Origin of the sequence: Bradyrhizobium sp. ORS 285 (assembly GCF_900176205.1) — a bacterium.
Lineage (GTDB): Bacteria > Pseudomonadota > Alphaproteobacteria > Rhizobiales > Xanthobacteraceae > Bradyrhizobium.
Map to the genome: position 1 here is coordinate 913,464 of NZ_LT859959.1, position 57,671 is coordinate 971,134.

The window sequence follows — 57,671 nt, forward strand, 5'->3', positions numbered from 1 at the left end:
AGGTCGTATTCAAAGCCGACCGCGGTGATCTTGACGTTGGGGTTGGTCTTCTTGGCCTCGAACTCCGCGCCCTTCGACAGCGCGACGAAGAACGGGTTGCCGAGCGAACCGAGCGAGACGCCGATCGATTTCAGCTCCTTGGCCGAGGATGGCGCGGAGCTCATGACAAGCGCCAGCGCAGCACCGGCGAGCGAAATGGTCTTCAACATTGGTTTCCTCCCTGGTCCTTTTTGAAACCCTGCGCACGGCGGACCAGCGGCCGTGGAAGAACGATGAGGCAGGCGCCCGCGGCGCCCGCCGGTTGATCTCACGTGCGGGCCGAGCCCTGCAGCCGGTAGCGGTCAAGCGCGACGGCGCCGATGATGACGAGGCCCTTGATGACGTATTGCCAGATGTCGGACACGCCAACCAAGATGAGCCCGTTCGACAACACCGCGATGATGAGCGCGCCGACGAGCGTGCCCCAGATCGAGCCGATGCCGCCGACAAAGGAGGTGCCGCCAAGGATGACCGCGGTGATGGCGTCGAGCTCGTAGGACTGGCCGAGCTGCAGGCCGTTGGCGGCATACAGCCGCGCCGCCTGCATGCCGCCGCCGAGGCCGGCGAGCAGTCCGGACATGCCATAGACGAAAATCAGGACACCCCAGACCTTGATGCCGGCGAGCCGTGCCGCGCTCTCATTGCCGCCGACCGCGTAGATGTGCACCCCGAGCACGGTGCGGCGCAGGATCAGCCACGAGCCCAGGATGACGAGTAGGGCGATCACCGACAACCACGGAATCGACAGCACGCCGGGAATGATCGTCAGCGAGGCGTTGCCGATGAAGGCGTAGGGGATGGACGGATTGAACACGGTGGTGTCGGCGCCCATCAGGCGCGCGAGGCCGCGCACGGCGGTGAGCGAGCCGAGCGTGACGATGAAGGGCGGCAGCCGGAGCAGCGCGATCAGTGCGCCGTTGACGAGGCCGAAGGCGAGGCCTGTCAGCACCGCGGCCGGCAGCCACAGCGCACCGAGCTCGGGCATCTTGGACAGCGTGAGGCCGGCCATGGCTGCAGCGGCGAGGATCGAGCCGACCGAGAGATCGATGCCGCCGGTCAGGATCACGAAGGTCATGCCGGCCGCGAGCACGGTGTTGACCGCGGCCTGCTGCAGCACGATGCCGAGATTCTGCCCGGTGAAGAAGCGCCCTTCGGAGAGCATGTGGAAGCCGATGCACAGGATCAGCAGCACCGGCAGCATGCCGGCGGCGCGGATCATCAGCCGCAGCCGCTGCTGCTTGTTGTCGGATGTCGACGGCAGGGGCGCGACCTTTGCTTGCGCTGCCGCGGGCTTGGCTTGCGCCGAACTGTTGTCAGGCATCGACGTGCTCCGTCCCGGTGGCCAGCGCCATGATGTCTTCCTGGGTGATGGGTGATGTCGTGCTCTGATGCAGCTCGCCGGCGAGATGTCCCTCGCGCATCACCAGGACGCGGTCGCAGATGCCGAGAATCTCCGGCAGGTCGGACGAGATCACCAGGATCGCGGTGCCGGCCTTGGCGAGGTTGTCGATGATCGAATAGATCTCCGACTTGGCGCCGACATCGACGCCGCGCGTCGGCTCGTCCAGGATCAGCACCTTCGGCGCGGTCGCGAGCAGCCGCGACAGCAGCACCTTCTGCTGATTGCCGCCCGACAGGCCACCGACGGTGACGCCGGGATTGGGCGCGCGGATGCCGAGCGCGCTGAACGCCTCGTCGGCTCGCTCGCGAGCCTTGTCGCGATCGAGCAGGCCGCCGAGCCTGGCATCGCGACCGATCACCGCAAGATTGATGTTGTCGGCGCAGGACATGTCGAGGAACAGCCCGAGCGCCTTGCGGTCCTCGGTGAGATAGGCGATGCCGGCATCGAGCGCATCGCGCGGCGTGGCGATGTCGATGCGCTCGCCGTCGAGTTCGACATGGCCGGTGGTCTTGGGTGTCGCACCGATGATGAGATGCGCAAGCTCGGTGCGTCCGGCGCCGATCAACCCGGCGAGGCCGACGACCTCGCCGGCATGCACCGTGAGCGAGCAGCCCTTGACGCGATGGCCGTCGCCGAGATCGACCGCCGAGAGCACGGCGCGGTCGCGCCTGGCATGCGGGTCGTGATCCTTCTTGTAGAACGACGAGACGTCGCGGCCGACCATCATGCGGACGATGCTGTCGGCGCGGATCTCCGGCCTGTCGAGCGAGCCGACCAGGCGGCCGTCGCGCAGCACGGTGACGCGGTCACCGAGAGCATAGACCTCGTCCATGCGGTGCGAGATGTAGATGATGGCGAGGCCTTCGCTGCGCAGCTGGCGGATCAGCGCGAACAGCTTCTCGCTCTCGCCGGCCGACAAGGATGTCGTCGGCTCGTCCATGATCAGGATCTTGGAGCGCGCATGCAGCGCGCGGGCGATCTCGACCAGCTGGCGCTGTCCCATCGACAAATCCGCGACCAGTGTTGCGGCCGAGAAATCAGCGCCGAGCCGCTGCAGGATCGGTCCGACGGCCTCGCGCATCGCGTTGCGCGCCAGCAGGCCGGATTGTGACAGCTCGCGTCCGAGATAGATGTTTTCGGCGACCGTCAGGTTCGGCGCCAGCGACAACTCCTGGTAGATGATCGCGATGCCGGCATTGCGGCCGCCCATCGGCCCTTCGATGCGGGCCACCTGGCCCTCGATGCGGATCTCGCCGCCGGGATCGGGGCGATAGGCACCGGACAGGATCTTCATCAATGTGGATTTGCCGGCGCCGTTTTCGCCCATCAACGCATGGACTTCGCCGGCATAGACGGTGAGGTCGACCTTCTGCAGGGCCTTGATGGTGAAGAATGACTTCGACACCCCGCGCATCTCGAGGATCGGACCGTTCATCGTGCCTCCCAACGCACGTCGTCTTATCTCCCGCGGCTCGTTGATGTCGGCGCGGGGACGCCATTAAACTAGAGGCTGTTGCCGAATACAATATCAAAGACCATCGGCTACAACACGTCGGCGCGAGAGGCAGCGTGTTTTCGCCGGACTGCTCTAGGATCTGCGATAGAGCCGGCGCCAGCGCGGCAGCCGCTCGGCATAATCGGCCGCCAGCGCAGGATCGGGCGCGAAGGTCCGCAGGCGCGCTGGCGGCGTGCAAACATCAGCGATGGCTTCGCCGGTGACCGCCAGCCGTGCCAGCCGCGCAGCTCCAAAGGCGGCGCCGGTCTCGCCCTCTGCCAGCCGATGGATCGGGATGTCGAGGACGTTCGCCAGGATCGCGAGCCAGAGGTCGGAGCGCGAGCCGCCGCCGATCGCATCAGCTTCGGGAATCACGAGACCCGTGTCCGTCAGCGCATCACGGCAATCGGCGAGTGCAAAGGCGACGCCTTCGAGCACGGCCTGCACGATGGCGTTGCGATCCGTCGCATGGCTCAGGCCGTCGAGCAGGCCACGGACATTCGGATCATCGTGCGGCGTGCGTTCGCCGGCGAGATAGGGCAGGAAGCTGACCGGCGAGGGCGCGGCGGGCGATGCGCCAAGCGGCGCGAGCAGCTCGGCTTCGCTGACGCCGAGCAGCCGCGCGATCCAGGCGAGGCAGGAGGCGGCCGACAACATCGCGCCGGCCTGCAGCCACAGCGCCGGGATGGCATGGCAGAAGGTGTGAACGACGCGCTCGGGATTGGCCGTGACCGACCCGACCGGCGTGACGACGGCGCCTGATGTGCCCAGCGTGATGAAGGTGGCGCCCGGCCTGACAGCGCCGATGCCGACCGCGCCGGCCGGATTGTCACCCCCGCCGCCGGCGATGACCGGCTGTTTGCTCATGCCCCAGTGTTCCGCAAGATCGGCGCGTAATCGTCTGGCGGGTGCGCAGCCTTCGACCAGGCGCGGCATCTCCGCGCGCGTGAGGCCGGTGGCGGCGAGCCCCTCGTCGGACCAGTCGCGCTTGACGACATCGAGCCACAGTGAGCCCGATGCATCCGAGACATCCTCGATCGCTTCGCCGGACAGCACGAGCCGGACATAGGCCTTCGGCAGCAGCACGAGGCGGGTGGCGTCGAAGATCTCCGGCTCTTGGTTCGCGACCCACAAAAGCTTCGGCGCGGCGAAGCCTGGCATCGCCTTGTTGCCGGTGATCCGCCGCAGCTCCGGCCAGCGCTGTTCCAGCACGGCGCACTCGGCCGCCGAACGGCCGTCGTTCCAGAGAATGCACGGGCGGAGCGGCGTGAGGCTGGCATCGAGCAGCACCGGACCGTGCATCTGGCCTGATAGCCCGATGCCCGTGACCGCCGCCAGATCGCGGCCTTGATCGGCCTTCAGCGCGTCGAGTGTCGCGAACACGGCGGCGATCCAGGCCGCAGGATCCTGCTCCGCCCAGCCCGGCCGCGGCACGTCGATGCGCAGCGCCTGGCTGCGGCTCGCGATCACGCGCTGCGCGTCGTCGACGAGAATGGTCTTCACGGCTGACGTGCCGAGATCGATGCCGAGATACATGAAGGAATGGCCCGCAGCGTTCCTTGGTCCTTACGTGCGGCATGGCAATCTTCATCGATGGGTACAGGAACCACGTTAGGCGGCTTTGGAACAGCGTACCGGAGGCGACGAAGACGATGGCCGACGAGCTGACGTTAGCGTGAGCGGGACAAGAGTCTAGAGGTTTGGCTTTGAATGAAGCTCAGGAAAAAGGGCTTCCGCCTAAGCGGCGGAAGCCATCTCTTTGGGCTGAATTACGACGGATTCACGTGGACGTTTTCTGCGCTTGCCAACGTTGTCGTCCTGATCCGTCATCGGTCTCGATGAGGTCCACCTTTTCGCCGTCAGCGCTGCAACTCAAATAGACGCGCCCCTTCTCGGTGCCGCCCACCACGAGAATGTTATAGTAATCGCAGATTGGGGAATTTGCCGGCACGAACCGCCAGCGCTGTCGGCCGCTGAGATCATCATTCGCGATCAGATTCACCGTCGTACCGTCCACCGAACAGCTGAGGTACATTTTGGTCGGATCTGTACCTGTCTGCATCTTGATGTTGTATACTCCGGGGAAATCCGGCACTTCCTCCGCGGACCAAATTTGGCGTCCGCTGCCATCATCGGCATCGAACAGATCGACGCTGCCGGATGATTTGCAACTCAGTAGAGAACGCGCGGAGTTGAGACCGCGAAGAACCTGGAAATTGTAGGGGCCCTTGTCAGGCAAAACCGTGCTCTTGTTGGCGGGCATCGTCGTGCTCCTCGAAATAGGGGGGATCGAAAACGCTGGTGACGCTAGCGCCGGCCGCCGCGGCGATCAGTGAAGCGCTTCACAGAATGCAATCTCAGGTGGTAAATTGGTTTTGAAGCCCGTGGTAACGCTTCGTTAACGCGCTTGCTGTTGAGCGCCGAACGGCCACGTCCGGAGCATCGATCTGGCGATCGGCTCCCGCATCAAACGCGCAGCTCCGTCCCATGACCTTGTCGCTCGCTTTCGCCGCGCTGTTGCCGGTCCGCTGCTGCGTGATAACAGGTGACGGCGGCCGTCGACCGCACGTCATGTTCATGATCATCGCTTTGAGCCACGCACGGATCCCAAGGAGAACCACATGCATCAGCCGTCCCGTCTCGTCGGACAATACGCGCTGGTCACCGGCGCTGCGCAGGGCATCGGCCGCGCGATTGCGGTGCGCTTTGCCGAGGAGGGGGCGCATGTCGCGGTCAATTTCGGCGGGCCGTCGTCCTCCGGAGAGGAGACCCTGGCGCTGGTGCGGGCGGCGTCTTTTGCGCGCGGACACGAAGCTCGCGATCACTTCGCGGTGAAGGCCGACATCGGCGTCGAGGCAGACATCGCCGCGATGTTCGAGACGGTGCTGGCGCGCTGGCCGCGGCTCGACTGCCTCGTCAACAATGCCGGCTTCCAGCGGGAGTCGCCGAGCGAGGCGCTCGACGTCGACGCCTATCGCGCCATTCTCGAGGTCAATCTTACCGGCGCCGTGCTGTGCGCGCGCCATGCGCTGGCGCATTTCGTCGCGCGCGGCGGCGGCAACATCATCAATACGTCGAGCGTGCACGAGATTATCCCGAAGCCCGGCTATCTCGCTTATTCGATCAGCAAGAGCGCGATGGCCGGTCTGACGCGGACGCTCGCTCTGGAATTCGCAGGGCGTGGCATTCGGGTGAATTCCGTCGGGCCCGGCGCAGTGGATACGCCGATCAACGCTGCCTGGACCGACGATCCGGTGAAGCGGGCGGCGGTCGAGTCTCACATCCCGATGGGGCGCGTCGCGAGCCCGGAGGAGATCGCCGGCGTGTTCGCCTTCCTGGCCTCGTCGGAGGCGAGCTACATCACCGGACAGACGATCTATGCTTGCGGCGGCATCACGCTGTTCGGGGAATTCCGCGACAATTGGGCGAGCTGATCGTCGAGGCCGAACGCGCCACTCGAACTGTCGTCATCCGGGTGAGGATCTCTTAAGCATCACCGGCGCATGGCAGCCCTTCGCCGCTGCGGCGATATTTCGTTAAGGGGCGGGTACGATATTGCCCGCCTTGGCGAAAATGGAATGGCGATGCATCGACTGGACCCCGAGACTCGTCGCGAGCTCGCGCATCTGCTGTACAGCTCGATGCCGCTGGTCGGCACGATCTCGGCTGCGGCGGTCGTGATCGGGACCGTGATGGCGTGGGTCGCGTGGGATCCGGGCTACGCGATCATTACCGCCGCGCTGCTGGTGATCGGCGCCTTCCGCGTCGTCAAGCTCCTGATGTTCGCGGCGCGCTTCGATCGCCTTGGCCATGACGACATCATTCGTTGGGAGCTTTTCTACGGGATTGGCGCCGCCGCGTTCGGACTTGCCGTCGGCGCCTTGTCGGTGCGTGCGTTTCAGCTCGGCGACAGCCCCGGCATCTGGATGTGCTTCGGCCTGTCGATGGCGTTCTGCGTCGGCATCGTCTCGCGCGTCAGCCCGTGGATCGTGATGACCTCGTCGGCGGTGCTGCTGATCCCGACCGTGATCGCGTGTCTGTTGCAGCCGGAACCGGTCTATCGCATGGGTGCCGGCATGGTGGTGCTATTTTGGATCACCTTGCGCGGTACGTCGTATCGGCTCACGGCGGCCTTCACGGAGCGCATCATGGCGCAGCAGGCGCTGGTCCGTCAGGCGCATCAGGATTTTCTCACCAAACTGCCGAACCGCGCGGCCTTCATCTCGGCGCTGAGCCGTTGCGACCGCCCGGTCGCGATCATCGCGGTCGATCTCGACGGCTTCAAGCTCGTCAACGATCGCTTCGGGCATCAGGCCGGAGACGAACTGCTGTGCCAGGTCGGGGCGCGCCTGCAGGATTGTCTCGGTGACACCGGCATCGCGGCGCGGTTCGGCGGCGACGAATTCATGTTGCTGCTGCCGCGGGGCGGACGCGATGCGGCGCTCGCCCTCGCCGAGGCCGCGGTGACGGCGCTGGCCGAGCCGTTCACGCTGGCCGGAACACGCGTTCAGATCGGCGCCAGCGCGGGCATCCTGGTCACGGATGATCGTCAGGCCGAGACCGAAGCGTTGCTCGATCAGGCCGACCGCGCGCTGTACGCCGCGAAGCGGGCCGGCGGTCAGCGATGCTGCTGGGCTGACGCCGAAATCTCCGTCAGTTCAGCATGGACTCACTACGACGCCGTACCGGCGCTGTCGCCCGCGGGCTAGCCGCGCGAAGGCCTGTTCTGCGCAGCGCAGCGTTGGCAACGCCGGTGCGAGCCGGCTATCCTGCCGCCAGGAAAAAAATCCAGGAGGATCGGCCGATGCGGAGCATCAGGATCGGCGCGGGTGCCGGCTATTCCGGTGACCGCATCGAGCCGGCGGTGGAGCTCGCCGAAAAGGGCGCGCTCGACTATCTGGTGTTCGAGTGCCTTGCCGAGCGCACCATCGCGCTGGCGCAGCAGGCGCGCATCAGGGATCCGCAGGCCGGCTATGATCCGCTCTTGGCCGCGCGGATGCAGGCGGTGCTGCCGATCTGCCGCGCCAACAACGTCCGCATCATCACCAATATGGGCGCGGCCAATCCGCCCGCGGCGGCCGAAGCCACCCGCGCGATCGCACGCAAGCTGGGACTCGCAGGTCTGAAGATTGCGTCCGTGACCGGCGACGACGTGCTGGAGCGGCTGAAGACGAGCGATGTCGCGCTTGATACCGGCGATACTGTCACAGGCCTCGGCAACCGCATCGTCTCGGCCAACGCCTATGTCGGCGCGCGTGCCATTGCCGGGGCGCTGGCCGCCGGCGCCGACGTCGTGATCACCGGCCGCGCGGCCGATCCGGCGCTGTTCCTCGGGCCGCTGATCCATGAGTTCGGCTGGGCCTGGGATGATTGGGACCGGCTCGGGCAGGGCACCGTCGTCGGCCATCTGCTCGAATGTGCCGGGCAGATCACCGGCGGCTATTTCGCTGATCCCGGCGTGAAGGACGTTCCCGGTCTCGCCCGTCTCGGCTTTCCGATCGGCGAGGTGCGCGAGGACGGCGAGCTGATCGTCACCAAGGTCGCCGGCTCCGGCGGGTGCGTGACGCCGGCGACCGTCAAGGAGCAGCTGCTGTACGAGATCCACGATCCCACGAAGTATTTTCAGCCCGATGTGGTGGCGGATTTTTCGCAAGTCACCGTCGAGGAGCTCGGGGCCGATCGGGTCAGGGTCAGCGGCGGCCGCGGCACGCCGAAGACCGGATTGCTGAAGACCTCCGTCGGCTATCTCGATTCCTATGTCGGCGAGGGCCAGATCTCCTATGCGGGGCCGGGGGCTGTCGCGCGCGGCCGCCTCGCCCTGGATATCGTGCGCGAGCGGCTGGCGCTGACCGGCGTGGCGGTGAACGAACTGCGCGGCGACCTGATCGGGCTGAACGCCTTGCATGGTGACGCGCGCGCTGAAGGCAGCGAGCCCTACGAGGTGCGCGTTCGCGTTGCAGGGCGGACCGAGACCATGGCCGAGGCGGTCAGGATCGGCAACGAGGTCGAGACGCTCTACACCAATGGTCCGGCCGGGGGCGGCGGCGCCTGGAAATCGGCGCGCGAGGTGATCGCCGTGGCGTCCTGCCTCGTGCCCGAGGATGCGGCGAAGCCTTGCATTGGCATGCTGGTGGCCTGACTTTTCCAGGACTTCACGGATCGCCGTCGCTGGCGCAAGCTGCGGCCCGTGATTGCGACGAACGTGAGCTCTGGGAATTCAATCGATGTATGACGTCATTGTGGTCGGCGGCGGCTCGGCGGGCGCGGCCGTTGCGGCGCGCCTGTCCGAGGATCGCGACCGGCGGGTGCTGCTGCTCGAGGCCGGCGCCGATTGGCGTGCGGCCGACGTGCCCTGGGAGATCGCGACGCCCAATCCGATCCCGATCATCCATGACCGTGCGTTCCAGGAGAAATGGCAGTGGCCGCAGCTGATGTCGCGCCGCGTGGCGGGGCAGGAGATGCGCTTCTACTGGCGCGGCAAGGGGCTCGGCGGCAGCTCGATGATGAACGGCCAGATCGCGATCCGCGGCGTGGCGGATGCGTTCGACGAATGGGCTGCCAATGGCTGCACGGGATGGTCCGCCAGGGAGATCATGCCGCTGTTCGCGGTGATCGAGGATGATCTCGTCTTCGGTGATCAGGAGGGACATGGGCGCGGCGGGCCGCTGCCGGTGTATCGTGCGCCGCCGGAGCAATGGGGACCGATCGATCAGGCCTTGCGCGATGCGGCGCTGGCGAGCGGCTACCGCTGGTGCGACGATCTCAACGGGCCCGACGGCGAGGGCGTCGCCTGCTATCCGATCAACAGCCGCAACGGCCGCCGCATCTCCACCAACGAGGGCTATCTCGAGCCGGCGCGGGGCCGCGCCAACCTGGAGATCCGCGGCCGGGCGCTGGTCGATCGGCTGCTGATCAGTGATCTCAGGGCCACCGGCGTGCGCGTCCATGTCGAAGGCGAGGGCATCAAGGAGATCGCAGCGCGCGAGATCGTGCTGTGCGCCGGCGCGATCCACAGTCCGGCGATCCTGCTGCGCTCCGGCATCGGCCCTGCTGGGGATCTCCAGGCGATGGGCGTCAAGGTCGTGCGCGATCTCCCCGTCGGCCGGCACTTCTTCGATCATCCGCTGTTCCGCACCACGATCGGGTTGCGCGACGAGCTGCGTCCGACCGATCGCGACACGCGCCATACCAATTGCTGCGTGACCTATTCGTCGGGTCTCGCCGAGGGCGGCAAGCGCGACATGATCCTGATCGCGTTCAACCATCGCGGCATCGGCGTGCCCGGCGCCATCGGCGCCGGCCTGTTCAACGCGTTCTCGCGCGGGAGCTTGAAGCTGGCCTCGACCGATCCGACCGTCGATCCGATCGTGGAGGAGAACATGCTCGCCGATATCAGAGACATCGCGCGGATGCGCGATGCGGTGAAGCGGCTGGCGGTGATCACCGTGCAGCCGGCGCTGCAAGGCATCGCGGATTGGATCCGGCTGGGTGATACCCAGCTCAAGTTGCCGGAGGCGGCCGCGCTGCCCGATGCCGAGCTCGATGCGCTGCTGCGCCAGATCACGGGCGACATCCAGCATGCCGCGGGCACCTGCCGCATGACCGGCTTCGGCGATGCTGATGGCGTCGTCAATCCGGACGGCACGGTGAAGGGCATTGCCGGCCTGCGCGTCGCCGACGCCTCGATCATGCCGTCCGACTGCCGCGCCAACACGCATTTCACCACGGTGGTGATCGGCGAGGCGATCGCGCGAATGATGCGGAAGACCGCCTAAGCCTCAGGCGATCGCGAAGCGCAGCCCGGCGCGGGCACGCCCGCCGGAGATCGCGATCGGAGTGCCATCGGCGCGCCAGCACGCGGCGCCTGTCATCGTGCCGTCGTCGCCGAACGCGATGGCTTTCATGCCGCCGGCGACGACCGGCTCGCGCTTGATCTCGTGGCCGCGCGCGGCGAGCGCGTTTGTGACATCATCGGGAAACGCCGGCTCGAACTCGAGCACGCCGCCCTGGGTCCACAGCCGCGGCGCCTCCACCGCTTCCTGCAAGGACATGCCATGGTCGATCAGGTTGACCAACGCCTGGAACGCCGAGGGGAAGATGCGCAGCCCACCGGGCAGGCCGAGCGCATAGCGCAGCTTGCCGTCACGCAGCGCCATCATCGGCGCCATCGAGGTGAAGACGCGCTTGCCAGGTGCGATCGATAGCGCGCGGCCGGGATGCGGGTCGAAATTGTACATGTAGTTGTTGGCGGTCATGCCGGTGCCCGGGATCTGCACGCAAGCGCCGAACAGGCCGTTGATGGTCTGCGTCGCGGCCACGACGTTGCCCTCGGCATCGGCCACGGTGACGTGCGTCGTGTTCGCCGATTCCGTTGGCGAAAGCCCCGGACCGAAGCTCCTGGCCCTGGCCATGTCGATCTGCGCACGACGCTCGGCGGCATAAGCCTTGGATGTCAGACGCTCGATCGGAACGTCGACGAAGGCCGGATCAGCCGTCGCGACCGCCCGATCGGCAAAGGCGATCTTCAGGGCTTCGGCGAGCAGATGCGCCCCATCGACGGAGCCGAAGCCGAGTGATGCGACATCGAAGCCTTCGAGGATGTTGAGCATCTGCACGATGTGCACGCCGGAGGAGGAGGGCGGCGGCGGCCCGAGAATTTCGATGCCGCGATAGGTGCCGCGAATGGGCTCCCGTTCGATCACGCGGTAGGCGCGGAGGTCGGCCGCATCGATCAGCCCGCCATGGCCGGCCATGTAGTTGGCGAGGGCGTCGCCGAGCGGGCCGCCATAGAGCGCATCCGGTCCGTGCTCGGCGATCAGCCGCAGCGTCGCCGCGTAGTCGGTCTGGATCACGCGCATGCCGGCCTTGACCGGCTCGCCGCCGGGCAGGAACAGCGCGGACAAATGCAGATCGCGGGCGAGGTCGTCCGCGACCTGCCGCACGCAGTCGGTGAGATAGGGGCTCGCGATGAAGCCGTGCTCGGCGAGCCGGATCGCGGGCGCCATCACCTCGGCGAGCGGCCGCCGGCCGAAGCGCGCCAGCGCCTCGCACCAGCCCTTCAGCGCGCCGGGCACGGCGACCGCTAGAGCCCCGACGACATTGCGCCGATCACGCGTCTCGCGCGCCAGCGCGATCTCGTCCGACACCGGATCATATATGTCGGCTGTCGCCCGCAGCGGCGCGGTGCTCAAGCCGTCGAGCACGATGTGGCGCCCGTCGGCCAGGCGGATGTGCGACAGCCCGCCGCCGAGAATGCCGACCATCATCGGCTCGACCACGGTGAGCGCAAACAGCGCCGCGATGGCGGCGTCGATCGCGTTGCCGTCGCGCATCAGCATCTCGGCGCCGGCGCTCGATGCGAGCGGATGGTTGGTCACCACCATGCCGCGCGAGCCCGTTGCAGGCTGCTTCTCGCAGGTGAACTGGGCGATGCGCTGACTGGACGAAGCCATGCAGGGTCTCCTCGGTCGAACCGCGAATGCGCGGTCATGGCCGGCGATCCTGGCCGATTGCCGCCGCCGGGGAAAGAGCATGCCGTCATCACCAACTGATAAGTGCGCGCGCCACGCATGGCTCGGAGCGCATCGATCTCTCCCGCCACGTTCTCATCGCCGCGCATCTGTGTTAGGCCTCGTGCAGTTCCACTTGGCGGGCCCTGCTGATTTCATGCCTCACTATGATCTGATCATTCGCGGCGGTCGTGTGCTCGACCCGGAAACCAACCTCGACACGACGGCTGACGTCGCCATCACGGATGGCGCAATCGCCGCCGTGGGCGATGTCGGCGCTGCTGCCGATCGGGTGATCGATGCAACCGGCCTTGCCGTCGTGCCCGGCTTCATCGATCTGCACGCACACGGCCAGTCCTTGCCGGCCGACCGCATGCAGGCATTCGACGGCGTCACCACGACGCTGGAGCTCGAGATTGGCGTGATGCCGGTGGCGCGCTGGTATGATGAGCAGGCAGCGATCGGGCGCACGCTGAACTACGGCGCAGCCGCCGGCTGGGTGTTCGCGCGCATCGCGACGATGACAACGCAGCAGACCGCCTCGACCATCGCCGGAATGGGCGAGGCGACGCGCGACAAGCGCTGGGTGGAGGAGGTCGCGACCCCTGCCGAGACCGCCGAGATCGTCGAGCGTACCAAACAGGGCCTGGAGCAGGGCGGCCTCGGCATCGCCTTCCCGAACGCCTATGCGCCGGGCACCGGCATGAAGGAGCTGTCGGAGCTGTGCAGCCTCGCCGCCAGGCAGGACGTGCCGACCTACACGCACATCGCCTACATGTCGAACGTCGACCCGCGCAGCTCGGTCGACGCCTATGTCAGGCTGATCGGCCTGGCCGGCTCGACCGGCGCGCACATGCACATCTGCCATTTCAACAGCACCAGCCTGCAGGACGTCGAGCGCTGCGCCGAGCTGGTGCAGACCGCGCAGAAGCAGGGCCTGAAGGTCACGACGGAGGCCTATCCCTACGGCACCGGTTCGACCGTCGTCGGCGCCGGCTTCTTCGCCGATCCTGCCTTCTGCCAGCGCATGGGCACCGGCTATGACGCGATCGAGATGGTGGCCGAACGCCATCGTCTCGGCAGCCGCGACGAGTTGTTGGCGCGGCAGCAGGAAGATCCCGGCGCGCTGGTGCTGATCCACTTCCTCGACGTCGCCGTCAACCAGCGTCACCGCGATCTGCTCGACGTGTCCGTGCTGTTCCCGGGTGGCGCGATCGCCTCCGACGCGATGCCGTGGATTCTCTCCAACGGCACGGACTACACCGGCGACGCCTGGCCGCTGCCTGACGATGCGGTGTCGCATCCGCGCTCGTCGGCTACCTTCACCAAGTTCCTGCGCGAATGGGTGCTGGATCGCAAGACGGTGTCGCTGATGGACGGCATCGCCAAGTGCACGCTGATCCCGGCGCAGATCCTGGAGACCTCGACGCCTGCGATGCGTAGGAAGGGGCGGCTGCAGGCCGGCTGCGATGCCGATATCGCCGTGCTCGATCTCGCTGGTCTGCGTGATCGCGCCGACTTCCTCAACATGAACCGGGCCTCCGAAGGCGTCAGGCATCTGCTCGTCAACGGCCAGGCCGTGATCGCCAATGGCGATCTCGTCCGCGACGCGAGGCCGGGACGCGCCGTGCGCCGGCCCGTGCTGTCGTGATCGTCCCCGTCCTGCTGGTCGCCGGCGCGCTCGGCGCCGGCAAGACGACGTTGCTGAATTATCTGCTCGCCAATCCGGGCGGACGGCGCATCGCGGCCGTCGTCAATGATTTCGGCGCGGTCGACATCGACGCGCAGCTGCTCGGCACGGTCACCGAGGAGGTGATCAGCCTGAAGAACGGCTGCATCTGCTGCTCGCTGCAGGGCGACCTCTTGCGCACGCTCTCATCCGTGATCAAGCGCGACCCGGCGCCGGATGCGATTGCCATCGAGACCTCGGGCATCTCCGATCCCACCGAGATCATCCGCAACCTGATGGACCCCGTGATCTTCAAGGTCGCGCCGCTCGAAACGGTGGTGACCCTGGTCGATCCGCAGCGGCTGCACGATGATCCCGGGATCGCTGAGGAGGCGCTGTGGCGCTCACAGCTGCGCGCTGCCGACTTCGTGCTGCTGACGAAAGCGGACCTGCTCGATCGCGCCACGCTGGATCAGGCGCGCGCCATCGTCGGCCGCCTCAAGCCGCCATCCGCGATCTTCGAGATCGCGCGAGGCGTCGTCGCGCCGGACCTGCTGTTCAGCCGCGAGATCGGCGCGCCACGTGAGCTGCCACGGCAGCTGCCGACGATGTCGCAGCCCTTCGCGACGGTCACCTGGACCTCGCAGGCGCCGCTGTCGCTGGCCCGCTTTCAGGAGGTGATCCGTCAGCTCGCGCCGCGCACCCTGCGCATCAAAGGCGTGCTGCAGTTCACCGAGCATCCGACGCAGCCGATCCTGTTCCAGTCAGTGGCGACGCGCGGCACCTTGGCGCCATCGCCGGTGGCGCCGCCCGACGGTCTGACCGCGCAACTCGTGCTGATCGGACGCGACGGCGAACTCGATGAGGCGGAGATCGATGCGTTGCTGCGCGGCGTGATCGTGTGAGATCGCGCAAGCGGAGGGGGCATTCAGCCTGTCTGCTGAAACGCGTGATCCGCAGTATCAGCCCAGGTGCAGCAACCGCCTCCGGCGCGCTTGGCGGCATAGAGGGCGCCGTCGACCTGACGCAGCAACTCATCCACCGCCGCCTCGTCCAGCGATCGGTCATTGACGAGCAGACCCGCGCTCGCACCGATGATGACGGGAATGTCGGACAGCAGGAATGGCATCGACAATGATCGGACGGCGTCGCGCGCCAGCGCCAGCGCCTCGTCGCGGGCCTGCGCGCCGCCAGCCACCGGCTTGAGCAGCATGAACTCGTCGCCGCCAAAACGCGCGGCCATGCCGTCCGGGCCGGCGCAGATCGCCAGGCGTCCTGCAACCTGACGCAGCAGGTCGTCTCCGGTGTGATGGCCGTGTCGGTCGTTGACCGGCTTGAAGCCGTCGAGATCGATGGCGATGATCGCGATGCTGCCCACGCTGCCTTCCAGCGCCGCGAGGAACGCCGCGCGGTTCGGCAGCCCGGTCAGAAAATCGTGGTTGGCCTGGCGCGCCAGTGCGTGCTTGGACTCGAGCCGCTCGATGAAGGCGGTGCTGAGATGGCGCGACGCTTCGCGGATCGAGAACCAGAACAGTACCAGCATGGCGGCGCCGAGCTGATAGGGCAGCTCGGGGCGCATCAAACCCGCGACCAGCGTGGGCGCAAACAGCACGGCCGTGGCCGTCAGCACGACCCAGGGGCGGATCGCTGCGCGCGAGACCATGCCGACGCAATAGGACATCGACAGGCCGAACGCGATCCACGCGCCCGGCGCGTCATTCAGTTGGAAGGCCCGGAAGGTGAGGGCGCCGAGCGCGAGGCCGAAGGCAGTCGCGCCAGCGGCATAGACCTTCTCCCACAGGATCACGTCGCGGTCGGACAGGCGGCTCGCATGCTGCTTGTAGCGCAGCAGGCTCACGACCCGGCCGATGGCATTGACGATGATCGCGCAGGCGATCGCGATGTAGCCGGGGTCGCGAGTGAGGACGGCGAGCGTGACCGATCCGGTGATCGCCGCCGCGTTGATCGACATGACCTGCGGCAAGGACGTGTACAGGAGATCGACCAGCTCGCGCCGGATCGCCGGGTTCGGATGGATGAATCTGGAAAGCAGCCCCTGTCCCATGGCACCACCATGGGACACCTTTCCTAACAGTTGATGGGCGCAGGCGATTCGCGCGACGGAGCTTCGCGGTTACCTTAAATCTTCGTCAATCGCGCAAGAACCTCTGATGAAGCGCTGATGAGCCGCTCATCAAATCGCTCATGGCGCTCGGCTGGGATCGCTCGTGGCGTAGACCGGGGTCGCCGTCGACAGCCGCGCCGGCAGCGGGGCTGCAGTGGCCACTTTCGGGGCCTCGGGTTTCGTCTCGATCTTGGCGTCGATCTTGGCGTCGTTTTTGGCCTCGACCTTGGGCGGCTCGAGCTTCAACGGCCGCAGCGGCTGGCGCTTGGCCATCGCATCCAGCACCGCCCGGTTCGTCTTGTCGATCCGCTTGGCGGCGGCGACATCGGCGAAGGCGCGGTCGAACTTGCGCATGCGATAGAACACGATGCCGCGGTCGATATAGGCTTCCTGATAGCGCGGATCGAGCTGGATCGCCGCGTCGAGATCGGTGAGCGCGGCGGCGAGATCACCCTTCTGGAACGATGTCATGCCGCGTTCATGAAGCGCGCGGGCCTCGTTCGACGCCGTGCCGCCGGGCTGCGTGGTCTCTGACGGGCAGGGCGCAGCCTGGCCGCAGGCGGGACTGTCCTGCTCGGCCGAATAGACCGCGTCGACCTTGCTCACCCGCAGCGGCAGCGGCTCGGCTGCCGCACTGGCCTTGGTGACGGGGGCCGCTGTGTCGCTGGCGGCGGCCGGAGCCGCTTCGCCGACCGTCGTCGCGGCGGGCGCGCTCTCGATCGGATTGGCAGGCACCTCGGTCGGCTTCACCTTGTTGGTCGCGACCACGATCGGCTTGAGCGGCGCCACGGACGCCGCCGACATATGCGTGAACAGCAGATAGCCGGTCAGCGCCACGGCGGAAGCGCCGGCCAGCGCCATCACGCCGGAGGCAACCTTGTGCACCTTGGCGGCGACGGCGATCTTGGTATCCTGCCGATGCTCGTCCTGCGCGGCGCCGAGCAGGCGGTCATAGGCCGTGCGCTGCTCCTTGTCGCCGAGGATGTCGTTGGCGCGAATGATCTGGCGAAACCGCAGCGCGGCGTCGGGATCTCCGGGATTGATGTCCGGATGACTCTCTTTGACAGCCTTGCGGAAGGCGGCCCGGATGTCCTCAGCGTCATCGTCCGGAAGAGCTCCGAGTAAATCGTAAAGCGTCTTCATGGTCGCACTCGCTGCAGGCTTCCCTCGTCTCCGATCGAAATTCCTACGGCGAATTTACGCTGGAGCACTCGAACTAACTCTTTCCACTTGGCACAATAGCCGTCTAATTCGGCGGAAAAATGACTGAAAATGGCGAAGTCCGTAGCCATTTCTGCCGCCTTTGGAACCATTTTCCTGCCCTTACTCACGACGAACAACGCAATCTTCGATTGTATCGCGACTGTCTTGTCGCCCCGCCGCGTCGGCCTGCCGTATGGTGAACAGAAAGTTTGAAGCTCCGTTTAACGAGAGGATCGGCCAACGATCTTTCATGCTCCAGCAGCCCGGCCGCCCCGTCTTCCGTCATTCTCGTCGGCCGAGACGCTCGCGGTCAGGCTGCCTGCTTGCGGAGCCGGCCGCCGCGCCGCTATACCGATGAGATGGCTGATTTTCATGGTGTCTTTCCCTACCTCGCCTCGCCAATCGACGCCGATGGCACGATCAGGACCGGAGTACTCGGCAAGCTCTGCGATGACCTGATTCATGCCGGTGTGCATGGGCTGACGCCGCTCGGTTCGACCGGCGAGTTCGCCTATCTCGACCGCGCCCAGCGCATGACGGTCGTCGAGACGACCATCGATGCTGCGCGGGGCCGTGTTCCCGTCATCGCCGGCGTGGCCTCGACGGCGATCGCCGACGCCGTGGCGCAGGCGAGGGCCTATGAGAAGCGTGGCGCTGACGGCATTCTGGCCGTGCTCGAGGCGTATTTCCCGGTCAGCGATGCCGGCGTGGAAGCCTATTTCCGCGCCATCGCCGATGCCGTCGGCATTCCCGTCGTGATCTACACCAACCCGCAATTCCAGCGCTCCGACCTCTCGCTGGATGTGATCGCCCGGTTGGCCGAGCATCCGCGCATCAACTACATCAAGGATGCCTCGACCAATACCGGGCGCCTGCTGTCGATCATCAATCGCTGCGGCGACGCCATCAAGGTGTTCGCGGCGTCGTCGCATATTCCGGCGGCTGTGATGATGATCGGCGGCCATGGCTGGATGGCCGGGCCCGCCTGCATCATCCCGCGGCAGAGCGTCGAGCTCTACAATCTGTGCAAGGCGTCGTGCTGGGACGATGCGATGATGCTGCAGCGGAAGCTGTGGCGCGTCAACGAGGCCTTCGCCCGCTTCAACCTCGCCGCCTGCATCAAGGCGGGCCTGTCGATCCAGGGCTATGACGTCGGCGACCCCGTGCCGCCGCAGGCCGCGCTGACATCAGAGCAGCGCAAGGTCGTCGAAGAGGTGCTGCACAGCCTGGGGTGAGCCGTTTGGTGCTCCGCTCCCTCCCCACGTCATTCCGGGGCAGCCGGAAGGGCTGAGCCCGGATCCATACGCCGTGTCCTCGGCGTCAGGCGGGTTTGAAGAGACTTCGGTACGCGTTTTTGCCCGTCTTCGTTCACGTCGTCATGCCCTGGCTTGTCCCGGGCATCCACGTCCTTCCGCGCATGTCGAACGACGTGGATGGCCGGGACGAGCCCGGCCATGACGGTGTGGAGAGAGCCGAACTCAAGCTGGGATCCTCATTTGCGAGGACCCCGCAGCATCACGGCGGTGGTTGTGTCGGGCGGCAAATCCGCTAAAACCCCATGCAATTACATTGAACTGGCCAAGGATTCTCGAATGAACATTCTTCCCAACAACATGCGGTTCGGTGCGGGCCAGCCCGTCAAGCGGCTCGAGGATCAGCGGCTGCTGACCGGGAAGGGGCAGTTCATCGACGACAAGCCGGACGACGGCGCGCTGTGGCTCTACGTCCTGCGCTCGCCGCATGCGCATGCCAAGATCCTGTCGATCGACACTATGGCGGCCCGCGACGTCGCCGGCGTGCAGGCGGTCTACACCGGCGCGGATCTCGTGGCCGATGACATCGGCTCCATCCCCACGCTGGCGATCTTCAAGCGTCCCGACGGCAAGCCGATGACGGTGCCGCCGCGCCGGCTCCTCGCCCATGAGGTCGTGCGCTACACCGGCGAGGCCGTGGCCGCCGTCGTCGCGACGTCGCGGACGATCGCGCAGGAAGCGGCTGAAGCGATCGTCGTCGACTACGAGGTGCTGCCGGCAGTGACCGATCCGGTCAAGGCGATCGAGCCCGGCGCCCCGGTGGTCTGGGCCGAGGCGCCCGACAACATCGTGGCTGCGATGAGCTATGGCGATGCCGCCAAGGTCGAGGAGGCTTTTGCCAGCGCGCCCCACAAGGTGTCGCTCGACATCAGCAGCCAGCGCCTGGTGCCCTCGGCGATGGAGCCGCGCTCGACCATTGCGGAGATCGAGAAGAAGACCGACCGCCTCTTGTTGTACGTGCAGTCGCAGACCCCGGCCTCGACCCGCGACGTGCTCGCCGACGCCGTGCTGAAGCGGCCGAAGGAGAGCGTGCGCGTGCTGGTCGGCGACATCGGCGGTGGCTTCGGCCAGAAGACCAACCTCTATCCGGAGGACGGCATCGTCGCCTACGCCGCGACCAAGCTCGCCAAGAAGATCCGCTGGCGCGCCGAGCGCACGGATGAGTTCGTCGGCGGCACGCATGGCCGCGACCTCACCTCGACGGCCGAGTTCGCGCTGGACGCCAAGGGCAAGGTGCTGGCTTATCGCGTGCGCTCGATCGGCGCCACCGGCGCCTATTCGTCCGGCGCCGCCAACATCATTCCGCTGGTGCTCGGGCCGTTCGTGCAGACCGGCGTCTACGACTTGCCGCTGGTGCATTTCGAGATCAAGACCGTGATGACGCACACCGCGCCGGTTGGTGCCTATCGCGGCGCCGGGCGTCCCGAGGCCGTGTTCATCGTCGAGCGGCTGTTCGACACCGCCGCGCGCCAGATCGGCATCGATCCGCGCACCATCCGGAAAGCCAACTACATCAAGCCGGCGCAGCTGCCCTACACCAACGCCGTCGGCCAGGTGTATGATTCCGGCGCCTTCGCCCACATGCTGGAGCGCGCCGCCAAGCTCGCCGACTGGGACGGCTTCAACGCGCGCAAGCGCGAAGCCAAGAAGCGCGGCATGCTCTATGGGCGCGGCCTCACCTCCTACATCGAATGGACCGGCGGCCGCGCCCACACCGAGAAGGTGTCGCTGCACGCGACGTCCGAGGGCCGCGTCATCCTGCATTCCGGCACGATGGCGATGGGGCAGGGGCTGCAGACCACCTACACGCAGATGATCTCCGACACGCTCGGCATCCCGCTCGACAAGATCGACGTCGTGCAGGGCGACACCGATCTCGCCACCGGCTTCGGCAGCGTCGGCTCGCGCTCGCTGTTCGTCGGCGGCACGGCGGTCGCGGTGTCGTCGAACGATCTGATCACCAAGGCGCGCGAGAAGGCGTCGAACCTCTTGGAGACCGCTGTCGAGGACATCGAATATCGCGACGGCGTCCTCACGGTCGTCGGCACCGACCGCCGTATCAGCCTGTTCGACATTGCCGGAAAGGAGCAGGGCGCCAAGCTGTCGGTCGACAGCGAGGGCGAGGTCGATGGCCCGAGCTGGCCGAACGGCACGCATATCTGCGAGGTCGAGATCGATCCGGACACCGGCATCAGCCGCGTCGTGCGCTACACCACGGTGGATGACGTCGGCGTCGCGGTGAACCCGATGCTGGTGGCCGGCCAGATCCATGGCGGCGTCGCCCAGGGCATCGGCCAGGCGCTGTACGAGAACGTCGCCTACGATGCCGACGGCCAGCTGCTGACCGCGACCTATCAGGACTACTGCATCCCGCGCGCCGACGACGTGCCGCCGATCGCGGTCACGCTCGACGATTCCGCCCCCTGCAAGACCAACCCGCTCGGCGCGAAGGGCTGTGGCGAATCCGGCGCCATCGGCGGCCCGCCCTGCGTCACGAACGGCGTCATGGATGCGCTGTTCGAACTGGGCATCACCAATCTGCAGACGCCGCTAACGCCGGAAAAGGTGTGGGCGGCGATCCGGGATGCAAAGGCGAAGAAGGCGGCGGCGTAAGTCTGGAGTGCAGAGGCTCCTATCAGCGCCCATTGGATCCAAGCCCTCACCGCAAGCACGCTGCGCCCCCCTCCCCCTTGCGGGGAGGGGTCGGGGGTGGGGGTCTCCGGGCGCTGAACGTAGTTGAGCGCACCACGAATCTCGCCGCGCTCGCGGATTGATCGAGTGCGAAAGTTGGACTGCATCAGCTACGCTGATGATCTATTTTCCTCATATTCAGCGTCATTCGGGGACCCCCACCCCCGACCCCTCCCCGCAAGGGGGAGGGGAGCTCACCGGCTTCGGAGCGGCAGCTCGAGTCTCATCTCGACGTTTCTTCACTTGGGTCTGATAGGGGACGGATCAGCTACGCTGTCGCTGCTCGGCAGCTCTAGCCTCACGCTGAAATCACCTGCTCCACCGTTGAAGCGTAAGCGGCCGCCATGCGCCTCCGCGACCTCCACAGCGATCGCAAGCCCAAGCCCCGATCCATGCGAGTCGTCGCCCTTCTGGAACGGCACCAGCAGTCCCGTCTGGTCGTCTGCCGCAATGCCCGGCCCATCATCCCAGACGACGATCGCGACACTCTCCGCTGTCCGCTCCACCTTCACCATTAGCCGCGTCTTCGCCCCATGCGTCAGCGCGTTGTGGATGAGATTGGCGAGCGCCTCACGCAGGCTGATGGCATCTGCCGCGACGACCACATCGTCGTCCGATTCCACGAAGCTGACAGAGACCTCGCGGTCGAGCGACAGCGGCACGCTCTGCGACAGCACGGACTTCGCCAGCGCGTTGATGTCGGTCGCAGCGAACCGCGGCGCCTGGGCGCGGTGCTGGATCATCGCGTGATCGAGCAACTGGCTGGTGAGGCGGGCGAGGTCGGAGATGCGGCCACGCAGCCGGTCGAGCGTCTTGCCGTCCCCGGTCTGGTCGCTCAGCAGCTCGACCTCAGCATCGATCGCGGCCAGCGGTGTGCGCAACTGATGAGTCGCATCGGCGATGAAGCGTTGCATCAGCGTGATGCGCTCGGCCAGGCGCTGCATGAAGTCGTCGATGGCGCCGACCAGGGCGCGGACCTCGCGCGGCGGGGTGATCGCGATCGGGCTGAGATCGTCCGGCCGGCGCTTGACGATCTCGGCCTCGATCCGCGTCAGCGGCGCGAACACCAGCCGCAGGCACAGGGCAGTCGCGACCAGCGCGAGCAGGCTCATGGCCGCGATCAGGCCGATGGCTTTCGACGCCAGGTCCCAGGTCAGCGCATCACGCGCGCGCAGAGTCTGCGCCAGCACGATTTCGCTCCAGCCGTCGCCGGGGGCGCCGTCGAGCCGGCGCGCCACCGCGGCGACGCGCACCGGCTGGTCGCGGTAGACGCCATCGCGCAGCACCACGCCCTCGCGCAACGCGCTCTTGGGCGCCTGGATCGTCAGATCGTCATAGCCGGCAATGACCACGCCACGCGGGTCGGTGACGCGATAGAACACGAGATCATAGGCCGACAAGGTCGCGAACGCCGCCGCCGGCGGGTCGAGCGTGACCACGCCGCCCTGCATGTAGATGTTCTCCGCGACCTGCACGGCGCCGCCAGCGAGCAGCTTGTCATAGGCGTCGCGCGCGGCCGTGGCCGCGTATTGCCAGGCGGCAAGGCTCAGCACGACAGCACCTGCAGCCAGGATCGCGCCGATCGCGATCAGCAGCCGCGCGCGCAGCGACGTCCTCAGGTCAAGAAGCGTGGAGCTGATAGCCAAGGCCGCGCTCGGTCTTGATTTCGACGGACGTCGCCGCCAGCTTGCGTCTGAGACGCGCGATGAACTGCTCGACGGCGTTCGGGCTCGGGTCCTGGTCGAAGCTGAACAACTGCTCGACAAGTTCGTCCTTGGCGACGTAGCGCCCGGGGCGTGCAGCGAGGATCTCCAGCACGGTGAGCTCGCGGCGCGTCAGGTCGAGCGGCTGGCCGGCGACGCTTGCGGTTCGGCCAGCGCGGTCGATCACCAGCGGCCCCAGGGTCAACAGATTGTCGGATTGGCCGGCGGCGCGGCGGAGCAGGGCGCGGGCGCGTGCCTCCAGCTCGCGATAATCGAACGGCTTGATGAGATAGTCGTCGGCGCCGAGGTCGAGCGCGCCGATGCGGTCGTCGACCGCCGAGCGCGCGGTCAGCACCAGCACCGGCGTGCGCAGGCCGCGCTTGCGCAGATGCTTGAGCACGGCAAAGCCGTCCATGTTCGGCAGCATCACGTCGAGCACGATGAGATCATAGGTCTGCACCTCGATCAGCTCGCTCGCGGTGCGGCCGTCCTTCTCCCAGTCCACGGCGTAGCCGATCCGCTCGAACCGGCTGGTCACGGCGGCGCCGATCTCGGGCGTGTCTTCCACCAGCAGGATGCGCAAGGTCTTGGTCTCAGTCCCGGAGTCAGGTTCGCGTCAGTCTCCTCCTCTATCACTTCGCATAAGGGCGCCGAAGTGCACCAAGCGAAATTTCGCGCTGCAACATCAGGAGGGGAGGACGCATGACCGTCCATCAGACACCATCCCAGTTCGATCCGCTGCTCTCCGTCGAGGGCGTGACGCTCCAGTACAAGACGCCGGACACGCTGGTCACCGCGACCTATCGCGTCGATTTCAAGGTGTTCGATTCCGACCGCTTCGTGCTGCTCGGACCCTCCGGCTGCGGCAAGTCCACCCTGCTCAAGGCGATCGGCGGCTATCTGAAGCCGACCGAGGGCCGCATCCGGCTCAAGGGCCATGAGGTCACCGAGCCTGGCCCGGACCGCATGATGGTGTTCCAGGAATTCGACCAGCTGCTGCCGTGGAAGACGGTGCGCGAGAACGTCGTGTTCGCGCTGACCGCGAGCGGCCGGCTCGGCGCTGATGAGGCGCAGGAGCGCGCCAAGTCCTATATCGACAAGGTCGGCCTGACCAAGTTCATCGATTCCTATCCGCATATGCTGTCCGGCGGCATGAAGCAGCGCGTTGCGATCGCGAGGGGCATGGCGATGGAGCCGGACGTGCTCTTGATGGACGAGCCGTTCGCGGCGCTGGATGCGCTGACCCGGCGCAAGATGCAGGACGAACTGCTGCAGCTCTGGCAGGACACCCGCTTCACCGTGTTGTTCGTGACGCATTCGATCGAGGAGGCGATCAAGATCGGCTCCCGCATCCTGCTGCTGTCTCCGCATCCCGGCCGCGTGCGCGCCGAGCTCAACAGCGTGCCGCCGGGCACGATGGGCTCGCCCGAGCAGGTCGCGCTCGAAGGGCGCATCAACGACATGCTGTTCGGCCATCACTAAAGCGACGGGAGAGAGATCATGAGCGAGACGCTGACCCTGCGCCCCGAAATCGTCAATGCGGAGACGCCCCTCGGCGACGTCAAGGTCGAGGCGAGCCTGTCCTGGCTGGAACGCATCTACCGCTTCGGTGCGGTCCGCAAGGCCATCATCCTCGTCGCACTGGCCGCGCTGTGGCAGGCCTACGGCGTGTGGCTCGGCAATCCCCTGCTGTTTCCGACCTTCACCGACACGCTCTCTGCCTTCTTCGAGAACATCGCCAATGGCGTGATCCCGGCGCGCACCCTGGTGTCGCTGGAGACGCTGTTGATCGGCTACGGCGTCGGCATCGCGCTCGCGGCCGTGCTGACCACGATCGCGATCGGCTCGCGGATCGGCGCCGACCTGCTGGAGGCGCTGACCTCAATGTTCAACCCGCTGCCGGCGATCGCGCTGCTGCCGCTGGCCTTGATCTGGTTCGGACTCGGCAAGGGCAGCATCATCTTCGTGCTGGTGCATTCGGTGCTGTGGGCGATCGCGCTCAACACCCATTCCGGCTTCCGCTCGGTGTCGAACACCCTGCGCATGGTCGGCCTCAACTACGGCCTGCGCGGGCTGAAGCTGGTGCGCTTCATCCTGATCCCGGCGGCCTTTCCGGCGATCCTGACCGGCCTGAAAGTCGGCTGGGCCTTCGCCTGGCGCACCTTGATCGCGGCCGAGCTGGTGTTCGGCGTGTCCTCCGGGTCCGGCGGCCTCGGCTGGTTCATCTTCGAGAACCGCAACCAGCTGGAGACGGCGAATGTGTTCGCCGGCCTGTTCACCGTGATCATCATCGGCCTCGTGATCGAGAACGTCGTGTTCGCCACCATCGAGCGCAGGACGGTGCGGCGCTGGGGCATGCAGCACTGATCGGCTATAAGCAGAACAACAAGGGAAGGGAGACCACAATGTCCTGGAGCAAATCACTCACCGCCGCCGCGTTCGGCCTCGCCATGCTGCTCGGCAGCACCGCCGCGCAGGCCGAGGTCAAGGAGATCAGGCTCTCAAAGGGCTACGGCATCCTCTATCTGCCGCTGATCGTGATGGAGGATCAGAAGCTGATGGAGAAGCAGGCCGAGAAGGCAGGCCTCGGTCCGTTCAAGGTGAGCTGGCAGCTGCTCGACGGCGGCAACATCATCAACGATGCGATGATGGCCGGCTCGCTCGACATCGCCGGCACCGGCGCGCCCGGCTTCATCACGCTGTGGGCCAAGGCCAAGGGCATTCCGGCGGTGGAAGTGGTCGGCGTCAGCGGTCTCTCGTCGACCTCGCTGTGGATGAACAGCAACAATCCCGAGATCAAGTCGCTGAAGGATTTCAAGCCGAGCGACAAGATCGCGCTGCCGGGAATCAAGACCTCGCTGTCGGCGGTGATGCTGCAGATGATGGCGGCGCACGAGTTCGGCCGTGAGAACTACGCCAAGCTCGATCCGATGACCGTCGGCCTGCCGCATCCGGAAGCGGTCGCGGCGCTGACCTCTGGCAAGACCGAGATCACGGCGCATTTCACTTCGCCGCCGTTCTCCTATATCGAGCTGAAGGATTCCAAGATCCATCGCGTGGCCAATTCAGCCGACGTGCTCGGACGCCTCACCATGGACGTGGTGTTCGCGCCGAAGCGTTTCGTCGACGCCAACCCGAAGGTCGTGCAGGCCTTCCTCGACGCGCTCGACGAAGCTTGTACGCTCATCGCCAACGACAAGGCCGCCGCCGCCGAGATCTACGCCCGCACCGCCAAGGTGAAGACCACCAAGGAGGAGGTGTTGGAGATGCTGCAGGACAAGGACACCTGGTTCTCCGCCACGCCGGAGGGGGTGCTCAAGATCGCCGAGTTCATGCACGGCGTCGGCTCGATCAAGGTCAAGCCGGCGAGCTGGCAGGACATGTTCGTGACCCAGCTGCGCGACAGGAAGGGAAGCTGATACTTTCGGAGCGGAGCCCCAGCGGCGGTGCGCCCCCTCTCCCCGTTCTTACGGGGAGAGGGTCGGGGTGAGGGGCACCGGCACGGGTGGTGCTGCTGATGTACTGAGCTAGATCTCGGGCTAATAGTGAGCTGCTTTTTTGTTGGTGTGCATTCGTCTTGCCCGTCCGACGGACTGCTGTCGTCGCTTCGTATGTGCTATGCCCCTCACCCGGATTGCTACGCAATCCGACCTCTCCCCGCAGAAGGGCGGGGAGAGGTTGCACCGGTCGTGCCGGCAGCGATCGCGCGGTGCTCCAACTCAGATAGCTTTAAATCGGCGTTCCGCGCCCGCAACCTCGGTGCGCTCCCTCTCCCCGTTCTTCACGGGGAGAGGGTCGGGGTGAGGGGCAGCGGCACGGGTGGTGCCGCTGTTGACAATGAACCGAATCTTGATTTGCTCCGCAGTCTAATCACTCGAACTATCTTTCATGGATGCGCCCTCATCGTGCCCGTCCGATCGACCGCGAGCTGGGCTCCGCTTGTGCCATGCCCCTCACCCGGATTGCTGCGCAATCCGACCTCTCCCCGCAAAGAGCGGGGAGAGGTTTGTAGCGCCCGTGCCGGCGGAGATCGGCTCAATTGAGAGTTCGCCTCACTTCTCAGCCGGCGTGCGGAAACGCGACGCGCACCCGCAGTCCGCCTTCCGGCGAGGTCGATAGATCGATGCTGGCTCCATGCGCGTCGGCGATCTGCTTGACGATGGCGAGTCCCAGCCCGCTGCCGCCGGTGCTGCGGCTGCGGGAGTTCTCCAATCGGAAGAACGGCTCGAACACGGCATTGCGCGCATCGGGCGGAATGCCGGGGCCATCGTCGTCGATGGCGATCACGACCGCCTTGTCCGGCAGCACCCGCACAGTGCAGCGCGTGGCGAAGCGCAGTGCGTTCTCGATCAGGTTGATGAACAGCCGCCGCAACGCGGTCGGCTCGCCGAGCACGGTCAGCGGCGCGCGGCCGAGCTCGGCGCTGATCCCAGCGCCGCTCTGCCGCCGGTCGTCCACGATCTCCGTCAGCATGGCCATGAGATCGACCGGCCGGCGCTGGATGGCGGCAAAGCCACCGCGCGAGACGGCCAATGCATCCTCGAGCAGCCGGGTCATCTCGTCGAGGTCGGCGGCCGCCTTGTCGCGCTGCTCCTGTTCGGGCAGGCGCTCGATGCGCAATCGCAGCCGGGTGATGTAGGTCTTGAGATCATGCGACACCGCGCCGAGCAGCAATGTGCGGCCGCGCACCAGCTCGGAGATGCGGGTCTGCATGTCGTTGACGGCTGATATCAGGTTGCGGATTTCAGGTGCGCCGGCCGGCTTGACCGGCACCGCAGTCGCGTCGCTGCTGAACTGTCCCACTGACTTGCTGAGCTGGCGCAGCGGCCGCGCCTCGCGGGCGATCGCGATGACGGCGGCGATACCGATCAGCGCGCCGAGCAGCCCGACGCCGAAGCCCGGCGGCAGCCCGAACAGGCGCGGACCGGCGGCGCCGCTGGCCTCGAACACGACGTAGTCGCGATCGCGCAGCGACACGGCAAAACGCACGGTTCGATTGGCGTTACGCCAGACATCGCCGATGTGCCAGTCGCGCCAGCGCGGCAGGCCATTGCGAGACCGCAGCACGATGACGTCGCGGGGCTGCAGCGATTGCAGATACAAGGTGAGGAACTGCTCGGCGATCGGCCGGCGCATGGTCTCGGCGGATGCCTCCGGGCGCTCCTGCGTCAGCGTGACGCGGAGCCGCGCGCTGCTGACGGCCTTGAGGATCAGCGGACGTTCGGCCGGCGCGGCGCCCTCGATCAGCTCGACGATGGCGGCGACCTGCTCGGGAACCGGAAACAGCCGCCTGAGAATCTCCTCGCGCGATTCACTGAGAAACAGCCAGCCGAGCCCGACGGCCCACAGTGCGATCAGCGCGAACAGCACGATCGCCATCAGCCGGCCGGCGAAGCCGAGGCGCCCGAGCACGTCTCAGAGCTCTTTGACGGAGCCGGTGAAGATGTAGCCGGCGCTGCGCACTGTCTTGATCAGGTCGTCCTCGCCGTCGCGCTCGATCTTCTTGCGCAGCCGGCTCACCTGCACGTCGATGGTGCGGTCGAGCGGATCGGCCTGCCGGCCGCGCGTCCAGTCCATCAGCTGCTCGCGCGACAGCACGCGGTTGGGCCGTGTTAGGAAACAGCCGAGCAGCTCGAACTCCGCGCTCGTCAGTGGCAGCGGGCCATCCTCGGCATGCGCGATCTCGCGCTTGTCGAGATCGACCGTGAGGCTGGCATTGACGAGAAAGCGGCGGTTCTCCAGCGGCGCCGGCTCGGCACGGCGCAGGATGGCGCGGATGCGCGCCACCAGCTCGCGCGGGCTGAACGGCTTTGGCAGATAGTCGTCGGCGCCCATCTCGAGCCCGACGATGCGATCGATCTCGTCGCCCTTGGCCGTCAGCATCAGGATCGGCACCCGTGAGGCGGCGCGCAGCCGGCGGCAGATCGACAGCCCATCCTCGCCCGGCAGCATGATGTCGAGCACGACGAGGTCGGGATCGCCGAACGTGGTGCGGAAGCGGTCGAGCGCAGCCCCACCGTCGCCGACGTCGACGCGAAAGCCCTCGCGCGCGAGATGGTCGCGCAGCAGGCTGCGGATCTCGATGTCGTCCTCGATGACCAGGAGATGGGGGCGCGTGTCCATGCGATGGTTTTAAGAACACTGGGCTGCGCCGGGCAACCCGGGCCAGGACACCGTTACAAAACGTTACATCGCCGCCCGATCCTGCAAACCGCCCGCAAACTTCACGAGCGAGGCTCTGCTCACGCCGTCAGGCGCTGGTGATGTAACAGGAGAGACAGATGCTTTCAGTTCGGACCTCATTCGCGGCCATCGCGATCAGCGCCATGGTGATGGCTCTCGGCACCTCGGGCGCCAACGCCTGGACCCGCAGCGGCGGCGGCATGGGTCCGCGCGGCGGCACGTGGTCGACCTCCGCCTCGGGCGGCTGTGCCGGCGGCAGCTGCAGCCGCAGCCATGCTGGCACCTATACCGGCCCGCGCGGCGGGGTCGTCACCAACAGCGGCCAGACCAGCTGCTCGGGCGGCACCTGCACCCATACCGGCACCACCACCGGCCCGTATGGCGGCACCGTCAGCCGCAGCAGCACCTACACGCGCTGAGTCGAGCGAGACCCGGCAGGCGATTGCCTCGCGCTTGCAGGCGACGGGCGCAGCCGGCAGCGCTGGCAGCCTTTCAATTTGCCGCGATGTCGCCTATCTGACCCCAGGCGAAGGCAACGCCGCGCGCGGACCAAGTTCCCCGCGCGGCCAGCCGATGATGGGGGAGATTGCGATGCGGAGATTGCTGACCGTGCTGGCGGCGCTCATGACCTTGAGCCTGACCAATTGCGGCTACAACGCCATCCAGACCAATGACGAGCAGGTCAAGGCGGCCTGGTCCGAGGTGGTCAACCAGTATCAGCGCCGCGCCGATCTCGTGCCCAACCTCGTCAACAGCGTGAAGGGCTTTGCGCAGCAGGAGAAGGACGTGCTGCTCGGCGTCACCAATGCCCGCGCCAAGGTTGGTAGCGTCCAGGCAACGCCCGATGTGGTCAACGATCCCGCGGCCTTGCAGAAGTTCCAGGCGGCGCAGAGCGAGCTGACCGGCGCGCTGTCGCGACTCCTGGTGGTCACCGAGAACTATCCGCAGCTGAAATCGGATGCGCTGTTCCGCGATTTGATGTCCCAGCTCGAAGGCACCGAGAACCGCATTACGGTCGCGCGCAACCGCTACATCAAGTCGGTGCAGGAGTATAACGTCGGCATCCGCACCTTCCCCAACAACCTGACGGCCATGATGTTCGGCTACAAGGAGAAGGCCAACTTTACCGTCGAGAACGAGCGCGAGATCTCGGTCGCCCCCAAGGTCGACTTCAACGCGCCTTCGCCTGCGCCCGCCAAGTAGCCGGAGCGCTGAACCGTGCGCGCGCGCTCGGCGGTCAAGGCGATGCTTGCGATGCTCTTCGTCTGCCTCGCCACGTGGGTGTGGGCCGACGTCGCGGTGCCGCAGCTCACCGGCCGCGTGGTCGACCAGACCGGGACGCTGTCGTCGTCGGATATCGGCAGCCTGACGCAGAAGCTGAAAGACCTGGAGACGCGCAAGGGCAGCCAGGTCGCGGTGCTGATCGTGCCGACGACCCAGCCGGAGACGATCGAGCAGTTCTCGATCCGCGTCGCCGAGGCCTGGAAGATCGGCCGCAAGAAGGTCGACGACGGCGCGCTGCTGGTGATCGCGAAGGGTGACCGCAAGCTGCGCATCGAGGTCGGCTATGGCCTTGAGGGCAGCCTGACCGACGTCACCGCGCGCCGCATCATCGACGAGGTCATCACGCCAAAGTTCCGCCAAGGTGATTTCGCCGGTGGCATCGATGCCGGTGTCGATCGTATCATCGGCGTGATCAATGGCGAGCCGCTGCCGGTGCCGCAGCCGCAGGCCTCGCACGGCGACGTCGATTTCGATTCCATTACCTCGTTCGCGCCGGTGGCGCTGTTCGGTGCGCTGGTGATCGGCGGCATCCTGCGCACGCTGCTCGGCCGCCTGATCGGCTCGCTGGCCACCGGCGGCGCCATGGGCGCGATCGCCTGGCTGATGGTCGGATCGGCCGGGTTGGCTGCCTTGTCGGCGATCGCCGGCTTCATCATCGCCTTCATCGCCGACAGTTTTGCCTCGATGTCCGGACCGGGCAGCGGCCGGCGTGGCGGCTGGTCGACCGGCTCGTCGTCATCGGGTTGGAGCAGCGGCAGCAGTTCGAGCGACAGCGGCAGCTTCTCCGGCGGCGGCGGCAGTTTTGGCGGCGGCGGCGCCTCGGGCAGCTGGTGAGGCGGACGCGATGAGCATCAGACGGATCGGCCGGCATCTCCTGCATCATCACTGGCAGCTGAAGCGCATCTTCACGCCGGAGGTGCTGGCGCGCATCGAGCAGGCCATCAAGGCGGGCGAACGCACGCATGCGGGACAGGTGCGCTTCGTCGTCGAAGGCGCCCTCGACGGCCGCCCGCTGTGGCGCAACCAGCCGCCGCGCGAGCGCGCGCTCGACATGTTCTCGCAGCTGCGCATCTGGGACACCGCCCACAACAATGGCGTCCTGATCTACCTGCTGCTCGCCGACCGCGACGTCGAGATCATCGCCGACCGCGGCATCCACGACCGCGTCGGCGCAGAAGGGTGGGAGACGATCTGCCGGGCGATGGAGGCCGAGTTCCGCGCGGGGCGCTTCGAGCAGGGCGTGACCCAGGGCATTGCCGCGGTGTCACGCGAGCTCGCCAAGCATTATCCCCCGCACGCCGGCGAGACGAACGAGCTGCCGGACACGCCGGTGGTGATGTAGTTCGAATCGTGCCGTGTGTTTACGCCAGCCGCTCGCGCTCACCCCGGCTGGATGTGAGCGCACACCACTCTCACCCCGTCATTGCGAGCGCAGCGAAGCAATCCAGAGTCCCGCCCACGCCCCTGGATTGCTTCGCTGCGCTCGCAATGACGCGGATGGAGCAGGGCTGCCAACTCACACCTTCGTCTCAGCTGCGCAGTAGCGTTCAGCCATCGCCTTCGCCAGCTCGGCCATCTTCGCGCGCAGCTCCGGTGGGTCGAGCACCTCGGCCTCCGGGCCGAAGCGCAGCAGCTCGCCGGCGGCGTGCCAGAGCGTCGTCCCGGTCGGGATGGTCGCGATACGCCAGCCATCGGCATCGACCTCGTCCGCGAGGCGCGTGCGGGCGCGAACGTAAGGCTGGCTCCACACCTCCAGCAGCTTCACGCCGAGCGGTGAGAGCCGCACCGTCGCCGCGTTCGGATGCATCTCCGCTTCGAGACGCTCGGTCGCGGCGCGCCAGTAGCTGGCGAGATCGAAATCGCCTGGCCGCGCGAAGCTCTCGTCCGTCACGGTGCAGTCGAGAATGCGCGCCACTCGATACGTCCGCACATTGCGCTCGACCCCGGCGGCGAGATACCAGCTGCCGCCCTTGAGCACGAGACCGAGCGGCGCGACGCGGCGGCGCTTCTCGGCGCGCCAGGTCTGATAGCGGATGTCCACCATGACCTCGCGCAGCAGCGCGTCCGCAATGGCGCGCAGATGCGGCGGCTCCTCGGATTCGCCGAACCAGCCGGGCGCGTCGAGGTGGAAGCGCGCCTGCATCCGCCCCGCGTTGGCGCGCAGGTTCTGCGGCAGCGCCGCCACCAGCTTGGTCTGCGCCGCGCTCATCGCATCGTCGAGGCCGAGCGCCGCGGCGGGGCCGGGCAGGCCGGCCATGAACAGTGCATCAGTCTCGGCCGGCGACAGCCCGTTCAGCCGCACGCGATAGCCGTCGAGCAGGCGGAAGCCGCCCTCGGCGCCGCGCTCGGCATAAACGGGGATGCCCGCGGCCGAGAGCGCGTCGATGTCGCGATAGATCGTGCGCACCGAAACCTCGCACGCCTCCGCAAGCTCGGGGGCCGTGACCTGACCCCTGGCCTGCAACGTCGTGAGGATGGAGAGCATCCGGCTCGCACGCATGCCGCTGTTAAAACATACCTGACATGGATTGTCAGGTATGCTGTGCGACAAGCCTGGGCATCGAGAGCCGGCAATGGGAGGAGCCATCATGACCGCCGACGACACCATCACGCTGTATTATTCCCCGCAGACCCGCGCCGCCGGCGCCCGCGTCCTGCTCGAGGAGCTCGGCGCGCCCTATGATCTCCATGTCCTCAACATGAAGGCGGGTGAGCAGCGCAAGCCGGAATTCCTCGCGATCAATCCGCTCGGCAAGGTGCCGACGGTCGGCCATCGCGGAGAGATCGTCACCGAGCAGGTCGCGATCTTCATCTATCTGGCTGATCTGTTTCCCAAGGCTGGCCTGACGCCGGCGCTCGACGATCCCATGCGCGGGCCCTATCTGCGCTGGATCGCCTATTACGGCTCCTCGTTCGAGCCGGCGGTGATCGACCATTTCATGAAGCGCGAGCCCGCCCCCGTCACACAGTCGCCTTACGCCGATTACGACACCATGCTGTCAGCCCTGGAGCAGCAGCTCGCCAAGGGCCCCTATCTTCTCGGCGACCGCCTGACCGCCGCCGACATCCTCTGGGGCATCGCGCTGAACTGGACCATGATGTTCGGCATCGTCCCGCGCAGGGACGTGTTCGTGCGTTATGCGGAGCGGATCACGTCGCGCCCGGCGTTTCAGCGGGTGACCGCGGCGGACGTGGAAATGGCCGCGCAGCACCCGGCGGCGGCTGGCGGATGAGATTTCCAGTTATGAGTTGTCGCGCTCGTCAGTAAGCAGCCTGCTTCGCGACCTTGGAAGACCGCAGGCCGTAACCCTCCGCTGTCATCCCGGCGAAAGCCGGGATCCATAACCCCAGGGAGTGGTGTGTGGCAGGCTTGTCGTTGACATCTTCCGCATCATTTCGGCTGCGGCGTCTGGATCCCGGATCGGCGCCGCACCGTGCTGACGCACGGCGTGGCTTGTCCGGGACGACAGCGGAGGATGACGCGCCTGCATCGGCAACGGACTACTCAGGTGAGACGCCGACGATCTGAGTGAAGTCCCGCATCATTGCCGTCGCGCCGTAGTCCATGGACGGACGCCACGACACGACGGGCAATCCCTGCATCCCGGTCATGCGCCAACTGCCCGTCGAGCCAGTTTGTCGCACATATGCGCCTTGTCATGTCGGGCAAATCACATCGATGATCCCGGCCATCCCGCCTGCGATGAAGAGGGACGTTTCGGCCGATCGTCACGAGGCGTAGCAGCGGGGAGCGGTGGACGGATCTGACCTGGGGCTCGCGCAAGCGGGCCGGCGAGCAGGTCGGGTGCGGACGGTCAAGTCGTAGGGTCCTGGCATCCCGACGCTGATGCCCAGCGCAATGCGTGCAAGCGCATTGTCGCGACACGGTGACCAGAAAGCCCGGCGCACCGGGGAGACTACGAAGCAGCCGTAACCCCATCGCGCAGGGAAGGCCGGGTATGTCCGGCTGAGCCTGTGGTTCCTACCCCGTGCATTCTTTTCCGCACGGGGGCCGCGGGTATCAGTCGATACCCGGTCTTCCCTGCGCCCTCTGATTTCGAGGAGGGTCAATGCCGGCAGAGCTCGGGCGTATCAGCGCCGCGGGAGGATTCGTGCTGCCGGTTGCAGGAGCCTCGCCGCCGTCGCGAATCGACCAGCTGCGCAGCGGACGGGCGCACCAGCGATGAATATTCGGGCACCGCTTGCCACATCTGCTCCATGTTGTCGGCGCAAATCCGCCCCGGATGAATCCCTAAAACTCAGGTAAGCCCAGCAAAAGTAAGATTTTGGCAATCAATCAAACGCTAACTAAGGTTACCAAGGGCTGAACGTCAGCGGGAGACTTGAACGTGAGCGAGCAAAAGGCCGAACAGACCAGCCTCGGCACTGCTAGTCCTGTCGTGATCGGCGCTGAGCCGCCGCTGAAGACCTCTGCGTCCCCTGACGTCGTCGATAAGGCCGTGCCTGCCATCGCTCCGGTCGCACAGCCCACGATCTCGCCCGACCATGAGGCGCCATCGGCCGACCAGCCCGTCATGGCAGCAAACACCGCTGCGGCCGAAGCCCCGGCCTCTGAGCCCAAAGCACAACCGGTGGCCGACCCGGTGGCGGCGGTCGCCGCGGCAGACGCGCATCCGGCCACGGAGACCAAGGCCGAGGCGGTGAAGGTCGAGCCGGCCAAAACTGATGAGATCAAGACTGATGAGAGCAAGGCGGGGTCACCGCCGGTCGAGAGCGTGAAGGCGGAGGTCAGCAAGCCTGAGCCCAAGCGGCTCGACCTGGTGAAGTCCGACAAGGGCAAGTCCGAGAAGAAGGCGGAGACGGCGAAGGCCGATCCGCTGAAGCTCAATGCCGGCCAGAGCTCGTCCAGCCAGACCGCCGCCAAATCTCCGCCGACGATCCTGGACCTGATCAGGACCGAGCCGGCCAAGCCCGCGGAGCCGGTCAAGTCGGCCACCGCCGCGGGTGACCTGTTGAAGGTCGAGACGCCCAAGTTGTCGACGCTCGCGTCCAATGCGCCAAAGATCGGCCCGATGGGGACGACGACCAAGCCCGAGACGCCGGTCAAGCCGGATGCAGTGAGTAAGCCTGCGGCGGTCAAGCCGGACGTCGCCGTGAAGTCCGAAGCAGCCGCCAAGCCGGAGGCGGTGTTGAAGCCTGAATTGGCTGCGAAGCCGGAGCCGACGGCCAAGCCCGAGGTCGCGGTGAAGCCCGAGGCTGCCGCCAAGGTCGATGCCAAGGCGGACGCCAAGCGTCCTGCCGTGGAGCCCGCGCCGGTGAGCAAGGCCGGCCGGGCCGGCGCCGCCGTCGACAAGGCCACGGCTTGGGCAAAGGCCAAGCTCAAGGCCGAGCCGTTCGCATCCGATGCGGCGACCAAGCCATCGCCCGCTGCTGCCGCCATGGCTGGCGGTGCCGCAGCGGCGTTGCCGCCGAAGCCGCCTGGCAATTCCGCCTCGCGCCTGCCGGCCCCGGCCCGCCTCGGCCTGCCGGCGATGGCCGCGGTGCTGCTGCTGGCAATGGTGGTCGGCGGCGTGGCCGGTGGGCTCGTAACCGCCACCCTGATCGATCGCTCCGGTGGCAGCAGCACGGCGGAGGCGACCGGCGCTGGCGCGGCGGATCCGACGCTGAGCGCTGCGGTATCGCGCATCGACAATGAGATCGCCAATCTCAAGGCGAGCCTCGACCAGACCAACCAGACCAGCCTGGTCGAGCTCAACAAATCGGCCGAGCGTCTCGACCGGCTCGAGAAGGTGCTGGGTGAGCTTGCGACCAAGGCGTCGGGCAAGCCGAGCGAATTGCAGCGGCTGAGCGACGCCGTCGAGCGGCTGCGGGCCGCGCAGGCCTCGGCGACCTCGCAGCCCTCGACCCGCGACACCAACACGGCTTCGGTGCCGCAGGCGGTCGGAGCGATCAACGCAGCAGCGCCGCCGTCCGGCGTACCGATGCGGCAGGAGGCGAGCCGCGCCGAGCCGGCCAGGACGGAAGCGAGCACGCCGAGCAGGACCGAGCCGAGCCGGGCCGAGGCTACCCGCACCGAGACGGCGCGGGCTGAGGCGGCTCGCACAGAGGCTACCAAGCCGAAGGTCGTCGAGGGCTGGGTGCTGCGCGACGTCGGCCGTGGCGGCGCGCTGATCGAGGGCCGCGGCGGGCTGTATGAGGTCTATGCCGGCGATCCCGTCCCGGGCCTCGGCAAGGTCGATGCGATCCGCAAGCAGGACGGCCGCTGGGTCGTCTTCACCACCAAGGGGCTTGTCGTCGCGCGCTGACGGACCATCTCTTCATCCGGGACCGAATTCGGCGAGGCGCCTCACTCCGACGTGAGGCGCCTCGTCGCATAATGGCCAGACGCCGCCGCCTTTCGGCTATCTTCGGCCATTAGCAAGCCCTGCGCGCGACACGGCCGACCGCCGGCTCGCGCGATCGATTGCGGAAGAGGAGGCGCGTCGTGCGACTGTCGGTGTTGGGCCTGTTGATGCTGTGCTGCGGCTCGCTCGCACATGCAGACGAGAGCGCGCCGCTCGAACGCGGCACCGCGATTCTGGAGCCGTTCGCGTTGCGCGAGCTCGACAAGGGCGCCTTCGGTCTCGGCAAGATGCTGGCGCCTGCGGCCGCCAATGACGCGCCGCTGGCCGATGCCGCGCTGTTCGCGCTGCCGTCGATGGCTCCGGTCCGCAAGGCGCTCGATGTCGAGTTCGACCGCTATGTCGAGAAGCACAAAGCGAGCCTGCCGAACGAGAGCATCGGGGTCGGCACCTCCTACGCCTTCCAGCTGTTCGATCGCACGGTGCTGGACACGCCCGATGCGCGCTTCGTGCTCGCCGGCGTCGTCAACCGCATGGATCGCGCTTTCGTCGATCCCGAGCATTGCGGCGAGGTGCGGCTGCTCTACCGCTTGACGCGGACCACGCCGCCACCGACGCCGGCCAAGGACGGCGAGGTGGCCTCGCCGCGGCTGCCGATGACGCTGAACATCGTGCTCAAGGCGCGCAGCGACGCGGGGGCGAAAAGCAATTCGCCGAGCTGCGCCGAGATCGCCAAGCGCTGGCTGGCGACGTCGGAGCTGCAGATCACCGGGCCTGAGCTCGCGGCAAAGCTGACGGCGCCGGACGGGCCGCTGGCGCTGATCCGGCCGGAGAACATTCATCGCATCGAGACCAACCTCCAGATCGCGCATGCGCCGAAATCTCAGATCCGCGATTTCCGTACCGACTACATGATGAAGGTGTTCGACTATCAAGCTACGAGCGGCACCTTCGAGGAGGCCGTGCTGGAGGACCAGATCGACCGCGACCGGCTGCTGTCGGATGCTGCGCTGGCCGGCGAGTTCAAGGCCTGGCTGCTCGATCCCGCCCATCTCGGCGAGCTCGACCGCGGCATGGCGGTCATCCCCGACAAATTCCTGGCCAAGGTCGCGGTGGCGCCGACGCCGACAGGCTTCGTCAATTCCGACATGCTGCCGGCCTATGGGCTGGTGCAGAACGAGGCGGGCGGACCGGCTGCGGTGTTCAGCGAGAGCGACGTGGTCGGGGCGCTGGAGAAGGCGGCCGCGCAGGGCATTCAGCTCGAGACCATCCAGTCGGTCGCGGGCTTCGAGCGCCGCCTCAACGATTCCAGCTGCGGCGGCTGCCACCAGACCCGCGGCATCGGCGGCTTCCATTTCCCCGGCGTGGACTGGATGGCGGAGAAGCCGTCCAACACCGTCGTGGTGCCGGGTTCGCCGCATTTCTTCGGCGACCAGGTCCGCCGCCGCGACATCCTCATGGCTTTCGCCGAGGGCCGCACGCCGGATTTCTCGCGCGGCTTCGCCAGCCGCCCGCAGCTGCGCGGCAGCGATGAGCTCGCCGGCACGGTCTACAATGACGGCTGGGGCGGGCATTGTTATGCGAGCCGCGCTGATGCCGCCGATAACGACAAGAGCTTCTCGCGCTGGAGCTGCGCGGCGAACCTGTCCTGTCAGACCGGCCCGGCGACGCGGTTCGGCATGTGCTTCATCGCGACGCGCTAGCTCAGGCCACCGCGCCCCGTGCGCGCAAGGTCTGGATGGCCTCGTCGTCGAAGCCGGCACCGCGCAGGATCTCGTCGCTGTGCTGGCCTATGCCCGGTGGTTTGCGCGGGGCGACCTTGCGCTGGCCGTCGATGAAGATCGGGCTGTTGACGGTCAGCATGGTGTCGTTCTCGAACGGCACCAGCACCTCGTTCTCGATCATCTGCTTGTCGTTCGGAATATCGTCGAGAATGCCGACCACGCCGAACACCAGCCCGCTGCCGTCGAGGATCTTGCGCCACTCGGCCAGCGGCTTTGTCGCGAACACCGCGTCGAACTCCTGGATCAACTCCACCGAGCGGGCGTGGCGGTCGGCCTTGGTCTTGAAGCGCGGATCATCGACGAGGTCGTCGCGGCCGAAACAGCGGGCCAGGATCGGCCACTGCTTCTCCTCGTTGAGCAGCGACAGCATGATCCAGCGGCCATCCCGGCATTGGTAGTGGTTGGCCACCGCGTTCAGCGCCCGCTCGCGCGGCCGCCGCTCGACGAAGGTGGCGCCGCACAATTTGGCCTGCGCCAGCACCGACGCCGCCCACACCCCGTTCGCCATCAGGTTGGAGGCGACGTGGCTGCCCTTGCCGGTCTTCTCGCGCTGATAAAGCGCCGTGACGATCGCGCCATAAAAGGCCATCGCGCAAGGGTGGTCGCCCATGCCGGCGACCGAGCGCGCCGGCGTCGTGCTCTCGTCGGCGCGGACGAGATCCATCAGCCCGGATCGAGCCCAATAGGCGTTGCTGTCAAAGCCCGGCTTGTCGGCTTCCTCGCCCTTCTCGCCATATCCCGTGAACGACGCATAGATCAGCCGCTCATTGAGCGGCGCGAGCTTTTCGTAGGTGAGGCCGAGTTTGGCGCGGACGGAAGGAGGGAAGTTGGTGATGAAGACGTCGGCCTCACGGACAAGCCGTTGCAGCACGCTTTGCGCTTCCGGCTTCGACAGGTCGAGCGCGAGGCTGCGCTTGTTGCGGGCTTCGAGATACCATGCGTAGTTATGCTCGCTGCGCGGATAGCCCGGCAAATTCGGCAGGTTGCGATAGGGGTCGCCGGCGCCGGGGGGTTCGATCTTGATGACGTCGGCGCCGAAATCGGAAAGAACGGTGGCGGCGGCGGGGGCGGCGATGAAGCTCGCGCAGTCCAGCACCTTCAGGCCATGGAAAATGCCCTTGTCGTCCATGAGGCGTCACTCCCGTCATTGTTTCCGCGCGCTGGAATTCATCATCGGCGCGGTTCGGTGCCCATTTGACCCGGGACGGGCGGTCGAGGCAATGGCGGGGGGAGGGATGAAACTACAAACAGAGATAAAGATGTGATCAGGAGCGGTCGCCGCTCCTGTCTGGTTTCGTCATGTGAAAAATAGGCTGGCTTGAGCGAGGGGAACGTTTGCGCCGTAAAGCCGCGAGGCGGAATGGGCGCGCGTCGTTCGCTATACCTTCAAATTCTCTGCCGAGCTCCTGCCGCGGTTGGCGATCTCCTCGTATTCGATCGTCTGGCCCTCGTTGAGGGTCGTCAGTCCAGCCTTCTGCACAGCGGAGATATGAACGAAGATGTCCTTGCCCCCGGCCGCTGGCTGGATGAAGCCATAGCCCTTGGTCGGGTTGAACCACTTGACCGTACCTTTAGCCATACGTTGCCTCCGCGGGATCAATCCAGTTCGAGCCGGCGGTCCCCGCAAACCGTCAGGCCCAGATGAAAGACTACTGCGGTTGCCACAGGCTTGATAGCGCAAACAGCGGGCGCTTCTGGCCCGAAATGATCGATATCGTGGCGGCTTTGCGGCTTTTGACCGTCGCGCGCCCACCCCGCCGCAACCGTTCTCGATATGACAGCGCAGGCTGCAGAGAGGTTCAATGAGACCTCTCATGCGACAGCACTTCCGCCTGCTACGAGATCGGTGGGCTCCGCAGCGGTGCGGACCCGCATCGGCTCGGCGCGGCCGCGGATCTCGACCTCCTGCTGCGGCAGGATATCCGGACCCATCCCCGCCCGCGCGTAGACGTCGTCGGAGATGATGACCTGACAGCCGAGGGTCTTCGTCATGTCCTGCAGCCGCGAGGCGACGTTGACGGCATCACCGAGCGCCGTGAACACCATGTGGTCGCGATAGCCGATCTCGCCAACGATGACCTCGCCACCGTGAATGCCGATGCCGAAGCGGATCGGCTCATGTAGATCGTGGCTCAGGAGCTGATTGAGCTCGGCGATGTTGGCTGCGATGTCACCTGCGGCCCGGATCGCCTGGCGGCAGGCCACCTGCGGATCCGTCGACAATCCGAACAGCGCGAGCATGCCGTCGCCGACGAACTGATTGGGCTGCCCGCCGTTGCTGAGCACGGCTGCCGAGACCGCCGCAAGGAAGCGATTGACGATGAACACGACGTCGAACGGCAGCCGCTTCTCGGCAAGGCTGGTCGATCCGCGCATGTCGACGAACAGGCTGACGAGATAGCGCTCCTGCCCGATCCCGGTGCCTGGACTGCCATGCCCGCCAGGCGTCAGGTTCGGCATGAACAACTGAAAGAACGACAGATCGTCGGTTGGACGCAACTGACAGGCCAGCCGGATCGAGGGATCGTCGGCGCCGACCTGCGCCAGCACGAACGCCTCACGCGGCGATGGCGCGGGCAGGTGGCTGGAATCGCCGATCACCCGGATGCGGCAGGTCGAGCAGCGCGCGCGACCTCCGCACATGCTCGCATGCGGCACGTTGTTGCGCTGGCTGGCCTCCAGCACCGAGAGGCCCTTGGGCACCCGGATGACGCGGCCGTTGTTGTAGGACAGCGTCACCATCCCGCCGCGTCGCTCGTGCAACGCGCGGACTCCGCGAGCGGCGAGCACGATCCCGATCAGGCCGAGATAGCCGATCAGGAAACCGTTCATGATGGTCTCGAGCTTCGCCCCCTCCGCAGGTGTTCCCATCTGCTTCTGAGACAGGTTCTCGGCGCGCCATTGCGCGGTCGTGCTCACGGCGATGACGTCACGGCCGCCGCGATAGAAGCCGAGCAGGGCCAGCGTCGGAATCAGCACCGCGCAAGCGAGCAGCCACGGTGCGGCCCGCTTGTAGAACGGCTTCAGCCGCAGCCAGAAATGCAGGCCGATGCAGCCATGCGTCCATGACGTCAGCAGTGCCGTCGACATCAGCCAGAGGCGCCAGGACGGGCCGGCCCAATAGGAGTAGAGAACCTGCGGATAGAGCTTCTCATGCCCGTAGAGCGTCTGACCGAGACGGACGCCGGCGAGGTGGTTGAAGATCAGCACTGGAATGCTCAGGCCCAGCACGAGCTGCAGCGGCTCCATCGTGCTGCGGCTGAATTGCCGGCGCTGGTACAGCGCCCACACGCCGAGGCCGCCATGGGTGACAACGGCGGCATAGAACAGCACGGCCACGGGGAGAAACTGCCAGAACGCCAGATGGTAGGCCAAGCCTCCGGCGAGCGCCTGCAGGGAGATGTTGCCGAGGGCGTGGTTGAGAAAATGGCTGAGCAGATAAGTGAAGAGAATGAGGCCGCAGATCAGGCGCAGCTGGCGCACGCCGATGCCGCGTAGGGTGGTTTGCAGACGGTGGGAAATCGAGCGGGTCATGCAGTCCGTGTCGTCATGAACCGCGATGGTAGAGATTTATTCCAGAACGGCCTAGAGGGCCGGACCGCAGTGGTCCTGGAGCTTCGGGCGGAGCGTTGACTCGTCCGGCGGAGTCGAGGAAAAGCACGGCGTGACGGCCATTTCCCCAGACATCGACAGTCCCAAGTCCCGGTCCACGGGTGCCGCATGGCTGTTGGCCGCCGCCGTGATCGTCGGCATGACCGTGGTCCGCATCGTCTATGCGGGCATGCTCGATCTGCGGACCGATGAAGCCTATTACTGGACCTGGTCGAAGGAACTGCAGCTCTGCTTCCTCGATCATCCGCCGATGATTGCCTGGTTCATTCGGTTGGGCACCACGCTGTTCGGCGATACCAATCTCGGTGTCCGCTTCGCCGGCATTGTTGCCATGGGCGCGACGCAGGTCCTGCTCGGCGACATCGTTCGCCGGGTGACGCACAATACCGGCGCCGTGATCCTTGCCGTGATGCTGCCGGAAGCCGCGTTGTATTACGGCCTGCTGATGGCCAAGGTCGCGCCGGATATTGCGGCGATTCCGTTTGCGCTCGCGATGATCTGGGCGCTGGTCCTGATGGCCGAGAGCGATGACGGCCGCTGGTGGCTTGCGGCCGGCCTGTTCGGCGGGCTCGCGCTGCTGTCCAAATTTACCGTCGTCATGCTGCTGCCGGCGGTCGCAGCGTTCCTGCTGGTGCCGGCGTGGCGCACCCGCTGGCTCCTCAGTCCCTATCCCTGGTGCGGAGCGCTGATCGCGCTGATCGTGTTCTCGCCGGCGCTGATCTGGAACGCGCAGCATGACTGGGCCTCGTTTCGATTCCAGTTCGTCCGCGCCACCGCGCCGCATGATTTCTCGTGGGCGACGCTCGGCGACTATATCGGGCTGCAGCTCGGACAGGTCGGCTTCGTCCTGTTCCCGGTCACGCTCACGGCGCTCACGCTGACGGCCTGGCGCGGCTATCGCAGCCGTGAGCCCGTGGCGATCCTGCTGTCGACCGCTGTGCTGTTGCCGTTCCTCTACTTCCTTCGTAAGTCTCTCACGCTTCGCATCGGCGACACCTGGCCGATGTTCATGTGGCCGATCGGGTTCGCCGCCGTCGCGATCAACATCGTCAAGCTGCAGGAGGACGGCGCGCCGGCCTGGTTCATCCGCTCGACCATGCGCTGGGCGCGCATCGCGGTCGTCAGCGGCATTGCCATGGTCGTGCTGATCTTCCTCTATTACGTCGCGGCGCCCTGGAATTTCCTTGGTCGAACCGACCCGATCGGGGCCGAGGCGGGTTATCAGCAGGTGGCGGCGCGGGTGGAGCAGGAGCTGCAGAAGAACGGCGCCAGCTGGATCGGGACTTCGGACTATCGCACTTATGCGATGATGCGCTGGTTCTTCCGAGGGCGCGTGCCCGTGGTCCAGATCAACGAGCGCGCCCGCTTCATGGGCTTTCGTGATCCCGGCATGGATCTGATCGCGGGACATCCGGGCCTCTATGTCGTGCGCGAGCCGGACAACACCGGCCTGCTGCTCGCCGGCACCACCGCACACCGCGAACCGCTTGGCACGGTGGAGCGGAGCTGGCGCGGCCGCGTCATGGATAGCTACGCGCTGGGCAAGCTGACGGGCTGGACGCCGGAGCTGTCGCCGCCGCCGGACTCGCCGCTGTATCAATGGCGTTGGCTCGCCGGTGATCTCGACGGCACGCCGCGCGCCTGATCATTTGTCCTCGTCCTCCTGCTTGCGGAGCAGATCCTTGGCGAGATCGGCGAGCGCCGGCCGCGGCAGCGCCGCGAACGGCATCGGCCGCGTGACGTCGATGGCCGCAAGTCCAAGCCGCGCCGTGAGCAGGCCGTTGAGGACGCCTTCACCGAGCCGCTGGGACAGCTTGGCGGCGATGCCGTGGCCCAGCACCTGCTGGATCAGGCTGTCGCTCGCGGCCATGCCGCCGGTGATGGCGAGATGGGCCACGACATGGCGCAGCAGGCTGATCATGCCAAGCGCGCCGGGCCGTCCGCCGTAGAGCATGGCCAGCTGGCGGATCATCCGCAGTGAGGCGACGAACACGAACAGCACATCGATGAGCGCGCGCGGGCTGACGGCGGTGACGACGGAGACGCGCTGCGCCGCGACGGACACCAGCCGCCGCGCCTCGATGTCGAGCGGCGCCATCAGCTCGCGCTCGGCAAGCTTGATCATGTCGGCGCCATCGATGATGTCGTCGGCATGGCCGGCGAGCTCCGCGCGCGGACGTGCGAGCCTCGGATTGGCATGGGCGATCCGCAACAGCTCGGCGACGACGTCGCGGCTCTCGGCGCGATCGTCGGACAGCAGCACTGCGGCTGCGCGAGCGTGCAGCTTTTCGATCGTGGCCAGCCGCACCAGCCCGTAGGTCTCGCGGCCGATCACGGCGGCCAGCGCGACCGCGGCGGCCGCGGCAAAACCCGCGCCGACATAGCCGAGCGCCTCGCTGCGCGCGAACAGATCCTCGATCAGGCGGGTGACCCCCAAACCGAGCCCGAGCAGCACGAGACCGCCGACCGAGCCCCAGAACAGCGCGCCCCAGCGGAAGCCGCGCCGCGCCGGTAGCACGACTTCGAGCGGCACCGGCAATTGCGCGGGATCGGCCTCCGGCGTGATTTGAATGGTGCCGCGGCCGGGACGGCCGGTCTCGTCCGCATCGACCACGACGACATCGGGATCGTCGAGCCGGAAGGTCTGGGGACGACGGGGCTTGGCGCGATCGCTCATTGCAGCCGGTCTCCGATCAGGAACTGAAGGGCGCGGTCCATGCGGATATGGGGCAGAGCCGGCTCGCCGCCAGCCTCCGGAGCCAGCAGTGGCGGCCGGAAGCGCAGGAAACGGAAATCGGTCCCGTCGGCGCCGGCGCTGGACAGGCCGCGATAGGCGCCGCCCTTGAAAAGCTCCTCCGCATCGGCCGGCAGTTCCCCCGGAAACGTCGCGACCTCGGTGTTGCCGTCGAAGATCTCGCCATTGGCGCTCTCGCCGGCGGCCGGCGTGCCGAGCAGCGACGGCAGCTTGTCGCGGCCGCGCGCAACCAGCGCCTCGCGCGTCGCACGCACGGCGGCCAGCGCCACCACGTCGATCACGGCCCCGGTGCTCTCGGCGCGGGCGACGGCGCGGTTGACCGCGCGGCGCAGCACCGCTTCGAGACGATCGTGGCTGGTGTGGTGGAGATGGTCGGCCTTGGTGGCCGCGAACAGGATGCGGTCGATGCGCGGCCTGAACAATGCCGTCAGCAGATTGCCGCGTCCGACGCGGAAGCAGTCGAGGATGCCGGTCAACGCCGCCTCGAGATCATGCAGCGCCTCGGGACCGGCATTGAACGCGGCGAGCGCATCGACCAGCACGATCTGGCGATCGAGCCGCGCGAAATGATCGCGGAAGAACGGCCTGACCACGATCTCCTTGTAGGACTCGTAGCGCCGCTCCATCATTGCCCAGAGCGAGCCGCTCGGCGCCGTGCCATCCGCCGGCACGTCGAGCGGCGCGAAGGTCAGCGCCGGCGAGCCCGCGAGATTGCCGGGCATCAGAAAACGTCCCGGCGGCAGCAGGCTCATCGCAAACCGCTCATCACGGCAGGCGCGCAGGTAATCGGTGAACAGACGGGCCGCCTCGAGCGTCGCCGGCTCGTTCTCGCGGCCCTCGGCCGACAGCGTCGAAAGATGCGCGTGCCAGGCCTTGGCGACATGCGCCCGCGGCTCGCTGCGCGACAAAGCGAGGCTTTCGGTCGCCCACTGCTCGTAGCTCTTGTTGAGCAGCGGCAGGTCGAGCAGCCACTCGCCGGGATAGTCGACGATGTCGAGCGTCAGGGTGCGCTCGGCGCCGTTGGTGCGCTGGAATTCGATCACCAGGCGAAGCTCGCTGATGTCGACGGTCGAGCTCGGCCAGCGCCGCTCGGCGACCAGCGCCTTCACATGGCTCTCATAGGCGAAGCGCGGCACGCCGTCGTCCGGTTGCGGCGCGAGATAGGCCTTTGCGATGCGGCCCGAGGCGAGCGCCTCGAACACCGGCATGCGTCCGCCGCGAACGAGGTCGTGGATCAGCGCGGTGATGAACACCGTCTTGCCGGCCCGCGACAGCCCGGTGACGCCGAGGCGTAAGGTCGGGTTCAGGAAGCTCTCGCCATAATCGAGCAGGGCGCGGGCCGAGAGCCGCGCTTCCTCGACGAGATCGGAAAAGGACACCATGGGAGGAGGGGATTCGCCAGTTGAAAAGGGCGTGAGCGATTTAAAGCGATTTTTGACAGGTGGCGACGCAAAACGACGGATTCAAGCTCACATTTCCGCACCGTTTCCGGATAGAACCAGAACTTGAACGGAACGTTGACCACTGGAAACCATAATCATTGCGGCACAATTGTCCCCTGTGGCCAGCTGTGCCGGCCAGCCAGCGCCAGGTTCTGAGATGTCCGTATTTCAACTGAAGCAGTTCGCATCGACCTCCGTCCACGCCGCCACCGGGGCGATGCGGTGGAATTACGACAAGGTCGAGATCATCGCCGACGGCGTGGTCCATATCGTCGGCATCGCGGCCGGCCTGGTGGCCGCGACCGTGCTCGTGGTGCTGACCTCGATCTATGCCAGTGCCGTCGACATCATCGTCGTGTCGGTCTATGTCGCCGGCCTGCTGTCGATGCTGACCTTGTCCGCGACCTATAATCTCTGGCCGGTGTCGCCGACCAAATGGGTGCTGCGGCGGTTCGATCACTCCGCCATCTACGTGCTGATCGCCGCGACCTATACGCCGTTCATCGTTGCGCTGAAGGATACGGTGTTCTCTGCGGCGCTGCTGCTCGGCGTCTGGGGCGTCGCCATTTTCGGCATCGTGCTGAAGCTGCGCTGGCCGGGCCGCTTCGATGCGCTGTCGATCGGATTGTACCTCGCGCTCGGCTGGAGCGGCATCATGATGTACGATCGAGTGATCACGCTGATGCCGACCTCGGTGCTGGCCTGCGTGCTCACCGGCGGCATCCTCTACAGCCTCGGCGTGATCTTCCATTCGTGGCGGCGCTTGCGCTTCCAGAACGCGATCTGGCATGGTTTCGTGTTGCTGGGCGCCGGCTTCCACTATACGGCGGTGCTCGACTTGGTTCTGACATAAGAAATTCCGCGGGGAGGGCTTTGCATGCAGGTGACCGGAAAGATCGTCGTGGTCACCGGCGGAGCCCGCGGCATCGGCAAGGCGCTGTGCGAGGCCTTCGCCGGCGCCGGTGCGGCCAAGGTGATCGTGGCCGATCTCGACGAGGCCGGCGCCAAGGCGGTCGCTGACAGCATCGGCGGCGCGGCATTCAAATGCGACGTTTCGCAGGAAGCCGACATCAGCCGCGTCATCGAGGAGACCGAGCGGCAGTTCGGGCCGATCGCGCTGTTCTGTTCGAATGCCGGCATCGGCGGCGGCTTCGATCCGCTGTCGGTGAATATCGGCGGCACCTCCGATGAGCCATGGGCGCGCAGCTGGGCGATCCACGTCATGGCTCATGTCTGGGCGGCGCGGCATCTGATCCCGCGCTACAAGGCGCGCGGCGGCGGGTATTTCCTGAACACCATCTCGGCTGCGGGCCTGCTGTCGCAGGTCGGTAGCGCGCCGTATTCCACGACCAAGCATGCGGCGGTGGGGTTCGCCGAGAATCTCGCGATCTCGCACAAGGCCGACAACATCAAGGTCTCGATCCTGTGCCCACAGGGCGTCGACACCGACATGCTGCGTTCGATCCCGAAGGGACCGCAATCCGGTGACGGCGACCTTTCCCCGGAGCAGGTCGCGCAGGATGTGCTGAAGGGCCTCGCGGAAGAGAGCTTCCTGATCCTGCCGCATCCCCAGGTGCTCGGCTACATGCGCAAGAAGACCGAGAACTACGACCGCTGGCTCGGCGGCATGGCCAAGATCCAGGCCAGGATGCGGGAAGAGTTTGGTACGTAGGGCGGCGGTCCTTGTCAGCTGAGGCTGACGGCGAACTCTCTCCACGTTCTCCGCTGTCGTCCCGGCGAACGCCGGGACCCATAACCCCAGGGAGTGGTTTGAGGCACTCACGTTGACCATCTCGCCCAACACGTCCGCCGCGGGGTATGGATCCGGCGTTCGCCGGGATGACGGTGAGGAGATGTTGGGTGCCCACCATGCATCTGCCCACGCGGTGCGAATGGTGGGCACGGCGCGCGAGACAGCGGAGTTTGTTGTAAGCGGCATGCAAGCGCCTTTGCCCACCCTACGGCTCATCTCCCGATCTCCAAGCGTGGAGTGAGCGCGTAGGGTGGGCAAAGCGGCCGCCCGTAGGGCGGTTGCGTGCCCACCGTGCATCTGCACATTCGGCGCGAATGGTGGGCACGGCGCGCGAGACAGCGGAGTTTGTTGTCATCAGCATGCACGCGCCTTTGCCCACCCTACGGCAGCGTCACTGAGGCGGCGTGATTCACATATCGAACAGCTCATAACGTGATCCCGCATCCCCGCGGCGCGTGACGCCCGAGCTTTGCGACTAACAAGTCCCCTCGATCAATCGAAGGGCGCAGGGAATGCCGGGTGACGGCGTCACCCATGGCCCGCCTGCGGAAAAAAATGCAGGCGGCAGGTACCACAGGTGCAGCCGGGTCAGCTCGGCATTCCCTGCGCGACGGTCTTAACGCTTATATCGCGCTCTCCTCGGTGTCCGGCTTGTAGCCACCGTCGGTCATGCGATGCATCTGCATCGTCACGACCTTGACGCCAGCGTCGGGGCGCCAGGACCACGCGACTTCACGTCCGCAAGAGCTTCGTTCGTCCGCACCTCCGTCAGGAAGCGCTGCGAGCTCTCGCGGCCATCGCATCCCCGCCTCGCGTGTCGTGACGATCGCGCGCAACGCCCCTTCGAGTGAGGCGGGATGCGCGGAAACATCGTCCTGATTTGCCCGACGAGGCTGGGCAAGAATCCAAATTAGGAGGCTAGGAGGGCTCGGCGCGGTGCGACTTCGAGCCATAGCCGTATCATCGTCCAGTTTCGTATCAAGGCAAGCGGAATCGCCTCTCGTGCGGCGTTGGCCTCGGCAGAGGCGGCGTGTTGAGCTGCAATAGCCCACGCGGTGATGCGGGCGAGGAAGTCGTTCAGGCCGAGAATGTTGAGGACGCGGCTAAAGTTGTAAGAGAGCGCCATGAGGCTCCATTCCCCGCGAACCTTGTCGAAGCTGCGGACGAGGAAATGCTGATACCCGGCGCGGCACTTGAGTGTGCCGAACGGATGTTCGACGAGGGCTGAGCGGCGACGCATCAGCTGGCCAGCCTGTTCGCTCGCCATTCTCTGGCGGTGACGATCCAGCACCTCCTCGTGCTCCCACCGAGAGACGTTGCGGCTTTTGGCCTTCGCGGAGAGGCAAGACGCCTTGAGGGGGCAGACGCTGCAGGTCGGCACTGAGCCCAGGTAACGGCGTTCCATTCTGCCGCTCGTATTCTTCCAGAGCTTCTTCGTGGGATGCAGCGCCTGGCCTGCGGGACACCGGTAGGTGTCGGTTGCGGAATCGTAGGTGAAGTCAGCTCGCGTGAAGCGCGTGTGCTTCTTGCCATTGCCGTGATGCAGCGGGACATAGGCGGTGATGCCATCATCCTCGCAAGCCTTGATATCCTCGCTGTTGTAGTAGCCGACATCGGCCAATATCTGCAGCGACGAGACCTCCAGGTTCTCCTTGGCCGCTATCGCCATCATATGCAGGTGTCGGACATCGCTGCGATTGACGACCTCGCTGGCGACGATCAGCTTGTTCTTGTCGTCAACGACGCTCTGGACGTTGTAGCCTGCAATCGTCTGATCGCCCTTGCTCAGCAGCCGCGCATCGGGGTCGGTCTTCGACACCTGTCCCTTGTCGTTTTTGTCAAGGTTCTCCAGATCGGACTGAGCGCGCTCACGCCGCGCCATCAGTTCCTTGATCCTGTCCCCGACATCGCCGCCGCCATTGCCATCCTTGCCGTTGTCGGGCCGCTTGGCTTCTGCTGCATCGTTGGTGTCGAGGGACTTGCCGTACGCCTCGATCTCCTCATCGAGCTTGGCGATCTGTTTGGCGAGCTTCCCGCGCGTGAAGATGCTGTCCTTGCTGGCATTGCCGTGGAATAGCGCCCCGTCGACCGCGACCAGGGTCCCGCCGATCAGATCGAGTTCGCGAAGCAGCAGCACGAAACTGCGGTTCGCGGCCTTCAGGGCCGCCCAGTTCTCCTTGCGGAAATTGGCGATCGTCCGGTAGCCGGGCTTGAGAGACTTCAGCAGCCAGATCAGTTCCAGATTGCGGCAGGCTTCACGCTCCAGCCGGCGTGATGACCGGATCTGGTTGATATAGCCATACAGGTACAGCTTCAGCAGATCGGACGGGGCGTATGGCGGCTGTCCCGCTCCCGCCGCGCGCCGGTCGGCGTGCCGAAATCCAAGCTTGGCAAGGTCGAGCGCATCGACATAGCCATCGATCGCACGAACCGGATTGTCCGCAGATACGTAATCCTCGATCCGCGGTGGAAACAGGCTGGCTTGCTCGCGGCTCTCACCGCTCTTGAACGGGCGATTCGTCATAAGCCGAATCGTACATCCCGCCACGCAAAACGCCCGAGATTCTTGCCCAGCCTCGACACGGCAAGGCCACCCGGGTGCGACACTTTAACTCGACGGGCAATTGCGGCACGGCTGATATGCAGCGTCTGCCCGTCGTGCAACGCGGGCGCTTGCAGTAGAGCGCATGTCGGCCGCGCTGCAGCCGCCGTGACAGCCCAATTTCGACGGGATTTTGCTCACCTCCGCCGGTGCGCGAACGGAGCAGCCTTCTCGTCGGGTGCTACCGACTAATTAGTCGCTGTCCTCAGGCGGACCGCTGGCCGCCAGCCGTTCGTCATGCCTCGCGACTTGCGATGGCTTCTCATTATCGCCTGAAACTTCCCCAGCTCGGCAAAACTTCCGCCGACCTTTGCCGGTTATTTCCAAGGCGGGGGAGCCGTCGCGCGGATGCGCAGCGTGTCATCGCGGCAGCGCCTCTGCCCCAGTTGATTGCGTGCTCTCGAATCCGGCTTTGCCTTGCAAGCTCATTCACCTCACAAGACCGGCGCGTTCGCGGTACGGACGAAGCGGCTCATGGTGACGCGAACCCAGCGCGGGGTCACGCTCGCGCTCGTCGAGGTGCTGCTTCTGGCGGTCATGGTGGCCGATCCGGCAGCCGCGCAGCAGACCATCAAGGCCAAGCCGACCGATGTCGTGCCCGGACGTGCCGATCGCCTGTTCTTCCGCCACATCACCGCACGCAGCATCTACTACAACGTTCCGCGGATCGCGACCGACAGCCGCGTTCTCATGATGCGTCAGGATCCGCGCGGCATCAGCGCGCTGCTGCGTCCCGTGCGCGAGGCCGGCGCACCATCCTTGGCGGCGCCGGGCAAGGGGACGCCGCCCGGCAGCTTCGCGTTCGGTCCCGCGGCGTTTCAGCCGGCCCGCGGCACGGCGCTCGCAGGTGCGCAGCCGGTGAGCCGGGCCGCAGCGGCATCGCAGGCCGCGCCGAAGCAGATCGCGGCAGCGGCGGCGCCGCCGGCCGGACCCGAGCCGACCGTGGCTGCGGCGCAGCCTGCGGCCGTGCTGCGCAATCGCGACGTCCTACCCGAGCGCAATCTCGATACGGTGAAGCCGCAGCCGGTGACGCCGGACGCGAAGCCCTATGAGCCGACGGGTGTCACGGTCGGATCGTTCCTGGTAAAGCCCGCGGTCGAAATTCAGGCCGGCTACGACACCAATCCGACCCGGCGCAACGGCGGACCCGGATCACCCGTGGCGATCGTCGCCACCGAGGTCTCGGTGCGCTCGCAATGGGAGCGGCATCAGCTCAACGCGGATGTCCGCGGTGCCTATACCGAGGACACCAATGTCCGCTCGCTCAGCCATCCGACCTTCGAGGCTAGGGCGCAAGGGCGCTACGATGTCACCGAAGGGACTGCGCTTACCGGCGAGGCGCGCTTCGTCAACGATGCGTTGGCGCTGCCGGGCGCACTGAAGCTGCCGCGCGCCACGACCTTCGGCGGCAGCGCCGGCGTGCTGCAGAAGATCGGCCCCACTGAGATCGCGTTCAAGGGATCGGCCGACCGCGTCGTCTTCAACGATGCGATGATTACGGCCAACGTTCCGCTGCGGACGCAGGACCGCAACTACACCCAGCCGGGCACGCAGGTCCGCGTCACCTACGTGCTGACGCCGACCATCTCGCCCTTCATCGACATGAGCTTCGACCGTCGCAATCATGATCTGCAGGTCGACTTCAACGGCCAGCGCCGCGACTCCACCGGCATCGCCGGGCGCGCGGGCGCCGTCGTCAACATGGGATCGCTGACCGGCGAAGCATCGGTCGGCTATCTGACCCGGCGCATGGACTCGCCGATGATGCCGAACATCAACGGCGTCATCGCGGATGCGACCTTGGCCTGGGCCGCGACCGATACGACGACCTTCGTGCTGGTGGCGCGCTCGCAGGCCTCGGAAACCCCGGCGATGAACGTCTCCGGCATCCTGTCGCGCGACGTGATCCTGCAGATGGATCATCAGTTCGAGCCCTGGCTGATCGGCACGCTGCGCGGCGGCTACGGCCAGGATCAGTTCGTCGGCATCGGCCGGGTCGACCAGCGCATGTTCGTCGCCGCCGGCGGGCTCTACAAGCTGAACCGCAACGTTCAGCTCAAGAGCGAGCTGCGCACCGAATGGACCCGCTCCAACATCCCGCTCAACAATTTCATGGCCGTGGTCGGCCTCGTGGGCGTGCGCTTCCAATATTGAGCGGGCGCGGACGCGGCACCGCCGGGGTGGCTGGCCGTCATCGCGCCCCTCTCGTGGCGAGCGAAGCTCGAAGCATTGACGTCGGGTCTCGATGATCTTGCGGAGCGGGCCGAATTAGTTTGTCGCCAGAGAGGCTGCACCTCCCGTGCCGCGGCCCCTCACCCCGACCCTCTCCCCGTGAAGAACGGGGAGAGGGAGCGCACCGTCATTGCGGCAAGGGCTCGTGGTCTATTGAGCTTCGGGATGTTAGTTGATCTCACGATCCTGGCCGGCACGGGCGCTGCAAACCTCTCCCCGCTTTTTGCGGGGAGAGGTCGGATTGCGCAGCAATCCGGGTGAGGGGCATGGCAGATCCGGAGCTCCGAGTCCGGTCCGACGGACGGGCACAACGGCTCCATATCACGTGGCTAGCATTGAATGCGGGCGCGACCGTCGCGCGGAGCCGGTAGAATTAGTTTGTAGCAGAGAAGTAGCACCGCCCGTGCCGCTGCCCCTCACCCCGACCCTCTCCCCGTGAAGAACGGGGAGAGGGGGCGCACCGTGCGCGTCGCGATCAGGGCGCAAACAAAAAAAAGAGCCCCGCAGGGGGCGGGGCTGGAGGCAATGCATGTCGGCGGATGGGGGGCCGGGGGCGGGTCCCGCGACGGGGTGAGGTCAAGTCCCGTCGCATGATCCGTGATCCCCGGCCGGTCGGCATGCGGCTGGTGATGGCCTTGTTGTCGTTGTCGGGGCCGCGCCGTCCCCCCGGGAGCAACCGGGACGGCGGCGCGGACCGCCGGGGCCTTACTGCTCGAGCGCGGCCAGCGCCGCGTTGCCGATCTTCTGCGCCTCGGCCCAGGCGGCCTGGGTCGCCTGCTGCGCGGCGGCGTAGCCGGCCTGGATCTGCTTCTCGGCTGCCTCCCGCAGCGCTCCCTCCTGCTGCTCGCCGGTCGCGCGCGCCTGGGTGAGCGCCTGGTTGTCGGCGTTCAAGGTGGCGTTGGCGGCGTTGAAGGCGTTGGCGGTGGTCTGCGCCTTGGCTTGCGCTGCCGCCAGTGCGGCCTGGTTGGCGGCGTTGTTGGCGCGCTCGAGCACTTCGGCCGCCTCTTGCGCGTCCTGCTTGGCCTGCTGCGCGGCCTGGCGGGCCTGCTCCAGGGCCTGCCGGTCGGCATTCACCTTCTGCTCGGCTGCCTCGACCGTCGCATCGATCACGCCGATCTTCTGGTTCAGCGCGGCCTCGACCGTCTTCTGGTTCGCCGATGCCGCGGCGTTGGCGGCCTGGGTCTTCTGCTGCGCGACCGCGCGCGCCTGCTCGCCGGTCTTCAGCGCCGCCTGCAGCGCGGCCTGCTCGGCCGCTTCATTGGCCTGCTGGTTGTTGTTGTTATTGTTGTTGTTGCCGTTGCCGGCCGCCGCGCCGCCGCCATTGTTGGCATTGCCGCCATTGCCGGCGGCCGCGCCGCCGCCGTTGTTGGCGTTGCCGGCGGCCTGACCGGCCTGCTGACCGGCCTTGGCAGCGGCTTCCGCCGTTTCGCGCGCGGTGTCCTTGGCGGCGTTGGCGGCTTCCTTGGCCTCGTTGGACACGTCGATGTCCTTGTCGAGCTTCTGGAAGGCCGCCTGCAGCGCGGCTGACGCGGTGGTTAGCTTCGCGGCAGCCGCGGTGGCCGCGGCCTTGTTGGCGGCGGTCGGATTCTTCTCGGACTGTTCCTGCGCCTCGATCGCGGCGCCCTTCGCGGTCTGCTCGGCCTGACGCGCGGCATCGATGGCCTTGCGGTCGGCAGCGACCTGAGCCTCGGCAGCAGCGGCCTTCTGAGCTGCGGCGGCCGCAGCGGCGTTGGCCTTGGCGACGGCGTCGTTGTTCGCCGCACCGGCGGCAGCGGCAGCCTTGGCCGGGGTTGCGGCGGCGGCTGCCGGGGCCGCGGCGGCCTTAGCGACGGCGACGGTGGTCGTGGCTGCAGCCGGCTTGGCCGCGGTACTGGTGGTCGCCGCAGCGGCGGCCTTGGCGGTGCCGGTGGTGGTCGTTGTTGCCGCTGCGGCCGCCGGCTTGGCGACCGGGGTGGGGGTTGCGGCGGTGGCAACGGTGGTGGGCTTGGTCGCGGTGCCCGTCGTCGTGGTCGGAGCTGCGGCCGCGGCAGTCTTGGCCGCGGTGCTCGCCGCAGCGGCGGCGGCGGTGGTCGCGGCCTTCGCGGCGGCGTTGGCTGCCGCCTTGGCGGCGGAGTTGGCAGCGGCATTGGCGGCTGCCTTCGCAGCGGCATCAGCCGCGGCCTTTGCGGAAGCCTTGGCAGCGGCGTCCTGCGCGGCCTTGGCAGCCGCTGCGGCAGCAGCCTTGGCGGCCGCATCCTGCGCGGCCTTGGCGGCGGCCTTTGCGGCAGCCTCCTGCGCGGCCTTCGCGGCTGAGTTGGTCGTGGCCGAGGTGGCGAGCGCGGTCGTCATGGCCGCCTGCGCCTGGGCCTGATGCGGCACGGCCGCCATTGCGAGCGCGGACATGAGGGCAAGCGCGCTGACGTGGCGATAGAGGTCGGTTCTCGATGTCGCCGTTTGAGGGTTTGTCTTTTCCGCCATCAGCTCAACTCCATTGGTACGCTGGATTGGATGGTGGAACCTTTTGATAATGATTTTTGCTTGCAGAATGGTCGGACCTTGCAAGCAGCATGGCGCCGGCCTGCAATCTGACGGCACGATTTCGCGATGTTTGCGGCGGAGCGGCTGCGGCGCGATGGCGCAGGGGAGTAGAAAGCTTTCGAAACAAGCGCTTGCGGCTGAAACCGCCGGTTGCACCGATGCGGCGGGCTGATGCGGATTTCGCGGCAGGCCACGCCGTCGCCATCGAAGCTGCGACGTATTATCGCATCGAGATCAGTTGACAGCGCGTCCGCTGAACGAACAGCGGCTAGCTCTTGGCATAGAGCAGCGGCACCGCGGAATCGACCATCACCTCGACGAGGCTGGTGCCGTCATGCGCGAGGCTACGCGCGAGCGCGGCGGGCAGATCGGCGGAGCGGCCGACGCGCATGGCATCGCAGCCCATGCCCTCGGCGAGCTTGACGAAATCGAGGCCGGGCAATTCGAGCCCGGGCACGTTGCGCACCTGCATGACCTGGCTGAACGAGCGCATCGCGCCGTACCCGGAATTGTTGATGACGACGACCGTCACCGGCAGCTTGCGTTGCGCCGCCGTCCACAACGCCTGCAGCGAATACATCGCCGAGCCGTCGCCGATCAGGCAGACGGTGCGATCCTTGGGCCGTCCGAGCGCCATGCCGACTGCCGCGGGCAGGCTGTAACCGAGGCCGCCGCTCGACATCGTGTAGAACGAGTCCGCGCCCGGCATCGGCATGTGCTTGTGCATGACGGGGCGATGCGAGGGGATCTCCTCGACCACCGCGGCGCCGGCGGGCAGCGCCTTCGACAGCGTGTGCAGCAGATAGTCGACGGGAATGGGATCAGCGGGCCTTGGCGCGTCCGGCAGCACGCGTCCCTTCGGCGCGGCGCGCTTCGTCTCCGGTAGCAGCTCGAGCAATAGCGACAGCGCGGGGCGCATCGTCGCGATGATGCTGGTGCCGATCGGCGGCACGCTCGCGCCCTCGGCATCATCGGTGATCTGGTAGAGCGCGGTGGCGCCGTCGAAGATCGCGGCGTGGCCCTCGACATGGAAGGTGAATACCGGCGCGCCGATCACGACGACGAGGTCATGCGGCTTCAGCGCGTCCGACAATTGTCCCGGCGAGGCGTGCAGGAAGCCTTGGAATTGCGGATGGCGCTCGGGGAATGAGCAACGTGCCGAGAACGGACTGACCCAGACGCTGGCCTTGGCCTTCTCCGCAACCTGAACCATCAGATCGACGCAAGCAGCGCGATCGATGCCAGGGCCCACGACGAGGGCGGGATTCCTCGCTGCCGTCAACGCTGCGACCAATTCCTCCATCGCGGCACGGTCGGGACCGAGCTCGCGGCTGACCTTGCGGGCGGTGAGCGGCTGCGCCGGATGCATCCAGTCATCGATCGGGATCGAGACGAAGGTCGGACCGCAGGGCGGCTGCATCGCGGTGTAGTAGGCACGCGCGATCGCGGCCGGGACGTCCTCGGGCCGCGCCGGCTCGACGCTGTATTTGACGTAAGGGCGCGGGAATTCGCTCGGGCGTTCGGCATAGAGGAACGCCTGCAGCGGCAGGATCGAGCGCGCCTGCTGGCCGGCGGTGATGACGAGCGGCGTCTGGTTGCGATGCGCGGTGTAGATATTGCCGAGCGCATTGCCGACGCCGGCGGCCGAATGCAGATTGACGAAGCCGGCATTGCGCGTTGTCTGCGCATAGCCGTCGGCCATCCCGACGACGGAGGCCTCCTGCAGGCCGAGCACGTAGTCGATATCGTCGGGCCAGTCGCTGAGGAACGGCAGCTCGGTCGAGCCGGGATTGCCGAACACTTTTTTGATGCCGAAGGCGCGCAGCAGCTCGAAGGTGGCCTGCTTGACGGTGACGGGCTTGGTTGTTGTTTTCGTTGTCTTGGCCAAAGGCGTTTCCCCGGATTGCCGTCATTGCGAGGAGCAAAGCGACGAAGCAATCCAGGGGCCGTCGCGGGACTCTGGATTGCGTCGCTTCGCTCGCAATGACGAGGCTTATATCACCAAGTCGCGGTGCCCTTCATCGTCGGCTGGCGCTCGGCGTTGGCGGTCCACAGC

45 protein-coding genes (2 of these 45 cut by a window edge) are annotated in these 57,671 nt (G+C 66.6%); 22 read left to right on the forward strand and 23 right to left on the reverse strand.

The window, feature by feature from the left end; genetic code table 11:
- The 6 genes from BRAD285_RS04005 to BRAD285_RS35150 all read right to left on the reverse strand — a co-directional run.
- On the reverse strand, positions 1-209 hold the start of the coding sequence (locus tag BRAD285_RS04005) for an ABC transporter substrate-binding protein (RefSeq protein ID WP_006611660.1). 739 nt of this gene lie to the left of the window's left edge; the window shows 209 of its 948 coding nt (coding positions 1-209); the start codon lies at positions 207-209; its stop codon lies off the left edge, out of view.
- 98 nt (positions 210-307) lie between these two features.
- Entirely contained in the window at positions 308-1,360 is a 1,053-nt protein-coding gene (locus tag BRAD285_RS04010; protein ID WP_006611659.1) for a ribose ABC transporter permease, read from the reverse strand.
- Positions 1,353-2,876, reverse strand: a complete 1,524-nt coding sequence (locus BRAD285_RS04015; protein WP_035646130.1) for a sugar ABC transporter ATP-binding protein — start codon at positions 2,874-2,876, stop codon at positions 1,353-1,355. The genes BRAD285_RS04010 and BRAD285_RS04015 overlap by 8 nt, the downstream gene beginning before the upstream one ends.
- A 153-nt stretch (positions 2,877-3,029) precedes the next feature.
- Positions 3,030-4,472 carry a xylulokinase gene (gene xylB / locus BRAD285_RS04020; RefSeq protein ID WP_006611657.1) on the reverse strand — a complete coding sequence of 481 codons (1,443 nt, stop codon included), beginning with the start codon at positions 4,470-4,472 and terminating at the stop codon, positions 3,030-3,032.
- A gap of 244 nt (positions 4,473-4,716) precedes the next feature.
- Positions 4,717-5,199, reverse strand: coding sequence for a hypothetical protein (locus BRAD285_RS04025; RefSeq protein WP_244422182.1), 483 nt, complete (start codon positions 5,197-5,199; stop codon positions 4,717-4,719).
- A 94-nt stretch (positions 5,200-5,293) separates the two neighbouring features.
- The gene (locus BRAD285_RS35150) at positions 5,294-5,563 is read right to left on the reverse strand and encodes a hypothetical protein (RefSeq protein ID WP_035646127.1); all 270 of its coding nucleotides are present in this window, start codon (positions 5,561-5,563) and stop codon (positions 5,294-5,296) included.
- Here BRAD285_RS35150 and BRAD285_RS04030 point away from each other — a divergent pair.
- The 4 genes from BRAD285_RS04030 (at position 5,558) to BRAD285_RS04045 (ending at position 10,711) form a co-directional block, all read left to right on the forward strand.
- Positions 5,558-6,370, forward strand: coding sequence for an SDR family oxidoreductase (locus BRAD285_RS04030; protein WP_006611656.1), 813 nt, complete (start codon positions 5,558-5,560; stop codon positions 6,368-6,370). The genes BRAD285_RS35150 and BRAD285_RS04030 overlap by 6 nt on opposite strands.
- A gap of 144 nt (positions 6,371-6,514) precedes the next feature.
- Positions 6,515-7,645 (forward strand): GGDEF domain-containing protein, encoded by a 1,131-nt coding sequence (locus BRAD285_RS04035; protein ID WP_006611655.1) that lies wholly within the window; start codon positions 6,515-6,517, stop codon positions 7,643-7,645.
- A 95-nt stretch (positions 7,646-7,740) separates the two neighbouring features.
- Positions 7,741-9,075, forward strand: a complete 1,335-nt coding sequence (locus tag BRAD285_RS04040) for an acyclic terpene utilization AtuA family protein (RefSeq protein ID WP_006611654.1) — start codon at positions 7,741-7,743, stop codon at positions 9,073-9,075.
- An 85-nt stretch (positions 9,076-9,160) separates the two neighbouring features.
- Complete coding sequence (locus BRAD285_RS04045; RefSeq protein WP_006611653.1) at positions 9,161-10,711, forward strand: GMC family oxidoreductase; 1,551 nt, start codon at positions 9,161-9,163, stop codon at positions 10,709-10,711.
- Between the two features lie 3 nt (positions 10,712-10,714).
- Here BRAD285_RS04045 and ggt read toward each other — a convergent pair whose 3' ends face one another.
- Positions 10,715-12,388: a gamma-glutamyltransferase gene (ggt, locus tag BRAD285_RS04050; protein WP_006611652.1), complete on the reverse strand. Its 1,674-nt coding sequence runs from the start codon at positions 12,386-12,388 to the stop codon at positions 10,715-10,717.
- A gap of 214 nt (positions 12,389-12,602) precedes the next feature.
- On the opposite strand from ggt, the gene BRAD285_RS04055 reads away from it, so the two are divergent.
- On the forward strand, positions 12,603-14,096 hold the full coding sequence (locus tag BRAD285_RS04055) for an amidohydrolase family protein (RefSeq protein WP_006611651.1): 1,494 nt from the start codon (positions 12,603-12,605) through the stop codon (positions 14,094-14,096).
- Positions 14,093-15,019 carry a GTP-binding protein gene (locus BRAD285_RS04060; RefSeq protein WP_006611650.1) on the forward strand — a complete coding sequence of 309 codons (927 nt, stop codon included), beginning with the start codon at positions 14,093-14,095 and terminating at the stop codon, positions 15,017-15,019. Before BRAD285_RS04055 ends, BRAD285_RS04060 begins: the two co-directional genes overlap by 4 nt.
- Positions 15,020-15,042: 23 nt before the next feature.
- Here BRAD285_RS04060 and BRAD285_RS04065 read toward each other — a convergent pair whose 3' ends face one another.
- Together BRAD285_RS04065 and BRAD285_RS04070 are read right to left on the reverse strand one after the other, a co-directional pair.
- The gene (locus tag BRAD285_RS04065) at positions 15,043-16,179 is read right to left on the reverse strand and encodes a GGDEF domain-containing protein (protein WP_035646123.1); all 1,137 of its coding nucleotides are present in this window, start codon (positions 16,177-16,179) and stop codon (positions 15,043-15,045) included.
- A gap of 138 nt (positions 16,180-16,317) precedes the next feature.
- The gene (locus BRAD285_RS04070) at positions 16,318-17,382 is read right to left on the reverse strand and encodes a J domain-containing protein (protein ID WP_006611648.1); all 1,065 of its coding nucleotides are present in this window, start codon (positions 17,380-17,382) and stop codon (positions 16,318-16,320) included.
- A gap of 419 nt (positions 17,383-17,801) precedes the next feature.
- On the opposite strand from BRAD285_RS04070, the gene BRAD285_RS04075 reads away from it, so the two are divergent.
- Both BRAD285_RS04075 and BRAD285_RS04085 read left to right on the forward strand, forming a co-directional pair.
- The gene (locus BRAD285_RS04075; protein WP_035646140.1) at positions 17,802-18,677 is read left to right on the forward strand and encodes a dihydrodipicolinate synthase family protein; all 876 of its coding nucleotides are present in this window, start codon (positions 17,802-17,804) and stop codon (positions 18,675-18,677) included.
- Positions 18,678-19,034: 357 nt separating this feature from the next.
- Positions 19,035-21,368 (forward strand): xanthine dehydrogenase family protein molybdopterin-binding subunit, encoded by a 2,334-nt coding sequence (locus BRAD285_RS04085; protein WP_006611646.1) that lies wholly within the window; start codon positions 19,035-19,037, stop codon positions 21,366-21,368.
- 317 nt (positions 21,369-21,685) lie between these two features.
- On the opposite strand, the gene BRAD285_RS04090 is transcribed toward BRAD285_RS04085, so the two are convergent.
- Positions 21,686-23,092, reverse strand: coding sequence for a sensor histidine kinase (locus BRAD285_RS04090; RefSeq protein ID WP_006609386.1), 1,407 nt, complete (start codon positions 23,090-23,092; stop codon positions 21,686-21,688).
- A complete protein-coding gene (locus BRAD285_RS04095) occupies positions 23,067-23,732 on the reverse strand; it encodes a response regulator transcription factor (protein WP_006609385.1) in 666 nt (221 codons plus the stop codon). Before BRAD285_RS04095 ends, BRAD285_RS04090 begins: the two co-directional genes overlap by 26 nt.
- Before the next feature lie 119 nt (positions 23,733-23,851).
- On the opposite strand from BRAD285_RS04095, the gene BRAD285_RS04100 reads away from it, so the two are divergent.
- The 3 genes from BRAD285_RS04100 to BRAD285_RS04110 are packed head-to-tail and all read left to right on the forward strand — an operon-like array spanning position 23,852 to position 26,568.
- A complete protein-coding gene (locus BRAD285_RS04100; protein ID WP_006609384.1) occupies positions 23,852-24,631 on the forward strand; it encodes an ABC transporter ATP-binding protein in 780 nt (259 codons plus the stop codon).
- Between the two features lie 18 nt (positions 24,632-24,649).
- Positions 24,650-25,516 (forward strand): ABC transporter permease, encoded by an 867-nt coding sequence (locus BRAD285_RS04105; protein ID WP_006609383.1) that lies wholly within the window; start codon positions 24,650-24,652, stop codon positions 25,514-25,516.
- 38 nt (positions 25,517-25,554) lie between these two features.
- Complete coding sequence (locus BRAD285_RS04110) at positions 25,555-26,568, forward strand: ABC transporter substrate-binding protein (protein ID WP_006609382.1); 1,014 nt, start codon at positions 25,555-25,557, stop codon at positions 26,566-26,568.
- Positions 26,569-27,208: 640 nt separating this feature from the next.
- Here the strand turns inward: BRAD285_RS04110 and BRAD285_RS04115 are convergent.
- Together BRAD285_RS04115 and BRAD285_RS04120 are read right to left on the reverse strand one after the other, a co-directional pair.
- Positions 27,209-28,561: a cell wall metabolism sensor histidine kinase WalK gene (locus BRAD285_RS04115; RefSeq protein ID WP_006609381.1), complete on the reverse strand. Its 1,353-nt coding sequence runs from the start codon at positions 28,559-28,561 to the stop codon at positions 27,209-27,211.
- 3 nt (positions 28,562-28,564) lie between these two features.
- Complete coding sequence (locus BRAD285_RS04120; protein ID WP_006609380.1) at positions 28,565-29,272, reverse strand: response regulator; 708 nt, start codon at positions 29,270-29,272, stop codon at positions 28,565-28,567.
- Positions 29,273-29,481: 209 nt separating this feature from the next.
- Between BRAD285_RS04120 and BRAD285_RS04125 the strand changes: the two genes are divergently transcribed.
- The 4 genes from BRAD285_RS04125 (at position 29,482) to BRAD285_RS04140 (ending at position 31,958) form a co-directional block, all read left to right on the forward strand.
- Positions 29,482-29,751, forward strand: a complete 270-nt coding sequence (locus BRAD285_RS04125) for a hypothetical protein (RefSeq protein ID WP_006609379.1) — start codon at positions 29,482-29,484, stop codon at positions 29,749-29,751.
- A 172-nt stretch (positions 29,752-29,923) separates the two neighbouring features.
- Positions 29,924-30,535 carry a LemA family protein gene (locus BRAD285_RS04130; protein ID WP_009028768.1) on the forward strand — a complete coding sequence of 204 codons (612 nt, stop codon included), beginning with the start codon at positions 29,924-29,926 and terminating at the stop codon, positions 30,533-30,535.
- Positions 30,536-30,550: 15 nt separating this feature from the next.
- Complete coding sequence (locus tag BRAD285_RS04135; RefSeq protein WP_006609377.1) at positions 30,551-31,450, forward strand: YgcG family protein; 900 nt, start codon at positions 30,551-30,553, stop codon at positions 31,448-31,450.
- 10 nt (positions 31,451-31,460) lie between these two features.
- The gene (locus tag BRAD285_RS04140; RefSeq protein ID WP_006609376.1) at positions 31,461-31,958 is read left to right on the forward strand and encodes a TPM domain-containing protein; all 498 of its coding nucleotides are present in this window, start codon (positions 31,461-31,463) and stop codon (positions 31,956-31,958) included.
- 174 nt (positions 31,959-32,132) lie between these two features.
- Here the strand turns inward: BRAD285_RS04140 and BRAD285_RS04145 are convergent, their stop codons facing one another.
- Positions 32,133-33,116 carry a YafY family protein gene (locus tag BRAD285_RS04145; RefSeq protein ID WP_006609375.1) on the reverse strand — a complete coding sequence of 328 codons (984 nt, stop codon included), beginning with the start codon at positions 33,114-33,116 and terminating at the stop codon, positions 32,133-32,135.
- An 88-nt stretch (positions 33,117-33,204) separates the two neighbouring features.
- Between BRAD285_RS04145 and BRAD285_RS04150 the strand changes: the two genes are divergently transcribed.
- The 3 genes from BRAD285_RS04150 (at position 33,205) to BRAD285_RS04160 (ending at position 38,621) form a co-directional block, all read left to right on the forward strand.
- Positions 33,205-33,849, forward strand: coding sequence for a glutathione S-transferase family protein (locus tag BRAD285_RS04150; protein WP_006609374.1), 645 nt, complete (start codon positions 33,205-33,207; stop codon positions 33,847-33,849).
- A 1,116-nt stretch (positions 33,850-34,965) separates the two neighbouring features.
- A complete protein-coding gene (locus BRAD285_RS36560) occupies positions 34,966-36,882 on the forward strand; it encodes a hypothetical protein (protein WP_050886728.1) in 1,917 nt (638 codons plus the stop codon).
- A gap of 206 nt (positions 36,883-37,088) precedes the next feature.
- Positions 37,089-38,621 (forward strand): hypothetical protein, encoded by a 1,533-nt coding sequence (locus tag BRAD285_RS04160; RefSeq protein ID WP_050886726.1) that lies wholly within the window; start codon positions 37,089-37,091, stop codon positions 38,619-38,621.
- 1 nt (position 38,622) lies between these two features.
- Here BRAD285_RS04160 and BRAD285_RS04165 read toward each other — a convergent pair whose 3' ends face one another.
- The 3 genes from BRAD285_RS04165 to BRAD285_RS04175 form a co-directional block, all read right to left on the reverse strand.
- Positions 38,623-39,831 (reverse strand): CaiB/BaiF CoA-transferase family protein, encoded by a 1,209-nt coding sequence (locus BRAD285_RS04165; protein WP_006609370.1) that lies wholly within the window; start codon positions 39,829-39,831, stop codon positions 38,623-38,625.
- A gap of 249 nt (positions 39,832-40,080) precedes the next feature.
- A complete protein-coding gene (locus tag BRAD285_RS04170) occupies positions 40,081-40,281 on the reverse strand; it encodes a cold-shock protein (protein WP_006609369.1) in 201 nt (66 codons plus the stop codon).
- A gap of 233 nt (positions 40,282-40,514) precedes the next feature.
- Positions 40,515-42,236 (reverse strand): adenylate/guanylate cyclase domain-containing protein, encoded by a 1,722-nt coding sequence (locus BRAD285_RS04175; protein ID WP_006609368.1) that lies wholly within the window; start codon positions 42,234-42,236, stop codon positions 40,515-40,517.
- A gap of 217 nt (positions 42,237-42,453) precedes the next feature.
- Between BRAD285_RS04175 and BRAD285_RS04180 the strand changes: the two genes are divergently transcribed.
- The gene (locus BRAD285_RS04180; protein WP_050886724.1) at positions 42,454-43,959 is read left to right on the forward strand and encodes a glycosyltransferase family 39 protein; all 1,506 of its coding nucleotides are present in this window, start codon (positions 42,454-42,456) and stop codon (positions 43,957-43,959) included.
- On the opposite strand, the gene BRAD285_RS04185 is transcribed toward BRAD285_RS04180, so the two are convergent.
- Both BRAD285_RS04185 and BRAD285_RS04190 read right to left on the reverse strand, forming a co-directional pair.
- Complete coding sequence (locus tag BRAD285_RS04185; protein WP_006609366.1) at positions 43,960-44,991, reverse strand: YcjF family protein; 1,032 nt, start codon at positions 44,989-44,991, stop codon at positions 43,960-43,962. It lies immediately after the preceding gene.
- The gene (locus BRAD285_RS04190; RefSeq protein ID WP_006609365.1) at positions 44,988-46,451 is read right to left on the reverse strand and encodes a YcjX family protein; all 1,464 of its coding nucleotides are present in this window, start codon (positions 46,449-46,451) and stop codon (positions 44,988-44,990) included. The genes BRAD285_RS04185 and BRAD285_RS04190 overlap by 4 nt, the downstream gene beginning before the upstream one ends.
- Positions 46,452-46,668: 217 nt before the next feature.
- Between BRAD285_RS04190 and BRAD285_RS04195 the strand changes: the two genes are divergently transcribed.
- Both BRAD285_RS04195 and BRAD285_RS04200 read left to right on the forward strand, forming a co-directional pair.
- On the forward strand, positions 46,669-47,364 hold the full coding sequence (locus tag BRAD285_RS04195) for a hemolysin III family protein (protein WP_006609363.1): 696 nt from the start codon (positions 46,669-46,671) through the stop codon (positions 47,362-47,364).
- Between the two features lie 24 nt (positions 47,365-47,388).
- Positions 47,389-48,183 carry an SDR family oxidoreductase gene (locus BRAD285_RS04200; protein ID WP_006609362.1) on the forward strand — a complete coding sequence of 265 codons (795 nt, stop codon included), beginning with the start codon at positions 47,389-47,391 and terminating at the stop codon, positions 48,181-48,183.
- A gap of 991 nt (positions 48,184-49,174) precedes the next feature.
- On the opposite strand, the gene BRAD285_RS04205 is transcribed toward BRAD285_RS04200, so the two are convergent.
- A complete protein-coding gene (locus BRAD285_RS04205) occupies positions 49,175-50,788 on the reverse strand; it encodes an IS1182 family transposase (RefSeq protein WP_087877574.1) in 1,614 nt (537 codons plus the stop codon).
- Between the two features lie 552 nt (positions 50,789-51,340).
- Here BRAD285_RS04205 and BRAD285_RS04210 point away from each other — a divergent pair.
- Positions 51,341-53,020 (forward strand): outer membrane beta-barrel protein, encoded by a 1,680-nt coding sequence (locus BRAD285_RS04210; protein WP_244422210.1) that lies wholly within the window; start codon positions 51,341-51,343, stop codon positions 53,018-53,020.
- A gap of 783 nt (positions 53,021-53,803) precedes the next feature.
- Here BRAD285_RS04210 and BRAD285_RS04220 read toward each other — a convergent pair.
- The 3 genes from BRAD285_RS04220 to BRAD285_RS04230 form a co-directional block, all read right to left on the reverse strand.
- On the reverse strand, positions 53,804-55,480 hold the full coding sequence (locus tag BRAD285_RS04220; RefSeq protein WP_244422283.1) for a hypothetical protein: 1,677 nt from the start codon (positions 55,478-55,480) through the stop codon (positions 53,804-53,806).
- Between the two features lie 403 nt (positions 55,481-55,883).
- The gene (mdlC, locus tag BRAD285_RS04225) at positions 55,884-57,503 is read right to left on the reverse strand and encodes a benzoylformate decarboxylase (protein WP_006613280.1); all 1,620 of its coding nucleotides are present in this window, start codon (positions 57,501-57,503) and stop codon (positions 55,884-55,886) included.
- 110 nt (positions 57,504-57,613) lie between these two features.
- On the reverse strand, positions 57,614-57,671 hold the 3' portion of the coding sequence (locus tag BRAD285_RS04230; protein ID WP_085962844.1) for a MaoC family dehydratase N-terminal domain-containing protein. The gene runs 791 nt beyond the window's last position; only the last 58 of its 849 coding nucleotides appear in the window; its start codon lies off the right edge, out of view; it ends in the stop codon at positions 57,614-57,616.

Excerpts from the sequence above, each read along its gene's own strand:
- BRAD285_RS04010 (WP_006611659.1), bottom strand. The coding sequence starts at position 1,360 with ATGCCTGACAACAGTTCGGCGCAAGCCAAGCCCGCGGCAGCGCAAGCA.
- BRAD285_RS04015 (WP_035646130.1), bottom strand. The coding sequence starts at position 2,876 with ATGAACGGTCCGATCCTCGAGATGCGCGGGGTGTCGAAGTCATTCTTC.
- xylB (WP_006611657.1), bottom strand. The coding sequence starts at position 4,472 with ATGTATCTCGGCATCGATCTCGGCACGTCAGCCGTGAAGACCATTCTC.
- BRAD285_RS04025 (WP_244422182.1), bottom strand. The coding sequence starts at position 5,199 with ATGCCCGCCAACAAGAGCACGGTTTTGCCTGACAAGGGCCCCTACAAT.
- BRAD285_RS04030 (WP_006611656.1), top strand. The coding sequence starts at position 5,558 with ATGCATCAGCCGTCCCGTCTCGTCGGACAATACGCGCTGGTCACCGGC.
- BRAD285_RS35150 (WP_035646127.1), bottom strand. The coding sequence starts at position 5,563 with ATGCATGTGGTTCTCCTTGGGATCCGTGCGTGGCTCAAAGCGATGATC.
- BRAD285_RS04035 (WP_006611655.1), top strand. The coding sequence starts at position 6,515 with ATGGCGATGCATCGACTGGACCCCGAGACTCGTCGCGAGCTCGCGCAT.
- BRAD285_RS04040 (WP_006611654.1), top strand. The coding sequence starts at position 7,741 with ATGCGGAGCATCAGGATCGGCGCGGGTGCCGGCTATTCCGGTGACCGC.
- BRAD285_RS04045 (WP_006611653.1), top strand. The coding sequence starts at position 9,161 with ATGTATGACGTCATTGTGGTCGGCGGCGGCTCGGCGGGCGCGGCCGTT.
- ggt (WP_006611652.1), bottom strand. The coding sequence starts at position 12,388 with ATGGCTTCGTCCAGTCAGCGCATCGCCCAGTTCACCTGCGAGAAGCAG.
- BRAD285_RS04055 (WP_006611651.1), top strand. The coding sequence starts at position 12,603 with ATGCCTCACTATGATCTGATCATTCGCGGCGGTCGTGTGCTCGACCCG.
- BRAD285_RS04065 (WP_035646123.1), bottom strand. The coding sequence starts at position 16,179 with ATGGGACAGGGGCTGCTTTCCAGATTCATCCATCCGAACCCGGCGATC.
- BRAD285_RS04070 (WP_006611648.1), bottom strand. The coding sequence starts at position 17,382 with ATGAAGACGCTTTACGATTTACTCGGAGCTCTTCCGGACGATGACGCT.
- BRAD285_RS04075 (WP_035646140.1), top strand. The coding sequence starts at position 17,802 with ATGGCTGATTTTCATGGTGTCTTTCCCTACCTCGCCTCGCCAATCGAC.
- BRAD285_RS04085 (WP_006611646.1), top strand. The coding sequence starts at position 19,035 with ATGAACATTCTTCCCAACAACATGCGGTTCGGTGCGGGCCAGCCCGTC.
- BRAD285_RS04100 (WP_006609384.1), top strand. The coding sequence starts at position 23,852 with ATGACCGTCCATCAGACACCATCCCAGTTCGATCCGCTGCTCTCCGTC.
- BRAD285_RS04105 (WP_006609383.1), top strand. The coding sequence starts at position 24,650 with ATGAGCGAGACGCTGACCCTGCGCCCCGAAATCGTCAATGCGGAGACG.
- BRAD285_RS04110 (WP_006609382.1), top strand. The coding sequence starts at position 25,555 with ATGTCCTGGAGCAAATCACTCACCGCCGCCGCGTTCGGCCTCGCCATG.
- BRAD285_RS04120 (WP_006609380.1), bottom strand. The coding sequence starts at position 29,272 with ATGGACACGCGCCCCCATCTCCTGGTCATCGAGGACGACATCGAGATC.
- BRAD285_RS04125 (WP_006609379.1), top strand. The coding sequence starts at position 29,482 with ATGGCTCTCGGCACCTCGGGCGCCAACGCCTGGACCCGCAGCGGCGGC.
- BRAD285_RS04130 (WP_009028768.1), top strand. The coding sequence starts at position 29,924 with ATGCGGAGATTGCTGACCGTGCTGGCGGCGCTCATGACCTTGAGCCTG.
- BRAD285_RS04140 (WP_006609376.1), top strand. The coding sequence starts at position 31,461 with ATGAGCATCAGACGGATCGGCCGGCATCTCCTGCATCATCACTGGCAG.
- BRAD285_RS04145 (WP_006609375.1), bottom strand. The coding sequence starts at position 33,116 with ATGCGTGCGAGCCGGATGCTCTCCATCCTCACGACGTTGCAGGCCAGG.
- BRAD285_RS04150 (WP_006609374.1), top strand. The coding sequence starts at position 33,205 with ATGACCGCCGACGACACCATCACGCTGTATTATTCCCCGCAGACCCGC.
- BRAD285_RS04160 (WP_050886726.1), top strand. The coding sequence starts at position 37,089 with ATGCTGTGCTGCGGCTCGCTCGCACATGCAGACGAGAGCGCGCCGCTC.
- BRAD285_RS04165 (WP_006609370.1), bottom strand. The coding sequence starts at position 39,831 with ATGGACGACAAGGGCATTTTCCATGGCCTGAAGGTGCTGGACTGCGCG.
- BRAD285_RS04170 (WP_006609369.1), bottom strand. The coding sequence starts at position 40,281 with ATGGCTAAAGGTACGGTCAAGTGGTTCAACCCGACCAAGGGCTATGGC.
- BRAD285_RS04175 (WP_006609368.1), bottom strand. The coding sequence starts at position 42,236 with ATGACCCGCTCGATTTCCCACCGTCTGCAAACCACCCTACGCGGCATC.
- BRAD285_RS04180 (WP_050886724.1), top strand. The coding sequence starts at position 42,454 with ATGACCGTGGTCCGCATCGTCTATGCGGGCATGCTCGATCTGCGGACC.
- BRAD285_RS04185 (WP_006609366.1), bottom strand. The coding sequence starts at position 44,991 with ATGAGCGATCGCGCCAAGCCCCGTCGTCCCCAGACCTTCCGGCTCGAC.
- BRAD285_RS04190 (WP_006609365.1), bottom strand. The coding sequence starts at position 46,451 with ATGGTGTCCTTTTCCGATCTCGTCGAGGAAGCGCGGCTCTCGGCCCGC.
- BRAD285_RS04195 (WP_006609363.1), top strand. The coding sequence starts at position 46,669 with ATGTCCGTATTTCAACTGAAGCAGTTCGCATCGACCTCCGTCCACGCC.
- BRAD285_RS04200 (WP_006609362.1), top strand. The coding sequence starts at position 47,389 with ATGCAGGTGACCGGAAAGATCGTCGTGGTCACCGGCGGAGCCCGCGGC.
- BRAD285_RS04205 (WP_087877574.1), bottom strand. The coding sequence starts at position 50,788 with ATGACGAATCGCCCGTTCAAGAGCGGTGAGAGCCGCGAGCAAGCCAGC.
- BRAD285_RS04210 (WP_244422210.1), top strand. The coding sequence starts at position 51,341 with ATGGTGACGCGAACCCAGCGCGGGGTCACGCTCGCGCTCGTCGAGGTG.
- BRAD285_RS04220 (WP_244422283.1), bottom strand. The coding sequence starts at position 55,480 with ATGTCCGCGCTCGCAATGGCGGCCGTGCCGCATCAGGCCCAGGCGCAG.